The organism is Neiella litorisoli (genome assembly GCF_014773395.1).
GTDB lineage: Bacteria > Pseudomonadota > Gammaproteobacteria > Enterobacterales > Neiellaceae > Neiella > Neiella litorisoli.
The window spans coordinates 1-54,793 of the sequence record NZ_JACXAF010000033.1; the positions used below are offsets into that span (position 1 = coordinate 1).

Annotated in this window: 42 protein-coding genes and 1 tRNA gene; 14 read left to right on the forward strand and 29 right to left on the reverse strand. The window is 50.0% G+C overall.

Annotation, left to right across the window (positions count from 1 at the left end):
- Positions 1–524: 524 nt before the first annotated feature.
- The gene (locus tag IC617_RS17635; protein WP_191146308.1) at positions 525–2,321 is read right to left on the reverse strand and encodes a DUF885 domain-containing protein; all 1,797 of its coding nucleotides are present in this window, start codon (positions 2,319–2,321) and stop codon (positions 525–527) included.
- A 210-nt stretch (positions 2,322–2,531) separates the two neighbouring features.
- On the opposite strand from IC617_RS17635, the gene IC617_RS17640 reads away from it, so the two are divergent.
- A complete protein-coding gene (locus IC617_RS17640; protein WP_191146309.1) occupies positions 2,532–4,544 on the forward strand; it encodes a methyl-accepting chemotaxis protein in 2,013 nt (670 codons plus the stop codon).
- Between the two features lie 3 nt (positions 4,545–4,547).
- Here IC617_RS17640 and IC617_RS17645 read toward each other — a convergent pair whose 3' ends face one another.
- Genes IC617_RS17645 through IC617_RS17670 form a run of 6 tightly spaced genes read right to left on the reverse strand, consistent with a single transcriptional unit; the run spans position 4,548 to position 9,066 of the window.
- Positions 4,548–5,150 carry a trimeric intracellular cation channel family protein gene (locus IC617_RS17645; protein WP_191146310.1) on the reverse strand — a complete coding sequence of 201 codons (603 nt, stop codon included), beginning with the start codon at positions 5,148–5,150 and terminating at the stop codon, positions 4,548–4,550.
- A complete protein-coding gene (locus tag IC617_RS17650; protein ID WP_369410431.1) occupies positions 5,147–5,587 on the reverse strand; it encodes a DUF2721 domain-containing protein in 441 nt (146 codons plus the stop codon). The genes IC617_RS17645 and IC617_RS17650 overlap by 4 nt, the downstream gene beginning before the upstream one ends.
- A gap of 21 nt (positions 5,588–5,608) precedes the next feature.
- Positions 5,609–6,574, reverse strand: a complete 966-nt coding sequence (locus IC617_RS17655; protein WP_191146311.1) for a cobalamin biosynthesis protein CobD/CbiB — start codon at positions 6,572–6,574, stop codon at positions 5,609–5,611.
- Complete coding sequence (gene mtnN / locus IC617_RS17660; protein WP_191146312.1) at positions 6,575–7,267, reverse strand: 5'-methylthioadenosine/S-adenosylhomocysteine nucleosidase; 693 nt, start codon at positions 7,265–7,267, stop codon at positions 6,575–6,577. It abuts the gene before it with no gap.
- A 40-nt stretch (positions 7,268–7,307) separates the two neighbouring features.
- Positions 7,308–8,498, reverse strand: a complete 1,191-nt coding sequence (locus IC617_RS17665; protein ID WP_191146313.1) for a cyclic di-GMP phosphodiesterase — start codon at positions 8,496–8,498, stop codon at positions 7,308–7,310.
- A 22-nt stretch (positions 8,499–8,520) separates the two neighbouring features.
- Complete coding sequence (locus IC617_RS17670; protein WP_191146314.1) at positions 8,521–9,066, reverse strand: YaeQ family protein; 546 nt, start codon at positions 9,064–9,066, stop codon at positions 8,521–8,523.
- A gap of 102 nt (positions 9,067–9,168) precedes the next feature.
- Here IC617_RS17670 and IC617_RS17675 point away from each other — a divergent pair, with 102 nt between their 5' ends.
- The 3 genes from IC617_RS17675 (at position 9,169) to IC617_RS17685 (ending at position 12,665) form a co-directional block, all read left to right on the forward strand.
- Complete coding sequence (locus IC617_RS17675; RefSeq protein WP_191146315.1) at positions 9,169–9,978, forward strand: Rossmann-like fold-containing protein; 810 nt, start codon at positions 9,169–9,171, stop codon at positions 9,976–9,978.
- A gap of 146 nt (positions 9,979–10,124) precedes the next feature.
- On the forward strand, positions 10,125–11,897 hold the full coding sequence (locus tag IC617_RS17680) for a methyl-accepting chemotaxis protein (RefSeq protein ID WP_191146316.1): 1,773 nt from the start codon (positions 10,125–10,127) through the stop codon (positions 11,895–11,897).
- Between the two features lie 240 nt (positions 11,898–12,137).
- Positions 12,138–12,665 carry a porin family protein gene (locus IC617_RS17685; RefSeq protein ID WP_191146317.1) on the forward strand — a complete coding sequence of 176 codons (528 nt, stop codon included), beginning with the start codon at positions 12,138–12,140 and terminating at the stop codon, positions 12,663–12,665.
- A gap of 105 nt (positions 12,666–12,770) precedes the next feature.
- Here IC617_RS17685 and IC617_RS17690 read toward each other — a convergent pair whose 3' ends face one another.
- Positions 12,771–13,808, reverse strand: a complete 1,038-nt coding sequence (locus tag IC617_RS17690; protein ID WP_191146318.1) for a glycoside hydrolase family 5 protein — start codon at positions 13,806–13,808, stop codon at positions 12,771–12,773.
- A 366-nt stretch (positions 13,809–14,174) separates the two neighbouring features.
- Between IC617_RS17690 and IC617_RS17695 the strand changes: the two genes are divergently transcribed.
- Entirely contained in the window at positions 14,175–16,601 is a 2,427-nt protein-coding gene (locus IC617_RS17695) for a DUF748 domain-containing protein (protein WP_191146319.1), read from the forward strand.
- A 5-nt stretch (positions 16,602–16,606) separates the two neighbouring features.
- On the opposite strand, the gene IC617_RS17700 is transcribed toward IC617_RS17695, so the two are convergent.
- The 8 genes from IC617_RS17700 to folE2 form a co-directional block, all read right to left on the reverse strand.
- Entirely contained in the window at positions 16,607–18,313 is a 1,707-nt protein-coding gene (locus IC617_RS17700; RefSeq protein ID WP_224746109.1) for a bifunctional protein-serine/threonine kinase/phosphatase, read from the reverse strand.
- A gap of 150 nt (positions 18,314–18,463) precedes the next feature.
- A complete protein-coding gene (locus IC617_RS17705; RefSeq protein WP_191146320.1) occupies positions 18,464–19,933 on the reverse strand; it encodes a NarK family nitrate/nitrite MFS transporter in 1,470 nt (489 codons plus the stop codon).
- Positions 19,934–20,046: 113 nt separating this feature from the next.
- Entirely contained in the window at positions 20,047–20,376 is a 330-nt protein-coding gene (gene nirD, locus IC617_RS17710) for a nitrite reductase small subunit NirD (RefSeq protein ID WP_191146321.1), read from the reverse strand.
- A 27-nt stretch (positions 20,377–20,403) separates the two neighbouring features.
- A complete protein-coding gene (nirB, locus tag IC617_RS17715; protein WP_191146322.1) occupies positions 20,404–22,950 on the reverse strand; it encodes a nitrite reductase large subunit NirB in 2,547 nt (848 codons plus the stop codon).
- Positions 22,951–23,392: 442 nt separating this feature from the next.
- A complete protein-coding gene (locus tag IC617_RS17720) occupies positions 23,393–23,719 on the reverse strand; it encodes a DUF3718 domain-containing protein (protein ID WP_191146323.1) in 327 nt (108 codons plus the stop codon).
- Positions 23,720–24,420: 701 nt separating this feature from the next.
- Positions 24,421–25,833 carry an FAD-dependent oxidoreductase gene (locus tag IC617_RS17725; RefSeq protein ID WP_191146324.1) on the reverse strand — a complete coding sequence of 471 codons (1,413 nt, stop codon included), beginning with the start codon at positions 25,831–25,833 and terminating at the stop codon, positions 24,421–24,423.
- A 23-nt stretch (positions 25,834–25,856) separates the two neighbouring features.
- Positions 25,857–30,320, reverse strand: a complete 4,464-nt coding sequence (gene gltB / locus IC617_RS17730; RefSeq protein ID WP_191146325.1) for a glutamate synthase large subunit — start codon at positions 30,318–30,320, stop codon at positions 25,857–25,859.
- Positions 30,321–30,652: 332 nt separating this feature from the next.
- Entirely contained in the window at positions 30,653–31,579 is a 927-nt protein-coding gene (folE2, locus tag IC617_RS17735; protein ID WP_191146326.1) for a GTP cyclohydrolase FolE2, read from the reverse strand.
- Between the two features lie 202 nt (positions 31,580–31,781).
- Here folE2 and arcB point away from each other — a divergent pair, with 202 nt between their 5' ends.
- Positions 31,782–34,100 (forward strand): aerobic respiration two-component sensor histidine kinase ArcB, encoded by a 2,319-nt coding sequence (gene arcB / locus IC617_RS17740; RefSeq protein WP_191146327.1) that lies wholly within the window; start codon positions 31,782–31,784, stop codon positions 34,098–34,100.
- Between the two features lie 310 nt (positions 34,101–34,410).
- Here the strand turns inward: arcB and IC617_RS17745 are convergent, their stop codons facing one another.
- Both IC617_RS17745 and arcA read right to left on the reverse strand, forming a co-directional pair.
- Complete coding sequence (locus tag IC617_RS17745; protein ID WP_191146328.1) at positions 34,411–34,860, reverse strand: DUF6998 domain-containing protein; 450 nt, start codon at positions 34,858–34,860, stop codon at positions 34,411–34,413.
- A 248-nt stretch (positions 34,861–35,108) separates the two neighbouring features.
- Positions 35,109–35,822 (reverse strand): two-component system response regulator ArcA, encoded by a 714-nt coding sequence (gene arcA / locus IC617_RS17750; RefSeq protein ID WP_191146329.1) that lies wholly within the window; start codon positions 35,820–35,822, stop codon positions 35,109–35,111.
- A gap of 308 nt (positions 35,823–36,130) precedes the next feature.
- Between arcA and IC617_RS17755 the strand changes: the two genes are divergently transcribed.
- A complete protein-coding gene (locus IC617_RS17755) occupies positions 36,131–36,532 on the forward strand; it encodes a DUF3293 domain-containing protein (RefSeq protein WP_191146330.1) in 402 nt (133 codons plus the stop codon).
- 4 nt (positions 36,533–36,536) lie between these two features.
- Here IC617_RS17755 and glgA read toward each other — a convergent pair whose 3' ends face one another.
- From glgA to IC617_RS17775, 4 genes are all read right to left on the reverse strand, one after another.
- Entirely contained in the window at positions 36,537–37,988 is a 1,452-nt protein-coding gene (glgA, locus tag IC617_RS17760) for a glycogen synthase GlgA (protein WP_224746110.1), read from the reverse strand.
- A 119-nt stretch (positions 37,989–38,107) separates the two neighbouring features.
- Positions 38,108–39,160, reverse strand: coding sequence for a methyltransferase (locus IC617_RS17765; RefSeq protein ID WP_191146331.1), 1,053 nt, complete (start codon positions 39,158–39,160; stop codon positions 38,108–38,110).
- 39 nt (positions 39,161–39,199) lie between these two features.
- Positions 39,200–39,823 carry a super-infection exclusion protein B gene (locus IC617_RS17770; RefSeq protein WP_191146332.1) on the reverse strand — a complete coding sequence of 208 codons (624 nt, stop codon included), beginning with the start codon at positions 39,821–39,823 and terminating at the stop codon, positions 39,200–39,202.
- 65 nt (positions 39,824–39,888) lie between these two features.
- Entirely contained in the window at positions 39,889–41,538 is a 1,650-nt protein-coding gene (locus IC617_RS17775; protein WP_191146333.1) for a FapA family protein, read from the reverse strand.
- A gap of 133 nt (positions 41,539–41,671) precedes the next feature.
- On the opposite strand from IC617_RS17775, the gene IC617_RS17780 reads away from it, so the two are divergent.
- Positions 41,672–43,123, forward strand: a complete 1,452-nt coding sequence (locus IC617_RS17780; RefSeq protein WP_191146334.1) for a DUF2867 domain-containing protein — start codon at positions 41,672–41,674, stop codon at positions 43,121–43,123.
- A gap of 82 nt (positions 43,124–43,205) precedes the next feature.
- Positions 43,206–44,072, forward strand: a complete 867-nt coding sequence (locus tag IC617_RS17785) for an SMP-30/gluconolactonase/LRE family protein (protein ID WP_191146335.1) — start codon at positions 43,206–43,208, stop codon at positions 44,070–44,072.
- A 3-nt stretch (positions 44,073–44,075) separates the two neighbouring features.
- On the opposite strand, the gene IC617_RS17790 is transcribed toward IC617_RS17785, so the two are convergent.
- Positions 44,076–45,128, reverse strand: coding sequence for an adenosine deaminase (locus tag IC617_RS17790; RefSeq protein WP_224746111.1), 1,053 nt, complete (start codon positions 45,126–45,128; stop codon positions 44,076–44,078).
- A gap of 119 nt (positions 45,129–45,247) precedes the next feature.
- Positions 45,248–45,334: transfer RNA gene (locus tag IC617_RS17795), tRNA-Leu, on the reverse strand.
- A gap of 156 nt (positions 45,335–45,490) precedes the next feature.
- On the opposite strand from IC617_RS17795, the gene IC617_RS17800 reads away from it, so the two are divergent.
- Positions 45,491–46,087: an outer membrane beta-barrel protein gene (locus tag IC617_RS17800; RefSeq protein ID WP_191146336.1), complete on the forward strand. Its 597-nt coding sequence runs from the start codon at positions 45,491–45,493 to the stop codon at positions 46,085–46,087.
- A gap of 11 nt (positions 46,088–46,098) precedes the next feature.
- Here the strand turns inward: IC617_RS17800 and IC617_RS17805 are convergent, their stop codons facing one another.
- Both IC617_RS17805 and IC617_RS17810 read right to left on the reverse strand, forming a co-directional pair.
- The gene (locus IC617_RS17805) at positions 46,099–46,512 is read right to left on the reverse strand and encodes a CBS domain-containing protein (RefSeq protein ID WP_191146337.1); all 414 of its coding nucleotides are present in this window, start codon (positions 46,510–46,512) and stop codon (positions 46,099–46,101) included.
- A 151-nt stretch (positions 46,513–46,663) separates the two neighbouring features.
- On the reverse strand, positions 46,664–48,460 hold the full coding sequence (locus IC617_RS17810; RefSeq protein ID WP_191146338.1) for a GGDEF domain-containing protein: 1,797 nt from the start codon (positions 48,458–48,460) through the stop codon (positions 46,664–46,666).
- 284 nt (positions 48,461–48,744) lie between these two features.
- Here IC617_RS17810 and IC617_RS17815 point away from each other — a divergent pair, with 284 nt between their 5' ends.
- Complete coding sequence (locus IC617_RS17815) at positions 48,745–49,272, forward strand: cytochrome b (RefSeq protein WP_191146339.1); 528 nt, start codon at positions 48,745–48,747, stop codon at positions 49,270–49,272.
- A gap of 60 nt (positions 49,273–49,332) precedes the next feature.
- On the opposite strand, the gene IC617_RS17820 is transcribed toward IC617_RS17815, so the two are convergent.
- Together IC617_RS17820 and IC617_RS17825 are read right to left on the reverse strand one after the other, a co-directional pair.
- On the reverse strand, positions 49,333–50,280 hold the full coding sequence (locus IC617_RS17820; RefSeq protein WP_191146340.1) for a beta/alpha barrel domain-containing protein: 948 nt from the start codon (positions 50,278–50,280) through the stop codon (positions 49,333–49,335).
- A gap of 150 nt (positions 50,281–50,430) precedes the next feature.
- Entirely contained in the window at positions 50,431–50,886 is a 456-nt protein-coding gene (locus IC617_RS17825) for a methylglyoxal synthase (protein ID WP_191146341.1), read from the reverse strand.
- Positions 50,887–51,026: 140 nt separating this feature from the next.
- On the opposite strand from IC617_RS17825, the gene ung reads away from it, so the two are divergent.
- Positions 51,027–51,725: a uracil-DNA glycosylase gene (gene ung / locus IC617_RS17830; protein ID WP_369410432.1), complete on the forward strand. Its 699-nt coding sequence runs from the start codon at positions 51,027–51,029 to the stop codon at positions 51,723–51,725.
- A 148-nt stretch (positions 51,726–51,873) separates the two neighbouring features.
- Positions 51,874–52,455, forward strand: a complete 582-nt coding sequence (locus IC617_RS17835; RefSeq protein WP_191146342.1) for a hemerythrin domain-containing protein — start codon at positions 51,874–51,876, stop codon at positions 52,453–52,455.
- 39 nt (positions 52,456–52,494) lie between these two features.
- Here the strand turns inward: IC617_RS17835 and IC617_RS17840 are convergent, their stop codons facing one another.
- A complete protein-coding gene (locus IC617_RS17840; RefSeq protein WP_191146343.1) occupies positions 52,495–52,671 on the reverse strand; it encodes a DUF3545 family protein in 177 nt (58 codons plus the stop codon).
- Positions 52,672–53,019: 348 nt separating this feature from the next.
- On the opposite strand from IC617_RS17840, the gene pgi reads away from it, so the two are divergent.
- The gene (gene pgi / locus IC617_RS17845; protein ID WP_191146344.1) at positions 53,020–54,672 is read left to right on the forward strand and encodes a glucose-6-phosphate isomerase; all 1,653 of its coding nucleotides are present in this window, start codon (positions 53,020–53,022) and stop codon (positions 54,670–54,672) included.
- Positions 54,673–54,793 lie beyond the last annotated feature (121 nt).

The window sequence follows — 54,793 nt, forward strand, 5'->3', positions numbered from 1 at the left end:
GCGATAAAGGCCAGGATAACGACCATCTTTTCGAGATTCTCTTTCGTTTGCATACGTAAGTTTTCAACTTGCGCCCCGCCACTTTTCCAAGCCTTGCTGCGGAAGGTCTTCGCCGGAGCAAAACGCTCCTTTTTCTCGCACTGTTTAGTATTCAGAAAGGAGTGTTTTACTCCAACTCAGACACGCCGTGAAATCTTCCCTGATGGCTCTGCCGCAGCATCCCTGCTGCGGAAGGTCTTCGCTGGAGCAAATCACTCCTTTCTCCCGTGCTGTTTGGTATCCAGAAAGGTCGGGACATGGCCGTGAGTCGCAAATAAGCTGTGCCTCAAAAAGCAGGGATGCTTTTGTGGAGCGCTCCATGGATGGACTTGAGCGTCACTGCGTTTTGCGAGTTACGGCCTTGGCCAATATAGCCTCAGTGTCTGAGTTGGAATAAAACACTCCTTTGCGGGCTAGCCGCAGAATGCGCAAAAAAGCCCACTCAAAGTGGGCTTGTCAGAGTTATTTCGACAACGGCGCAATGACTACTTCAGCATTAACTCAGCAATCACTGGCACCGGCGCGTTGCCGTAGCTCAGGAAAGTTTCGTTAAAGCGCTTAATCGAATAATCCTCGCCCCAGGCTTGCTTGGCTTTATCGCGTAGCACTAGGATGTCACTGAAACCGGCGTAATAGCTGGTCAGCTGCACCTGACTCAGTGTTGCTCGACGCCATTTTCCTGCTGCTTCGGCCTGTTGCTGGAATGCCTGATTCACCATCAAATCCATCGCCTGCTCTTGCTCCATACCCAACACCTGAATGCTGTAATCCAGAATAGTGTTGGTCACCACGCGCAGGTTCCACTTGTAGTACATCAACCATAGCTCTGGCTCGAAGTCACCGTAACCCGCTTCCAGCATCATCCGCTCGGCAAACACCGCCCAGCCTTCAATCATGGCGCCGTTGCGGATAATCGACTTGATCAAACTTGGTGACTTGTTGGCATATACCAGCTGGGTGTAATGGCCTGGGATCGCCTCATGAATGTTGAGCACTTGCATCAGGTATTGGTTGTACTCGCGCAAGAAACTCTCGGCTTGATCGGCAGGCATATCATCAAGCGGCATGACATTGTAGTAAGTATTTGCTTTCGCATCGTAGGGGCCGGGAGCTTGGATCGATGCCACTGCATAGCCGCGCATGTACTCGGGCGTGTGGCGGATCACCAAGGGCTTATCGTCATCCAAGGTCATCAAATCGTTTGCTTTGATAAAGGCGATCAGTTCGGGAATTTGCTGCTCAACGGCGGCTTTAAATTCGGTTGGCTTGGCGTGAACTTGGGACAATCGCTCAAGCATTTGAGCAATGGCTTGCATGGGTTCTGCAGGCATTGCTTGATCGGCGAAGTACTTCGGCCATAGTTCTGTGGTGAGCTCCGCCATTTTGCCGTGAATCATTTTTTGGTCGGCCAAGGCGCGCTCGTAGAGCTGTTTGGCGGTCAGCTGGGATTGGATGTCAAAAGCAAATTTTTGCTCATACATGGCTTCGCCAAGGCGATAAACGGGATCGGCGCCTTCCGCTTCTGGTAGTAGGCCGGTTAAGAAATCGACATAACTGGCAACGGCAATTTGCGCAGCTGATAGACGCGCTTCAAATTCAACTTTTTCTGCATCCGTCATATCGCTAGCAAGCGCTTTGGCGAGCAATTCATCGCTCAGCACCGAGGCCACACCTTGGTTTTGTTGAATCGCCAAGCGGGTTTGCGGAATGGCAGGGTTAGATATATTGGCCTGAGCGGCCTGATAGTAAGCAGGGACGTGCTCAAGACGGCTGAGTACAGTGCGAAGTCGCTCGATTTCCGGCTTGTAATCACCATTAATAATTTGGGCAAAGCCGCCTGCGACATTGTACTCGCTTGGATCCCACTGCCAGCTTTTGAATGTTTCGAGCTGCCAAATAGCTCGCTCGACGAAATTTGCCATTAACGACAAATCAGTGCGCTGGTGCTCGGTTAGTTCGCTGCTAAGCAGTTGACTGATACTGGTTTGCTGTTGTTTCAGCCATTGCAGTTCTTGCTCGCGGCGCTGCTGATCGGCAATTGGTAGTTGCGCGTCATAATCGTAATAACCAACGTAGAGCGCAAATTCTGGGTATAGCTGCCACAACTCATCAACAAACTGGTTGCTGTATTGAGTCGCGTTGAGTGTTGGTTGCTCGGCAGGCTGCGCGACGATGGATGATGCAGATGGTGCCTGATTGGTGGTTTGAGTCGATTGCGAGGGTTGAGAGCAACCGGCTAGTAGTGCCCAGCTTAGCGCTGAGGCGATGATGGCTTTTTTCATTGTTAGTGCCTTAATTGTGATCAACTGGCGGCATCAATCCCGCTCGTTGGTTTACCCGAACTGTCAGCAAAGCACGGTAGCAATGGCTCTCCAAGCTTGCAAGCCGGTGATCAAAATCGCGCTTTTGCGCTTTCAATGAGAGGCGTTGGACCACTATTTTCATTGTTATCTACACTTAGTGCTGACCTGATCATGTAGAAGGAGTTACAAGTGTTAGGTAGTCATTTTCAGCTTCGTGTAAAGCTTACTCATTTAATTGCATTTCTGGTTTTTATTCCGCTGCTGGTGCTGGTCATCATGCTGGTGCGGGCAGTGCTTGCCGCTCATCAGCAAGTGGCGCAGGCAGAAGATCGTCAAAGCATGGTGGCACTGGTCGCAGTGATGGATGGAGTGGCTCATCAGCATGCCGTTGAACGCGGCTTGACCGCAGGTTTCTTGGGTTCAAAAGGAACCAAATTAAGAGCTGAGTTGAGCAGTCAGCGTGCGAAAGCGGATAACGCGGAACGAGAGCTAGCCGAATATGCGCAACAGTCGCATCTGGTTAAACAGTCGCCGGCGATTGAAAAAGCGATTGTTGGCGTTCAACGTCTGCTCAGGGAAAAGGGCCGAGTGCGGCAACTGGTTGATAGGCTTGATCCGAGCGCCGGAGCCTTTGCTTATTATTCCAACGTAAACCGACAAGCTCTCAATGGCTTGCAAACAGCCATGTTGCAACTGTCCGATCCAACCTTGGGTAACGAAGTAGAAGGTCTGCGTTTGTTGCTGTGGCTGAAAGAGCGTGCAGGGCAAGCGCGCGGCGCCATGAATGGCGCTTATGCTAGTCGTAAAGTTTCGCCGTTGAAGTTTGCTGATATTCAGTTCTACATCAATGAAATCAATGAGCTGCAAAAGTTGATTGATATGCGAATGCCGCAACCTTGGCAGGGGCAATATCAACAGATTTTGCAGCAAAGCTCATGGCGTCAAGTTGCGCAGCTGGAGCAGGAATTTCTTGCTCAGGCCAATCTTAATGCCGTTGAAGGGCCGGAGCCGAGTGTTTGGTTCGGCCTTGCCACTGACCGAATTAAGTTAATTAAAGCGGAAGCCGACCAGTTGAGCGCTTTCCTCTCTAGTCAGGCAACGGAGCAAGCCCAAGACAGTCGTCAGGCGCTCTGGTTGTATGTGGTATTGAGTGTCCTTATGGTGGTGGTCGTTGTTGTTATCACCAGCGCCACCATGTCATCAACTGCGCGCCGCGTGCAGGGCATTCGCAACGTCTTGGCCAGCGCCACCCTCAACAAAGATCTAAGTGGCCGAACCAAAGAGACTGCGGCAGATGAATTAGGAGTGATTGGTTCATCCATCGACCAAATGATGCAGGAGTTGTCCGATATTATTGACCGTGTCGTTGAGATTTCAACGAACACCTCGGCTACGACAGCTCAAATTGATGATGCCAGCAATCGCGCGTCGGATTGCACTAGTCAGCATCATAGTCAGACTGATCAAATCGCCTCGGCAATCACTGAAATGGCGCAGTCATCGGAAGAAATAGCCGGCTTAACCGAAAAAACGTCGGTGTTAACCGGTGAAGCGGAGCAGCGTGGTAGCTTTAGCCAGAACAAAACTGCCGAAGCGAAGCAATCCATCGAGCACCTAGTGGCGTCCCTGTCGGAATCCAATCAGGTGGTGAATGAACTGGCTAAAACCGCAGAAGAAGTATCGAGTATTCTCGACACCATTAGCGGTATCTCTGAGCAGACTAATTTATTGGCATTGAACGCAGCCATTGAGGCGGCGCGGGCGGGCGAACTGGGTCGTGGCTTTGCCGTGGTTGCCGATGAAGTTCGCAGTTTGGCGACCAAAAGTCAGCAAGCCACTGAAGAAATTCGCTCAGTGATCGGTGCCATTCATAACAGTGCTGAGTCGGCGATCGAGCACATGAGCAGTAGTGTTGAAACCGGTGGTCGGTCGATGTCGTTGTTTGATGAGTCGATGACCGCTTTGCAGGAGCTATTTGAAGAAATTCAACAGGTTCGTTCAATGAATGAACAAATTTCCACAGCCGCCCAAGAGCAGAGCTGCGTTGCTCAGGAGATCAGCGAGCGGGTCGTTGATGCGGTTGCGTACTCTAACCAAACCCTGACTGCGGTTGCTGAAACTCGGCAAATCTCAGGCGAGCTGAAAAAGAGTGGCGACGAGTTAATGAGTCGTGTTGCTGGTTTTCATACCTTGGCTAAATAACATTTAGGTATTGTGCGTCAGCGTCGGTAAGGTCAGTTTCCAGCGAATGGCAGAGAGCCGCACGACAAGTGTCACCAGCATGCCGATAGCAACTGAGGCATGCCATTCAAAGGCCAGATGATGGAGGCCAGCGTAAGTCAGTGCGCCAGCTAAAGAGGCCGTAGCGTATATTTCACGGCGCAGGATCAGCGGCACCTGGCCGGATAGTAAATCGCGGATCATGCCGCCAGCGACGCCAGTCATCACGCCCATGACGACTGCCACCGTAATGGAAACTTCAGCAGATAATGCCCGAGACATCCCCATGATGGTAAACAAAGCCAGACCAAAGGCATCGGCGACGTTTAAAATCCGGTAAGGCCAGCCGCGGGTCAGTGGCCAAATCATGGTGATAAAGGCCGTCACTGCGATGACGTAAAGGTAGTTATGATCGTCAATCCAAAACGGCGTAATGCCCAAGAGTAGATCTCGCAAGGTACCGCCGCCGATGGCGGTGACACCGGCTAGGATCAGTGAACCGAACGGATCCATTTGCAACTGCCGCGCCGCCATAGCGCCGGAAATGGCGAATACGGCGATACCAATTAAATCAAGTGCATACATCATTTTCTGGGCCGCCAGCGGCGTTTGCCGGAATTGCGTTTGTGGTCTTCACATTTCTGTTCGATGACTTCCAAGTGAATATTAATGGCTTCGGCTGAAATGCGGATCTCCCAGACCGATAGTGCCAGCGAGTAGGCCAGCATCAGTAAGCTGATGGCAAACAGGATTGAGCCGGAGTGCTGGTAGCCCATGTGAACCAAGAACATGCAAATCACGCAAAACAAAAAACTGCCCACGCCAAATGCCTGCATTTGTTTGATCAGGCTGATACGACGGCGAAAATTAACCACCTGTCTGACCGTCCGTTCATTGCTTAAATCGGCCTCGGAAAAAGCCCGAACCACAGTAGCTAACGTTAAAAAGCGATTGGTATAGGCCAACAACAGCAAAGATATCGCTGGAAAGAGTAAAGCGGGCGTGGTCAGTGAAAGCTGCATCATGGCGATTGCGTCCAGGTTGTTTTAGCCGGCAAATACTATCCAAAAGGTGTGGCTAACGATGCCGGTCCAGATCAAGCTTAGCAGTAGCATCAGGTGCCAATTAATTTGCTTGAGCGCCAGTTGCACGTCGCTGGCAGTTGGAGGCCTGTGATTATCAAAGCGCGGCCGCTGATATTTACGACCTTCATAAAGGGCTGGGCCTCCTAAATCACAGCCCAGCCGATGTTGCGCCATCGCTAAGGTATAACCGCGAGCCTTACTGCGAAACTGACTGGCCACAGCGAGGTTTAGTTTGGCTAATCGACGTGATGCAGTTAATCCCAGCCATCCGGCCCAAATCAGTTGCGGGACCAGATCAAGCAAGGCTCTCAAGGTTTTCAAATGATGACCAAAATGGCCTTGCCGACGCAGTCGCGGATGCCACTGACGCGATAGTTGGAGGATCAGGTAATACCCCAAAGCCCACCAAATGCCGCCAATGGCATACCAAAATAGCGGTGCGAACTGATCATGAAAGCTGCGCAGATAAATTGCCTCAATGGCGGCTTTATTGGCGCCAAGTTCCGATAAGGTGTCGCAATCACGAGCCAACCAACGACTCAGTAAGGTTCGGCGTAATTGTTTTTGGCTACTGGCGACAGTCGCAAAGCGAGTGAGCTGCTGTTGCATTGGTCGCCACTGCAAACACAGCGTCAATAACAGCCATTCAACGAGCATGGGAAATGGCGAAGCGGCCAGTGCAAACAGCGGAAGAGGAATGGTAAACAGTAATAAAATCAGCGTGGCGAGTACCCCTGCGACAACTTGCTGAGAGGCAGGGCGCTCCGGCTTTAACACTTTTTGCTGCAGCGATTGGCTTAAGCCGTTGAGTAATTGACTAGGGTGATACGCGGGCGGAATGGGCACCAGTCGCTCAGCAACTAATGCCAAGGTGATCACCCATAACCAATCGTAAGTGTTAACAAGAATGGTGCCCGCGTATTGCATTTATAGCTTGGGTAGCATCTGCAAGATGAATTTAGAGGAGTGCAGCGCTGCTTGCTCAAGGAACTCATCAAACGAGTGCGACGACTCTTTACCGGCAATGTCAGACAGTGCGCGGATCACCACAAAAGGCACCTCAAACTTGTGGCACACATGGGCAATTGCAGCTGCTTCCATTTCACAGGCGATCATATCTGGGAAGTCTGCGCGGCATTTGGCGACTCGCTCAGGATCAGCCATGAATATATCGCCGGTACAAATCAGGCCGGTTTTTGCTTGCACATCAGCCATTTCAGCGAAGGTATCTGTAGCCAGCGTCATCAGCTTTGGATCGGCGCTGAATGCTGGTGGCAAAGACGGTAGTTGGCCCATTTCGTAACCAAATGCGGTAACGTCGGCGTCGTGATACCGGACTTCGGATGAGACCACTACATCACCAACATTGAGGTTTTGATCGAAGCCGCCAGCCGAACCTGTATTGATAATAATGTCGGGCTGAAATTCTTCGAGTAATACCGTAGTGCCGATTGCCGCTGCCACTTTACCGATGCCGCATTGCAGCAACACCACCGAATGACCCGCTAGCGTGCCGTTGTAGAAGGTGCCGCCAGCGTGGTGGAGGGTGTCACATTGTTCCAGTTGTTCGCGCAGGATAGCGACTTCCTGCTCCATTGCGCCAATAATGCCAATTTTCATCGTGAGTTGTTTACCGCGTTAGATTTCGCTGCAGTGTACCTTAGGTCAGTGACGTGCGCATGAACTTCAATAAATCGAGCTTAAATTCATCGGGCCGAACACTGCATTCAATTTCATCGCTGCTATGACTGCTGGCTAAATCGATGTGTTTGATTTCGGTATGGTAGCCACCGCTGATGCTATAAAACGCGGTGACTTTGGGTTTTAGCGGCTGGTCAAAATTGTTTTCAATTACCATCGCCAGTTTGTTGCTTTTGAGCTTAACCAGACTGCCGACTGGGAACACGCCAACACAGCGGATCAGCTGCTTCATCAGGTCGTTATCGTATGCGTTGGGTGTGCCGTTGGTCATGATTTTAAAGGCCGTTAATGGCGATACGGCGTCTTTATGGGGGCGGTCTGATGTCATCGCGTTATAGCTATCAATCAGGGCAATCATTCGGCCATAAATATTAATTTCATCCCCTTCAAGGGCTTGCGGATAGCCCGAGCCGTCGAGGCGCTCATGGTGCAGTCGAATCACATCAAGTGATTCGGTGGCAATGCCGGGCATTGAGCTGGCTATTTCGACACTGTAGCCAACGTGTTGTTTCATTTGCTCAAATTCTTCTGGGCTGTATTGCCCTGTTTTATCGAGCACGGCTTCGTCGATATGAGTTTTGCCCACATCATGAAGTAGGGCGCCTACGGCGAGCTTCTCGATGATGTCTTGATCAAATTCCAGATAGCGAGCGAATACGCTCATCATAATGGCGCTGTTGAGCGAGTGCTGGTAAAGGTACTCGCGCTTATTTTTCATCTGGCACATCATCATCAGGGCATTTTGATCGTTAAACACCGAGTCAATGATGCTGCTTGATAGCGACTCCACCTCTTTCAGATTGACCGATTTTCCTTTTTTAATGTTTTCGATCATTTGGCGCTGGATGTTTTTGGCGTCATCGTAAAGTTGCATCGCGGCCTGAACCTTTTCTTCAAAGGTCTGGTTGGCTTTGGCAGGCTGTTTCTCAGCGGACGGCGTCGGCGGGCTGTCTGCTTCAAGTTCGCTTCGCTCGGGATCAATCCAGACTTTCAAAGCGCCTGATTTTTTCAGGTTTTGCAAGGTGGTTTGGGTACGAACGATACCTTCGGTTTTGACCCGCAACGCGGCATTGGCGGTGACGACCTTGACCACAAACATGCCGATTTTTAGCTCATTGATATCTACTTGTTTTAAGTCATTGGAGTGCATGAGGTTACCTGCCCTGTGCCACTTAGTGATTCGATTGCAAAGCCGTTAGCTCGACGGTCGCCGTTGCCTCTTGATCGGTGATCATCCACTGGCTCTCTTGCTGCGTCATGGCCAGATTCATGGACCGCTGTACTAACTGAGCTAGCCCATCGAGTTCGTCATCGCGAATCTGCAGTATGGTCAAATTTCGCAGTGATTCAACTGCTTGCCGGTGCTGAGACCACCAAACTGTTACCGCGTTATCGCCATAGCAAAATAAGTAAACCTGTTTGGCTTTGTGGCAAGCTTTTTTCAAGCGCTTTGGATCGGGAGTACCTAGCTCAACCCAGCGTTCGATGGTGCCGTTGTCGTGCAGTTGCCACAGGTCCGGCTCGTCATCGGTACTTAGGCCTTTGCAAAACTGCAGATTGTCGTCGGCCAATGTAGCAAACGCCAACAGCCTGAGCATGACCCGGCGGTCGGTCTCTGATGGATGTTGGGCGATGGTCAGCTGATAGTCCTGATAATGATGACGATCCATATCGGCAATGGATAAGTTTGCTTTCAGAATGGTTGCTTTTAATGCCATGAGTTTTCGCTGGTTGTGGTGGCGGAGGCGAGTGAGCCCGCTATGAGCGGCTCGAGTCGTGATAACATTTGTCGCTGATTCAACAACTAAGTTTTGCTGGCTGTGATTATACAACCCGATTGGCGCATTTTAACTATTGGTGATGGCGACTTGTCGTTTTCTCGCTCGTTATGGCTGAATCATCAGCCGCAAGCGCTGTGCGCCACCACATACGATAGTGTTGCTGCCATTGAAGACAAATACGGCCTTGAGCATTGGCGCGCACTTGATCAGCTGCAACAGCAAGGGCTGCCCTGTCAGGTGATCAATCAGGTGGATGTCACCGAGCCAAAGAGCTGGGCGGGTATTACCCTACATCATTTTGATTTAGTGGTGTTTCAATTCCCGCTGGTGCCGGCGATTGGCTCTGCTGAGAATTATCAGCAGCTGCAACAGCACCTGAGTATCAACACCCTTAATCGGCGATTATTGCATCTTTATTTGAAACACAGCTTTGAATCATTTCTCGACCCTGCCGGTCAGCAACTCGCTTGTATCACTTCCAAAGACGTTAAACCTTATCGAGACTGGGGGCTGGAATATGCTGTTGGTCGCCATTTGCCTGCCGAATTTATTGGCGTTTGCGATTTTCAGGCGGCCGATTTTCCCGGTTATCAGATGCGCAATGTTGACCGCTCTGGTCAGGTCAAAGAGACGGCGGCGCGCACCTTTTATTGGAGCACGCGGACGCAGCCGAAGCTGCGCCAAGCGCTGACGATGCCAGCGTATTTACAGGCTAATTATTGCCAGATGTGCCGCAGTGGCCCCTTTGCCACCGAGCAAGACTGGCAAGCCCATCGAGCCAGTAAGCGGCACCAGCAACTGCAGGCATTTGACCAGCAGTGGGACTACTATTTAAGCAATCGCAGCTAGCAGTTCACGTTTTGTCAATTTTGAACGGAAATGTTCTGGTAAAGATTGTTTTCTATCAATTGCTTTCAGCGGCGGTTTGTTAGCGTTAGCCTGCTTAAGCTATGTATTTTTATGGATTTGCTTTTTTCTACAAGGAGAGGTGGAGTATGAGCTTATCAATTAAGCAGCGGCTGATTGCCTACGTCGCTATTATTTGTGGCATTCAGGCCGTTGTCGCCATTATCGCATTTTCTAATCTGGCATTGATTGAACGCCATGTCAGAGGCATTGCCGAGCGCGACATCCCAGGCATTTCAATCCTGACACTCATCACCGAACATCAACTTGAACAGGAAATCTTGTTTGAGCAAGGTTTTCGCTACGCGCTGGAAGCCAAACAACGCGATGACGCCGCCGCCGATTTTAAACGTGCCCGAGATGCCTTTGCTGGCTTAAACAATACCCTTCGAGGTGAATTACAGCAGGGCGAATTATTGTTCGAACAGTCGGCCATCGCGGCGAGTACGCAGGGTGAAAAAGACGAATTCAAGTCCGCTTTACAGCAGCTTCAGATGATCCATCACCACCATGACTCGTGGGCGCAGCACGTGGCGGCCGTGTTTGATTTACTGGCGCAAGGCAACTTTCAACGAGCTGAAATTGAAGCGAAGGCGGTTGAACACGAGGCCGCCCAATTAACCGCCGAAGTGGAAGCCTTACTTCATGAAATAGAACGCTTTACTGGCCTTGCCGTGCATGCCATCGAAGATGAAGCCAGTCACTTGGAAACGATGGTGGCAGCACTGGCGGCAGTACAAATCGCCATTGCGGTGATTGTCGCTGGCTTTCTGATCCGCTTTATTGCAGGTGGTTTAGGCAGCGCTGAAACAGCCTTGACCAAGCTGTCGACGGGTGATTTTGCTACACCGGTAGCAGCCAATTACGCCGGCGAGATTGGCACCTTGCTGCGTCATATGGAGCAGACGCGTGCGAAAGTAGCTGATTTGCTGCGGCAGGTCGCCAGCTCCACCGATGAAGTCAGTGGTGCGTCAGCGGCGCTGGCCTGCTCCAATGTGTCGGTGCAGGAAAATGTACAGCACCAAACCGATCAGACCGAGCAGGTCGCGGTCGCCATTAATGAAATGGCGGCAACGGCCTCCGCGATCGCAGAAAATTCCTCCATGACCCATCACTCTGCTGAGCAAGCGGCCAGTCAATCCAACGAATCTCAGCGCATCAATGAGCAGGCTAACGAATACACCCGTCAGCTTATTATCAGCTTGAGCCAAACGGGGGATGCGCTGACCGAACTGGACCAAAACACAGGCACCATTGCCTCGGTGCTTGATGTTATTAAAAGCATTGCCGAGCAAACCAACTTGTTAGCGTTGAATGCTGCCATTGAAGCCGCCCGAGCAGGCGAACAAGGCCGAGGGTTTGCCGTAGTTGCTGATGAAGTTCGCCACTTAGCACAGCGCACTCAGGAATCCACCGCCGAGATTGAAACCATGATTGAGAAGTTCAAGCAGGGCTCCTTGCAAGCGGTGACCAGCATGAACCAAAGTCAGCAGCTGGGCGAGCAAACCATTACCGCATCGGAGCAAGCGTCTGAGCTGATGATTGAAGTCAATCGCCTGATCACCAGCCTCAACGACATGAACTTGCAAGTGGCCAGCGCTGCCGAGCAGCAAAGCTCGGTGGTTGAAGAGTTAGGCCAGAATATCGAAGCAGTGAAGGTTTCCGCCGAGCGTAATTCAGCCGAGGTGAGCGCAGTAGCCGCAACCAGTGAAGAGCTCAGCACCACGGCCAATAATCTCAAGATGCTGGTACAGCAATTTAAACTAGACCAAGGAAAATCGGGCCATGCCCAGAGTGCCGATGCAGTGAAAATTGGCGCTGAGTTTACGCAGCAGAATCAGAACTTGTATCAGTCGGTATAGTTAACTTCAGTTGCCAGTAATACTGCTGATACTTCAATGGTCTAGCCATCGATTGAAAATGTTAGCTTGTATTAGGGTTATGTGTTTAGATGCTGCCCCGTGAAGTTTAATTCTCACTTTCTGAGCCAAGGATAGGTAAGAAAGTTGCATTCTCGAATGCCTGCCTCCTATGTCTTGCTTCAGCTGCTTGAAATGAGCATCAGTGATATCAACTCCAGAACTAGATAAGGAAATCTCACTATGAAATTTATTGCAGTGGCGACGCTAACAAGCGTTCTGCTTACTCCCGCTTTTGCGCTAGCAAACGAAGAAACCACTTCTAACTCGAATTTTTATGCAGGCGCCAACATCAGCGCGATTACTCTTGATCTTGGGCCAAGTGATGTCGACTTTGGTGTGGCTGGTGTGTCATTGGGTTATCAATTCAACGACTATTTCGCTGTTGAGGGCCGCTTAGGTACAGGCTTTTCTGATGATGATATTGAGCAGTTTGAGCTTTCTGTAAATCATCAATATGGTGCGTATTTAAAAGCTGCTTATCCATTTGATAATGTTGTTCCGTATTTGATCGTCGGTTACACCGAAGTTGAGTTAGAAGCAGAATTCGAAAAAATGTCGGCCACTGATACTGAACAAGATACGTCCTACGGTGTGGGGGTTGCTGGCAACTTTGACGGCTGGAATATGTACATCGATTACATGAATTATATTGACAAAAATTCGGTCGAATACTCGGGCTGGACAGTGGGTTTTAACGTCACATTTTGAGTTAGTTTAGATAGCTCCATTCAAACTATTAGCTAGTTTGGTAGAAAAAAACGCTCGGCTTGTGCCGAGCGTTTTGCTATCTGGTGATTCAAGAATGCACAGACCCTAGTTGCTTGGGATAAGAATATCCATCAGTTCGGGCATCGGTTTTAAATCTTCATCAACCAGTGGAAAGTCGTTTTTGTAATTCCAGTGGGCCCAGGCAATGTCATGCTCGTCGAAGATGCTGATCATATCGCGATACCACTGTTGCCGAAGCGCTAGTTCAGTGGTTGGAAATGCACCAAATTCACCGCAATAGAGTTTCAACCCTGCTTTGTTGGCTACTTCTACCGCCTGAGCGATGTGGTTGAACATGATGTCTCGGTCGAACTCGCCATTAGAGCCGCGCAGCTGATCGGCGAGTTGCGTTGGCAATGCTGCTAAATCGTCATCGGCAATGGTCTGGCCTGGGTAATGTACTGGGCCGTGGTAATCCTTGGTGAAGGTCCACGGCGACTCGTAATGGGTGAAGTTAAACGGTGTGTAGTAATGAAAGCTAAGAATAATATTGGGGTCGTTTTTGGGGATTTGCAGCGCGGCAAAGGTCTCCACTTGCTGCCAACGATTTGAGCCCATGATGATGGAGCGATTTGGCTCTAGCTTGCGAATTTCGGCAACCACCCAATTAATCAATTTGTTCCAGTCTTCATTATTATCGGCAACCGCCTCATTCAACGGTTCGTAGGCAACCCGATCAATCGGGTATTGCTTGAGCTCTGCCGATAGCGCTTGCCATGATTTAATAAATTGCTGTTGCGCCGCTTGGTCGGTCCAAATCTTTTGTGAGTCTGGCCGGTTAAAGTGGTGAGCTCGCAACACATGCAAATCAACAATGACGTTGAGGTTGTGCTTCAGCCCCCATTGAACACCGTTGTGCAGCAACTCAAATGCTTGCTCGTCGCGATTACCTTGCTCATCCCACAAATGTTCTTCGTCGACCGGCAGCCGGACATGGTCAAAGCCCATCTCGGCAATGAGTTTAAAATCATGCTCTTGCATGTATTGTTGCCGCTCAACGCCGCGCTTGTCCGATTGCGAAATCCAGTGACTGGCATTGACGCCTCGGTCAAGGGTGAAATTGTTGGCGGTATACTCAGACACTGCTGGCTGGCTACTGCTAGGAGTAGAGTCAGAACAGCCGCTCAGTAAACCCAAACAGGCGAGCGACATGATGGCCAAACAGCGCACAGCAGTTGAATAACCGATAGTTAAGGAACAGATAGTGGGCATATCTCAAAGTCCTTTGTTGAAAGATTGAAAGCGTTTGCATTTTGGCGCTAACGACGCTGATTTGATACCCACAGCCGGCTCAAATGTGAAGCGGTTAACAATTATATTGTCAATGTGACAATAAGGCTGGCAAGGCCGTTGTTGCCATTTTGACAATTCATTCGCGCATTCATTGTTAAGCCATGTAGACTTTAAGCTAAGCAATTTATGGCCATATCACACGCATAAGGAATCGCGATGAACCGACTCAAGAAAGCCTTTTTGATCATTGCTGGCTGCTACTTGCTACTGTGGAGTTTGACTTGGTTGGTCTCACCTGCGGTGACGCGACTGCTGCTAGCGGATTTGCTGGCTCCTCACAAAATTGAGTTGGACAACAACAGTACCGTGCGGCTCAATCTGTTGAGTTCCTGCGTTACCATTGAAGGGTTAATTTGGCGCAAAGATCAGCAATTGGCGTTCGAGCTGGATTCGCTGGAGGCGTGCTACAGCTTGCACCGCTTGGTGTTCAGTGAAGCCAGATTAAGGCGTCTGACGCTCACCGGCTTAACTACTGAAGTGCTGCTCAAAGACAATACATTCTCCATTGCCGGTGTCGAGTTAGGTTCATCATCAGAGCAAGCTCCAGCAGATGCCAGCGAGCAAACAGCGCAGCCAGCGCCAAATCCCCAAGGGCGGCGTTTTGGCCTCGCGGTCGCCGCACCAGAAGTGGTTCTTAATGACATTCATATTGATTTGCAGCACCACGACCAATCCCACGATGTCCATATTGAACAGCTGCAAATTGTCCGCAGTACCTATCAAGACGAAGTGCTGCAAAGTGAGCTCGAACTGCTGTTGACTCTGAACGATGCGCGACTCGACTTCGCTGCTGCGGTGGTATATGAGCCGCTGCAATCAACCGGCACCTTCTCCATTCAATTAGCCGACTTCAATCCTGCGCCCTATCAGTATTTATTGCCGGAAAACCTGGGGCAGTTATCGGCGTTAGTCGATATTGATTTGAATCTTGATGTGACCCGCAAGGGCGATATTTTTGAGATTAACAGCGACAGCAGTGCCATCACGGTGGCACAGGCAAACTACGCCGACGATGAAATGGAAGCGGATCTCGCCCGTTTGTTGCTGGAGCTAAACGAGCTATCGACCACTTTATCCATTGATGCGGCGACCGAGCTGCAAGTTGCTTCTGGGTTTGATTTGAGCCTCAACGGAGTCGAGCTGGCGTTAACCGACGGCTCCGGTCAATTGCTCAGCCTGAACGAGTTAGCTCTTGAGCAAAGTACGCTGTCATTGGTTGGCGAAAAGCTTTTTGTTGAGCTTCCTGAGTTGACGCTGGCGGAATTAACCGCTTCAACTCGCCAGCTTGATGAGCAAAACCAACTTGCGCCTTTGTTAAAGCTCGATGCGTTAACGGTATCGGGTACCCAACTGACTGAGTCGGCAGTGGCGATTGATGAGGTCGGGATTGGTGAAATTTTGGTTCAGGCCAAGCGCGATGAGCAAGGACAGTTGCTCTCGTTGGTGTTGCCGCAGCAGCCAACGAGCGAAGCGGAGGAGCAAGAAACGCAGACAATGGAGTCGTCCGCTACGGAAGCCAATGGCGAGCCGGTTGCAGCCGAACCCAGTCAAGCTTTTGCGTTCTCTCTGGGTAAGCTCAGCCTTGATACACCAGCGCAAATTCAGTTTAACGATGCCAGTATCAAGCCGGTACTGGCGAAGACGTTATTCATCGAACAACTTAATGTCACTGGGGTGAATACGGCCAAACCTGAGCAGAAAACCGATGTGCAACTAAAGCTCAAGGATGATGACTATTTTAGCTACCAATTGAGCGCCCAAGTCGCGCTATTTGGCGACAAGCTTGATGCCACTTTTGACACCAAAGCCACTGAGTTTCCACTGAATGAAATCTCGCCCTATGTTCGCTCGCAATTGGGCTTTGATATTTTAGCGGGTCAGCTTGATGTCGCGGCAGCTGGCGCCATTGAACAAAATATGCTGGATACCGAGTTGGTCGCAATGCTGCGCGGCGCAAGCTTTGATTCCGGCGATGGCGATACCAATAAGGATGAATCCAGTTCGATTGGCTCAGCGGTATCGTTGGATATGGCGCTTGGGATGCTCAAGGACGATGATGGCAATATTGAGCTGACGATTCCGGTGACTGGCGATGTCGCAGCACCAGATTTTGGCATGCAGTATGTGTTTGGGCTTGTGGTGCAGCGGGCGGTTATGAGTCAAGCCCAGAACTTTTTGTTGTTCGCTTTTGCCCCATACGCCCATGTCATTAAGGTGGGGATGGTGGCCGGCTCGATGGCATTGGAGGTCAGTTTTGAGGATTTACCTTACGCGCCGAAACAAATTGAGCCTGCGGAGCCACAAGCCAGTTTTATTGAGCAGTTCCATGCGTTGATGAGCGAAAAAGAATCGCTGCAAGTGAAAGTCTGCGGTGTTGCCAGCGGCAGTGAATTAGGGCTGGCAGCTGATAGTAAGGTCACTGACTCGCAGCGCGAACAACTACTCAAATTGGCTGAGCAGCGCGCTGCGGGATTCAAAAAAGCAGTGGTGAAAAAAGGTGTTGAATCGTCTCGACTACTGTTGTGCGTGCCGAGCTATGAACTCAAGACTGATGCCAAACCAAGATTAAAGCTATCGGTATGAGTTAGCTAAATAAAATCCTTGGCCAGCAACGCCAAACAAGCCAACGCCAGAATGCCACTGAGTGATTTCCAGAAGAATACCGGGTCACGCTCGATTAATGGCGCTGCTTCGTGGCGGTCGAGCAATTGTGGGTTTGGTTTATTCAAATCTTCAAGGAATTCAGAAAACGAGTCGGGACGGTTGTCGGCCACTGGTGAACAAGCGCGCTCTAACGCTAAATCAATCCAGTTGGGCAAATCGGAGCGCACGGTTCGCATCGGCCGGTAGCGCCAAACACTAATATCATCGGGAATTTGGTAGCGGCTGGCGCCGGTTTTATAGGGTAATTGGCCGGCCAGCATTTCGTACATCACGACGGCTAACGAGAATAAATCGGCCTTAAACGTCGCGGTTTGATTTAGCAGATATTCGGGGGCAATGTAATCGGCAGAGCCTTGCGGTGTGGCATTCTTTTCATGGCCAAAATGCTCTTCTAATCCCGCCGCCTGTACCGTGCCAAAATCAATGAGTTTCACGTGGCCGTGAATGTCGATAATAATATTTTCTGGCTTAATATCGCGATGAATCATGTCGTTACGCTGTAATGCGCGCAGTGCTTTGACGGTTTCTCGAATAATATCGCGCACTTGGTTGAGTGATGGCCGTGGGTTATCGACCATCCATTGCCGTAAGTTCTGGCCCGGCAAATATTCACACAAGTGATAGGCAAATTTGCTGCCCTCTGGGCGAGCGTGCATCCGCATAATATTGGAGTGGTCGAGCGATTTGCCGATCCACTCTTCTTTGATAAAGCCTTCGAGATAACTCAGATCGTCATCAAAGTGAGCCGATGGTGCTTTTAGCGCAAACTGCTCGCCAGCGCTATTTTCAACCACATAAACATGGCTGCGGGTGCCGCTAAACAACACATGACGAATGGTTAACCCATCAATCTTCTGGCCGGGCTTCATCACTGGCGGAATGGCCAGCTCCATGGCTAATTTTTTGGCTTCGCTGAGGCCTGCTTCGGGCAGATCATCGACTCGTACCAATAGTGCTGAAATGTTGTCATCGGACCCTGCTTGCAACGCCTGACGGCACAAGGTTTCGCTCAGTTGCTCTAAGTCGCAATGGCGGGCATTGGATAGCTGATCGATCAGGTTCTGGTCGGAAGTGTGGTGATACAGGCCATCGGTGGCGAGTATATAAACATCGCCTTCTTGCATCTCAAATTGCTTGGTATCGAGCTCTAAGTGAGAGTCGATTCCCAAAGCGCGAGACAAGGATTCGGAGCCACCAAAAGGCGCGAGGTGATCGCGTGTTAGACAGCGAATCTTGCCATCTCGCAATCTTAGCAGGCGGCTGTCACCGACATGGAAAAACCAAGCTTGGCGACCCTTGCCGACGAATGCGGTAAAAGTGCAGACATAAGCTTGCGAACGTTCATTACGCTGGTTGTGGCTGAAAAACCAATGGTTCAGTGGCGAGATCACCGAGGCGGCTGATTTAGCCACGCTCCACGCTGATTTGGTGGCGTAATAATCCTGAATAAACTGGGTGACTGCGGTTTGCGCCGCCACTTGCGATTGTTCGCTGACACTGACGCCGTCGGCAATCGCAGCGACCACGCCTTTACGATTGACTAAATGCGATGGCGGTACTTTGGCGGCAAAGGCATCTTGGTTGATGTCTTTATTACCCGCACAGGAGTAGCCACCTAGGGTCAGTTTCATTTGTTTCATCAGCAATTACGCTATATGCGACAGGGTATCTTTACCCTTAATAGTAAGAAGAAACGGGCCCGAAGGCCCGTGGAATTTAGTTATTTTTTTGTTTTTTACGTAGGGTATTCAAGTTGTTAGGCGCTCTCCAGCACTCTTGTTTTAGTTCACTTGAATCAGTTCAACCGTGCCGTCTTCGCGGACTTCGGCCATATGACCTTCTGGCTCTTCCATTAACAGCAAGCAGATGAAGCCAAGCACTGCGGTCGCGGCAATCACCAAGAAGAAGGTCGATGCGTCAACCATGCTGAAAATAGTCAGGTAAGTGACCGCACCAACGTTACCGTAAGCACCTGTCATACCAGCAATTTGGCCTGTGAGACGGCGTTTAATCAACGGCACTACGGCAAATACCGCACCTTCACCGGCTTGTACGAAGAACGAACACGCCATAGCACAAGCTACTGCTATCCAGATTGGCCAAGTGGCATCAATCAAGCTCATGGCAAAGTAACCTGCCGCTAAACCAGCCGTGAGGATAAGCAGGGTTTTCTTACGGCCAAATTTGTCTGAAATCAGACCGCCACCTGGGCGCGACATCAGGTTCATAAAGGCATATGCCGATGCAACCAAGCCTGCGATAACCGGATCTAAGCCAAAGGTGTCAGCGAAGAACAACGGCAACATCGAGACCACCGCTAGCTCAGAGCCGAAGGTGGCAAAATACAGTACGTTTAATACTGCGACTTGCTTGAATTTGTACTGGTGCATCGGCTCCACAGGCTTAACAAAGATTTCTTTGTTGACGCTGTAGGCTTTGTAAGAGTCATAAAAGAACAGTGCAGTGAGGGCAATGTAAATACCGTAAGCGGCTTCCATGCCGATCAGTGACACGCCATTTGGTGATAACTTCCACGTCAGCAGGGCTAGGGCAAAGTACATCGGTAGCTTCATCACGATCATGAACCAGAAATCGCCTTTGCTGGTCACTTCCATGCCGCCAATTTTCTTTGGACGGAAGTAGGTTGAGCCTTTCGGCGTATCTGACACCGTGTTGTAGTAGACAAAACCCCAGATAATGCTCAATACACCCGTGGTAGCTACCGCATAACGCCAGCCTTCGTCACCGCCATACCAAAGGGCGATGATGGGTAATAACATTGAGCCAGCAGCAGAACCGAAGTTACCCCAACCACCGTAAACGCCTTCTGCGGTGCCGAGTTCGTTGTGTGGGAACCACTCGGAAACCATGCGAATACCAATCACGAAGCCAGCACCGATGAAGCCCAGCAGCAAGCGCGATAATGCCGCCATCTCAAAGCTGTCGGCGAAAGCAAACATGAAACAAGGAATTGAACAGAGCACTAACAGCGCAGAGTAGGTTTTGCGAGGACCAAAGGCATCGGTCAACATGCCGATGATGATCCGAGCGGGAATCGTCAAGGCCACATTGAGGATCAACAGGGTTTTTACTTGGGCGCCGGTCAAGCCAAGGGTGTCACCAATGGCTTTGAGCAGTGGCGCATGGTTAAACCAAACGAAAAAGGTGATAAAGAAGGCGATCCAACTCATGTGTAGGATCTTCATTTTTCCTGTCAATGAAAACAGGTTGAATTTAGTTGTGTTGTCCATAGCAGGGCCTTGTAACTAATTGTCTTCCATTGGTTTTAATTAAAATGTTTCGGTGCGCTTTAGCTTTTTTATTGAGCGCACCTATTCAGAGCACCGTGTGATTTGGGGATAAATTACGCCGCGATCTCGACCTGACCATCACTGACCCGAACCGGGTAGGTGGCGATGGTGATCGATTCATCATCGAGGCAGACGCCGTCATTGAGGCGGAAGCGCTGCTTGAGCAGCGGCGAGGCAACATAGAGTTGGCCATCAACTTCGCCAATCAAGCCACGCGATAACACGCTGGCGTTGCCAAACGGGCAAATGTTGGAAATGGCGAATAAGTCGCCGCTACCGGCGACTTTGAAAATAGCGACGTGGTCTTCGCCGACCTTGGCGCAAATGCCAGTGTCTGGTACCAATACCGACTCATCGCAAACTGAAATCCAAGAATCACTCATTGTTATTACTCCTAATTTGCGTTGCTGTTAGTCGACTAATTCAATAGCTGGAATGGCTTGGCCGCGTTTTTCTGCTTCGGTAGCAGGGCGACGTTGGCCACGCTCTTCAACATATGCCAGGTTGTTGTCGCCATCTTCTGAGTTGATGAAGTGGGCGAAACGCTTGAGGCGCTCTGGGCTTTCGATGGTTTTCTTCCACTCACATTCGTAAGTGTCGATCACGCGCAGCATGTCTTGCTCCAAGCTGTCGCAAATACCCAATTTGTCGTTGATGATGACGTCTTTGAGGTAGTCCAAACCGCCTTCGAGGTTTTCCATCCACACCGAAGTACGCTGCAGGCGGTCGGCTGTATGGTTGTAGAACATGTAGAAACGGTCGATGTACTTGATCAGGGTTTCGTCATCCAAATCAGTGGCGAACAGATCGGCGTGACGAGGGCGCATACCGCCGTTACCGCAGAGGTAGAGGTTCCAGCCTTTGTCGGTGGCAATGACGCCGACATCTTTCGATTGCGCTTCGGCACACTCACGGGTACAGCCGGAAACGGCCATTTTGACCTTGTGCGGGGTCCGCATGCCCTTGTAACGCATCTCTAGCAAAATCGCCATGGAGACTGAATCGAGCATGCCGTAACGGCACCAAGTGCTACCGACACAAGACTTCACCGTTCGCAGCGATTTACCATAGGCGTGGCCGGTTTCGAAACCAGCGTCAACCAGGCGTTTCCAAATGGCTGGTAATTCATGGAGCTGAGCGCCGAACATATCGACACGCTGACCACCAGTGAGTTTGGTGTAGAGGTTGTAATCGCGGGCAATTTCGCCTATTACGATTAAGCCTTCTGGGGTGACTTCACCACCCGCCATACGCGGTACAACCGAGTAGGTGCCGTCTTTTTGCATGTTGCCCAAGAACACGTCGTTAGTGTCTTGCAGTGGCAAGTGTTCATCTTTCAGAACATACTCGTTCCATTGGGTCGCCAGCATTGAGGCCACGGCAGGCTTACAGATCTCACAACCGTGACCATGGCCGTGATCTTTCAGCAAATCTTGGAAGTTGGTGTATTTCTTCGAGCGGATGATGTCGAACAATTCTTGACGGCTGTAATCAAAGTGACCGCAGATGTTGTTGTTGACTTCAACCCCCATTTTTTCCAGTTCACAATTCAGTACTTGGCCAACCATGGCAGCACAGCCACCACAACCCGTACCGGCACCGGTACAGGCTTTTAGGTCGGCAACGGTATGGTTACCCGCTTGAATGGATTCGATTAAGTCACCTTTGGTAACGTCAAGACAGGAACAAATTTGCGCCGCATCAGGCAGTGCTTCGACGCCCATGCCGCCGCCGGCTTCGCCGTCAGTGACCGGCAAGATCAGGGTTTCGGGGTTTGCTGGTAGGTCCATGCCAGTGAGCATAATTGGCAGCAGGGTGCCGTAGTCACTGGTGTCGCCCACCATCACTGCGCCCAACAATTTCTTATTGTCAGCGGATACAATCAAGCGCTTGTAAACCTGCTCGGCGCCATTGCTGTATACATAGCTGATACTGCCGGGGGTATTGCCGTGGGCATCGCCGATACTACCTACTTCAACGCCGAGCAGTTTCAGCTTGGTGCTCATATCAGCACCTTCGAACGAGTCGTCACCACCGGTTATATGAGACACGGCCACTTTGGCCATGCTGTAACCAGGAGCGACCAGACCAAAGATCCGGTTATTCCAGAGAGCACACTCACCTATTGCATAGATGTCCGGATCTGAGGTCTGGCATTCGTTGTTAATGACGATACCGCCGCGCTCACCAATGGTGAGGTCGAACTGGCGCGCCAATTCATCTTGCGGACGTATACCGGCAGAAAACAGAATCATGTCGGTTTCTAAATGAGTACCGTCGGCAAATTCCATGCGGTAACGGCAGTCTTCACCGTCAGCAATGTTTTGGGTCGCTTTACCGGTATGCACTTGCACACCGAGCTCTTCAATTTTGGTACGTAGCAGTGAGCCGCCTGCTTCATCTAACTGGACTGCCATCAGGCGCGGAGCAAACTCGACAACATGTACTTCTAAGCCAAGGTTTTTCAGCGCATTTGCCGCTTCCAAACCGAGCAGGCCACCGCCAACCACAACGCCAACACGGCTTTGTTTGGCTGATGCGGTCATGGCTTCTAAGTCTTCAATGGTGCGATAGACCAAACAATGCGGTTGGTCATTACCTGGGATTGGCGGCACAAACGGATAAGAGCCAGTCGCTAGCACCAGTTTGTCATAGGATTCGACTTCACCTTTTTCTGTGGTGATGGTCTTTGCTGCTTTATCAATGCCAGTGACTTTGTCATTTAGCAGAAAGCGAACGCCGCGCTCGTCATAGTATTGCGGCGTGGTCATTGCTAAGTCATCGGCGGTGCTGCCAGAGAAATAGGCACTCAGTTGCACACGGTCATAGGCTAAGCGTGGTTCTTCGGAAAAGGTCACAATATCGAATTGCTCGCCTTGTGGATCATTCACTAAGGTATCGATGAATTTGTGGCCGACCATGCCGTTACCGACAACGACGATCTTTTGCTTGCTCATAGTTTGGCCTCTTGCGTCTGTATCTTGTTGTTTTGTGTGCGATGAAAGTTAGGTTGATTGGTAAGGCTTCCGACTCTGCAAGGGATGAGTAGTCGAAAGTGGTTTTGGTTACGTCGTTGGAACCGGCGGGTACTGAAATGGTGAATTTCAGTACGATTCGCACACACTTGTTATGGATTAAGCAAAACAGGTGCCAAACTCATTGATATGCTTTTAATGTATTTAAAATGCTTTTATTTCAGAGTGTTGATTATTGTTGCACCGAAGTGGTGAAGGTTGCTGAGGTTGTTTGATGAGATTTGTTTGGTGCAAATGTTCTGTTGTGGTGCATTGTGCTGGTGAGTACGAGCTGCACCGATTTGGATCATGGTTTGACAGGCAGAAATAATAAAGCCGTGGGCTGAGCCACGGCTTTATCATCAATATGTTGTTTCAGTTTGGCTTACAGGCTAGCCAGTTCCTGAATTTCAACGCGACCTTGTTGCAGTGAGCGGATGAAGTTAGCGGTGTGGTGCGCGCCGTTTTCAGCTGCGAAGGTACCGATGTCTTCGCCATCGCAAACCACGTTTTCAGCAACATCTTTTAGGCTCAAGCGATAGCTTTTGACGATTTGCTTGAAGCTCATGGTTCTGTTGCTCAAGCTGCTGTAGCAAACATCTTGCAATGCTTTTTCTACGACTGGATCCATAGCAGCTTTAGTCGGAGTAGAAAGTAGCAATGTGAAAGAAGTGACCAAGCCAACCAAAGTAGTGATAGTTAATTTTTTCATCGCCTTTTCCTCAATATTGTTAGTTGTTCCACTGAGTGACGAGTCCCCAATTGCCTAGCCATCAGTGTTGCAAAGGTGTTGAAGCGTTTGTTTTTTGCTTCGGATTAATTTGATGGGGTAACTATATTGATTTTTAGGTGATGTGAAAATATATAAAAACTAATGTTAAATATTAGTTTTAGATCTAGTGAAAATTAATATTACATAAATAACAATGTTTTACGTTGTTTTAAGATTAATTTAATTGAACAAAAACTTGTCCGAAACTCAATATTTAATCATGAAAAAAATTAATCAAAAAAACTAATTTTTAGGGTTCTGAATAAATTTAAGCCGAGACTGCATATCAATGCATATATGCGTCATTTGGTGACAATTTAGTCATTTGGGTAAATTGTGTGGTGTATTGAAATTATTTTGCTTATTGCAGGCTAATATAAAACGTCATCGCCGCTCTTGCGCATCCTTGCGCCCGCGGCATACCGTTCGTCCTGAACATCGCCGCTCCTGCGCTTCCCTGCGCCCGCGGCATACCGTTCGTCCTGAACATCGCCGCTCTTGCGCATCCTTGCGCTCGCGGCATACCGTTCGTCCTGAACATCGCCGCTCTTGCGCATCCTTGCGCTCGCGGCATACCGTTCGTCCTGAACATAAAAAGGCCAGCGAATTGCTGGCCTTTCCATCTGACGGTGAATGCGTTGCTAGACGCCCATGAAATCGAGCATGCCTTCTGCTGCGCCGCGCCCTTCAGCAATGGCAGTGACCACCAAGTCAGAGCCGCGGACCATGTCACCACCGGCAAACACTTTGTCATTGCTGGTTTGATATGGGAATGTCTGGGCTGATTCGGCAACCACTCGGTCCCACTTATCGAGGTTAATGCCAAAGTCGGCAAACCATGGCGCAGGGCTTGGCTGGAAGCCAAATGCGACCAACACCGCATCAGCCTCGAGAACATGCTCTGAGCCTTCAATTGGCTCAGGGCGACGACGACCGTTGGCATCGGGCTGGCCTAATTGAGTTTTGATCATCTTAACGCCTGCCGCAGAGCCATCGTCGTGGGTGACGATTTCCAGAGGCTGCAGGTTGAACATAAACTCGACGCCCTCTTCGCGGGCGTTTTGTACCTCGCGTCGTGAGCCAGGCATGTTTTCCTCATCGCGGCGATAGGCACAAATGACTTTCTCGGCTTGCTGCCTCACTGAGGTACGAACACAGTCCATCGCGGTATCACCACCACCGAGTACCACCACTTTCTTGCCGGCCATATCGATGTAGTCACCTTCGGCTTGCTCGTAGCCCATGACCTTATTGGTGTTCTCAACGAGGAATGGCAGCGCATCGTACACGCCTTGGGCATCTTCGCCGGGGAAGCCGCCTTTCATGTACTTGTATGTACCCATACCGAGGAACACGGCATCGTAATCATCGATCAGCGACTGGAATGGTACGTCTTTACCCACTTCAGTGTTGAGGCGGAATTCGATGCCCATGCCTTCGAAGATCTCTCTTCGCAGGGTCATTACTGATTTTTCGAGCTTGAATGACGGAATACCGAAGGTGAGCAGGCCGCCGATCTCTGGATATTTGTCGAATACCACAGCTTGCACCCCGTTGCGGGCAAGAATGTCGGCACAGGCCAAACCGGCCGGACCAGCGCCAACAATGGCGACTTTTTTGTCGGTCTTTACAACATTAGACAGATCTGGCCGCCAGCCTTGCTCAAATGCTTTGTCAGTAATGTATTTTTCGACATTACCAATGGTCACCGCACCGAACTGATCGTTGAGGGTACAGGCGCCCTCACACAGGCGATCTTGCGGGCAAACCCGACCACAGACTTCAGGCAGACTGTTGGTTTGATGGGCCAATTCCGCCGCTTCAACGATACGGCCTTCTTTTGCCAGTTTCAGCCAGTTCGGAATATAGTTGTGAACAGGGCATTTCCACTCGCAGTAAGGGTTACCGCAATCAAGGCAGCGATCCGCTTGCTCATCGACTCGCTGTTGCGTAAATGGCTCGTAAATTTCTACAAAATCCACTTTGCGGACGTCGATGTCTTTCTTGTTTGGGTCAACTCGATTGACGTCGAGAAATTGAAAGTTATTACTCATTTCAAAACTCCATCCACTTAGCGTTATTGCGCAACAACGCGTAATTCAGGGGTTTGTTGGGCACTGGTATTCAGTAATGATTCCAACGCCGCTTCTTTCGGCTTAACCAGCTTGAATTTGCTCAGTTCATTGGCGTAGTCGGCCAAAATAGCTGCAGCACGCTCAGAGCCTGTTAGTTCAAGGTGTTGCTCAAGCGTTTCTTTCAAGTGCTGGTGATGAATGGTCAATTCGCTCATATCAACTAATTCAACCATTTCGGTGTTGAGGCGCTCATCAAAGCGGCCATCTTCATCGTAGATGTAGGCAAAGCCGCCAGTCATACCGGCACCAAAGTTAACCCCGGTCTTACCAAGAATGGTCACGACACCGCCGGTCATGTATTCACAGCCGTTGTCGCCAACGCCTTCGATCACGGCTATGGCGCCTGAGTTGCGAACGCCAAAGCGCTCACCACCACGGCCTGCTGCATAGAGCTTGCCGCCGGTTGCACCATATAAGCAGGTGTTACCGACAATGGCTGACTTAGCGACGTCAAATTCGCTGCCTTTGTGCGGCGCAATCACCAGCTTACCGCCGGTCATGCCTTTACCAACGTAGTCGTTGGCATCGCCAGTGAGGAACATTTCAACACCGCCGGCATTCCACACGCCAAAGCTTTGGCCAGCGGTTCCCGTTAGGTTGATCCGGATTGGATCGGCGGCCATGCCCTGGTTGCCCCAGTGCTTAGCAACTTCACCACTCAAGCGGGCACCAACTGAACGGTCGGTATTGCGCACCGAGTAGCTAAACTCGCCACCAGTTTTGGTGGTAACTGCATCAAACGCATCGGCCAGCATCTGCTGGTTCAATTCAGCTTTGTCATATGGCGCGTTAACGTGCTGCCAGAATACTTCTTTACCTTCTGGTGATACCGGCGCTTCGAGCATATCGGTTAAATCGAGCTTGCTCTGCTTGGCTGTTTGGCCATCAAGCGCTTCGAGCAGATCGGTGCGGCCAATCAAATCGGTGAGCTTGGTAACGCCTAATGAGGCCATAATTTCGCGGACTTCTTCGGCAATGAACTTGAAGTAGTTCATCACCATTTCAGGTAAGCCAATGAAGTGCTCGTCGCGCAGTTTCTCGTTCTGAGTGGCAACGCCTGTGGCACAGTTGTTCAAGTGACAGATTCGTAGGTACTTACAGCCTAATGCCACCATTGGGCCGGTACCAAAGCCAAAGCTCTCTGCACCTAAAATGGCGCCTTTGACGACATCTAGGCCGGTTTTCAAGCCGCCATCCACTTGCAAGCGGATCTTGTCGCGCAAGCCGTTTTCAACCAGAGCTTGTTGGGTTTCAACCAAACCCAATTCCCAAGGCGAGCCGGCATACTTGACTGAAGTAAGCGGGCTGGCGCCGGTACCGCCGTCATATCCTGACACGGTGACCAGATCGGCATAGGCTTTCGCCACGCCTGTGGCAATGGTGCCAACGCCCGGCTCGGAGACCAGTTTGACCGATACCAGTGCTTCTGGGTTGACTTGCTTTAAGTCGAAGATCAACTGGGCCAAGTCTTCAATGGAATAAATATCATGGTGCGGCGGAGGTGAAATCAACGTCACGCCCGGTACCGAGAAGCGCAGCTTGGCAATGCTCTGGCTGACTTTCTTACCCGGTAGCTGGCCACCTTCACCGGGCTTAGCACCTTGCGCCACTTTGATTTGCAGCACTTTGGCATTGACCAAATAGTGCGGGGTGACACCAAAGCGGCCGGAAGCCACCTGTTTGATGTTTGATACCCGCTCGGAATTAAAGCGCGCCGGATCTTCGCCGCCTTCGCCTGAGTTGGAGTTACCACCCAAGCGGTTCATGGCGATGGCTAAGGCTTCGTGTGCTTCTGGGCTCAAAGCGCCGATTGACATCGCCGCCGTATCAAAGCGCGGGTATAGCTCGGAGGCAGGCTCAACCTCATCAATTGAGATTGGCTTGATGCCGTCTTTGAGTTTCAGCAAATCACGCAGTGAGGAAACGGGGCGTTGGTTTACCAGCGCCGCGAACTCATCATAATGTTTGCGATCGCCGGTGGTGACGGCTTTTTGCAGGGTGCTAACCACGTCTGGGTTGTAGGCGTGATATTCACCGTTGTGAACATATTTTAGTAAGCCGCCTTGATCGAGTTTCTTACGTGGGATCCAAGCAATGCGAGCGAGGTTGACTAAGTCCTGCTGGAAGTCGTCAAAGCTGGCGCCCTGAATGCGGCTAGAGACACCTTTGAAGCAAAGCTCGATGACATCATCATGGATACCAACCGCTTCGAACAGCTGCGAACAACGGTAGCTGGCAATGGTGCTAATGCCCATTTTCGACATGATCTTGTAAAGGCCTTTATTAATGCCCTTACGGAAGTTCACCAACGCTTGGTGTTTGGCAACCGACAACACGCCTTTCTCGGCTCGCTCGGCCAAGGTTTCATAGGCCAAGTACGGATAAACCGCGGTGGCGCCAAAGCCCAGTAACACGGCAAAGTGATGGGGATCGCGAGCGGTACCTGTTTCTACCACAATGTTGGTATCGCAACGCAAACTCTGATCCACTAATCGCCGTTGCACGGCGCCGGTGGCCATGGCTGCAGGCACAGGCAGTTGCCCTTTTTCAACATAGCGATCAGAGAGAATAACCATGACGGTGCCAGCGCGAGCATGTTGCTCGGTTTCGTCACAAATCCGTTCAATGGCTTGTTTCAGATCTTCTTTCGCTGGATCAAAATGAAGGTTGACAACCTGATGGCTGTAGTCGGCCTGATCCAATTGTCTTAGCTGCAGCAAGTCGCTGTACAGCAGTACCGGTGATTCGAACAACACGCGATGGGCATGGCCCAGCGTTTCGTTAAATACGTTCTGCTCCGAGCCGATACAAGTCGCCAGCGACATCACGTGATTTTCGCGCAATGGATCGATTGGTGGGTTGGTGACCTGAGCAAACTTCTGCCGGAAATAGTCATAGACACTGCGGCTTTTCGAAGACAACACGGCCATTGGGGTGTCATCACCCATCGAGCCAACCGCTTCCTGACCTTCTTCACCGAGCACCGAAACCACTTGCTCAATTTCTTCGTTGCTGTAACCGAACAATTTCTGATGAACCGCCAGATCGGCGTCATCGAGACTGCGACGATCCATTTCTTCGTCGTCAAATTGTTCAGGCGGTAGTAGACGCTTGACGCTTTTGTCCAGCCAAGCTCGATAAGGCATCCGGCTTTTCAAATCTTCGTCAATTTCGTAACTGCGCCAGAGCTTGCCGGTTTGAGTGTCGATAACCAGCAGTTCGCCGGGGCCAACTCGGCCTTTTTCAACCACTTCATCCGGCTCGTAGTCCCAGATGCCCACTTCAGAGGCTAGGGTAATGAAGCCGTTTTTGGTGATCACGTAGCGAGCTGGGCGCAAGCCGTTGCGGTCAAGGTTACAGGCGGCATGACGGCCGTTGCTCATGACGATACCCGCGGGACCATCCCACGGCTCCATGTGCATGGAGTTAAAGTCGTAGAAGGCTTTCAGATCGTCATCCATGTTCGGATGAGCCTGCCATGCCGGCGGCACCAATAAACGCATGGCGCGGAACAGATCCATACCGCCAGACAAGAACAGCTCCAACATATTGTCGAGGCTGGATGAGTCCGAGCCTGACTCATTGACAAATGGTGCTGCATCTTGCAAATCAGAAATCAGAGGTGACTTGAATTTGTAGCTACGGGCGCGCGCCCACTGACGGTTGCCTTCAATGGTATTGATTTCACCATTGTGGGCGAGGTAACGGAACGGCTGTGCCAGCGGCCAGCGTGGCGAGGTATTGGTCGAGAAACGCTGGTGGAATAAGCAAATTGAGCTTTGCAGGCGCAGATCAGCCAGATCGAGGTAAAAGTTTGGCAAGTCGACCGGCATCATTAAGCCTTTATAGACGGTCACCAGGTTCGACATGCTACAGACGTAGAATTGGTCGTCGTCAGCTAAGCGCTTTTCGATGCGACGGCGTGCCATATATAGGCGGCGTTCGACGTCTTCTTTGCGCCAGCCGGGGTTGGCATTAATAAAGACCTGCTCAATCGTTGGCAGTGTCGACAGCGCAATTTCACCGAGAATATCAACATTTGTCGGTACTTCACGCCAACCGGCTACTTCGAAGGTTTCTTTTTGAAGTTCTTCGGCGATGACTTGGCGAGACTGTTGGGCTTTGACCGGATCGGTATTCAGAAACAGCATGCCGACGCCGAATCGGCGGCTTAAATTCCAGCCTTTTTCTTCAGCGACAGCTTTAAAAAACGTTTCTGGTTTGGCCATCAGAAGACCACAGCCATCACCTGTCTTTCCGTCTGCTGCAATCGCTCCGCGATGCTGCATACGATCCAGCGCAGAAATGGCGGTTCTGACCAAGCGGTGGCTCGGTTGTCCTTCCATTTGGGCGATCAAACCAAAGCCACAGTTGTCTTTGGTTAGCATTGGGTCGTACAGACTCATCTAACTTCTCCTCGCTGGCTAAGCAAGCTTGTATTGTTCTGTTGGACAATTATTGCTCAAGTTGGTTTTATTACGATTCACGAGCAAAAATAGACCTTGAGGGAACCTGCCAAATTAATCTTAAAGTTGAGCTGGGTCAATAAAAATGTGATCAAAAGCACTTGCTTCTGTGAATAGATCAATGCAAAAGATAACTAAATATGCGAATTAAGCAGGTTGGAGTGAATAATTATTCGGCAGGTAATTTTTTAGTAGAATTTTACCGAGCGCTACAAACAAAAAACGCCCAATGGTTAGAGCCATTGAGCGTTTTGGAAGAGCGGGGACAATGGTTAGGCCGTGTAGCCGTCCGCGACCCCTTTAACGGTTACCGCTGATGCATCGTGAGCATGCAAGCTCTCGAGGTGATCAACCCGCAACCAGAAATCAGTGGCAGCAGCAAATTGGTTTAAGTGATGCTTTAAACGACGTGCAGCATCTTCGCAGAACATCAGGTTCTGGCCATTCAAACGAGCAAATTCCTGCTCATCTTCACGCTTCACTGCCGCTTGCACTGGCGTTTTCAAGGCATCTTCAATGCAATCGATGAGGCTGCAAATTGGCAGTTGCGCAGCATCATCCGTCAGTTTCACTTTGACCTGAGCGAGACTGCGTTGACTGTGCGGAGTGGCGACGATCCCTTGGGTTGAACCAAGCCATTGATGAACGGCGGCGGCATCAACATTGTCCAGATTGCCGAATCGGTCGCTGAAGGCCTGTTGGATCAACTGGCGAGCAAGGGCGGCTGAACAAGGGCACGTCGATGAATAAGGCACTGTGACTTGCAGTTCGATGTCAATGCCGGTTTCGCTCAAACGGCCTTCCACAGTAATTGGGTAGGCTTTCCAACCTTTCTTGCCACTGATCAAACTGGCGCGTTGCAAATGGTAGTCAAATGCAACGTGTACGCGGCCCTGATTGCTCAAATCATCATGGCTCTCGATAAAGTCGGTTAGCAGCTGGCGCAGGGTTGCAGTAGTGAGCGTCGATTCGTTGGATAGTTGCTCAAGCAGCAGGTACAAGCGCGACATATGAATGCCTTTGGCTTTTGGTTGGACCAAATTGACCATGGCTTCAACTTTCGCGGCAACCTGACGTGGTGCTTCTCCATCCGCCTGTACCATTAAAGGTACTTCGATTTGACTCATTCCGACCCAATCCAGTGTTCCTTCAAGACTGGCGTTTGTTTGGTGAGCAATGTCAGGCATTACTTTTGGCATTCAAGACTCCACTGAACCTATGGGCGGCTAGCCGCTCTAACGCAAAAAATCTTAATTGATTAAAAAAGGGCACACTTTATATCACGAACTGTGAGCGACTTCATGTGTTTTGCCATGCTAGTCTTATTTCGGCCTGTTTCCTGACAAGTTCTATCATGCTTGCTTGGGTATACTTTTTGTTTTTCTTTTTCTAGGACAACTGATGCCATTACTTGCCAATCGGGTGCTGGAACTGACCATGCGGTTAGGGGTCGTGCGTTTCGGCCTGCTCATCGCGGCATTCGAAATCTTGTTTTCCATGCTGGTTACTGTGGTGCTGCGAGGCATTGTCGTCGGCGAGCTGCACTGGATTGATTATTTAAGGCCAGTGTTATTCGGTTTGATTATTGCGCCCTGGTTGGCGTTGTTTTTCACTTATCTGATTAAACAGCTTGGTGAGTCCAGAGATAAACTGGCGCAGGCTCACCGCAAGCAGCAGGCACTGAATGCCGAGCTAAAACGCAAAGTCGATGAGCTTAACCGCGAGATTGACGAACGCCACAATGCCGAAGCGCAAAAGCAACAAGCGATTCGCTACTTACAGCGCGAGGTGGCTGAACGCCGGGAAACCCAAATCAAGTTGCGCGATAACGCAGTGCAGTTACGCAGCTTGATCGATAGCTCGCCGGATTTGATTTATTACCGAAATAAAGAAGGGGTTTATTCCGGCTGTAACGTCGCCTACGAAAAGTTGGTCGATATGAAAGAGGCCGATTTGATTGGCCTGACGCCGCAAGATGTATACGAAGAGCAAATTGCCGAGCAAGTGCGCCTTACCGATGACAAAGTGCTGAATGACAACGAATCGTTGACCTATGAGCAATGGATGACTTATCCCGATGGTCATAAGGCGTTGTTTGAGTTCCGCAAAGTGCCTTTTGAAGATGCCAGAGGGAATCTGCAAGGTTTATTTGGTTTTGGCCGCGACATTACTGAACGCAAACATGCAGCCAACGCCTTGGAGAAGGCGGCTCGCGATAAAACCACCTTTATCTCAACCATCTCCCACGAACTTAGAACGCCGCTCAACGGCATTGTTGGCTTAAGCCGGATTATGCGTGACTCCGAACTGACCGAAGAGCAGCATGATTTTATCAATACCATTTATCTCAGCGCCGTCACCTTGGGCAACATCTTTAATGACATTATCGATCTCGACAAGTTGGAACGTCAGCAGCTCGAAGTTGCACCTGTGCCGATTCATTTGCCTGAGTTAATTGCCGATATTCGTGCTCTGGCCAGCCTAATGTGCCGGGATAAAAAACTCACCTTCGATTATCAGCAACAGGGTGACTTGCCTTCGGTTGTTGAAGTTGATGGTACCCGCTTGCGTCAGGTGCTTTGGAATTTGCTCGGTAATGCCATTAAGTTCACTGCCAAGGGGCAGGTGGCGCTGGGCATTACGATTCGCCCAGCGAAACATGGCCATGTCGATATTGATTTTTCCGTATTAGATACCGGCGTGGGCATTGCGGCAGAAGAGCTCGATAAGATTTTTGCAATGTACTATCAGGTTTCCGATCAGGGCAAAACCAAAGCCGTGGGTACCGGTATTGGTTTATCGGTGTCGCAGCGACTGACTCAAGCCATGGGCGGAGAGATCCGAGTGTCGAGCGAAGTTGGCAAGGGCTCACGTTTTACCGTTAGCTTGAATTTACCTGTGTTAACCGAAGATCAGTTACCGGGCGCTGAAGCGATCGAATTGCCAGCGCTGCATGCTTTGTTGGTTGAAGACATTGAGCTCAATGTGGTGGTGGCTCGCTCGGTACTGGAGAATTTAGGTTGCACCGTTGATGTGGCGATGAATGGTACCGATGCCCTGCGCATGGCGCGCGAAGGCGACTATGACGTGCTGTTCCTCGATATTCAGCTCCCTGATATGACCGGCTTTGATATCGCCGAAGAGTTAATGAATGATCCCAATCAGCGCTTGCGCGAGACTCCGCGCATTGCGCTGACCGCCAATGTCATTCGCGATAAGCAGGAATACATCAAGCGCGGGATGCAAGATGCTGTGAGCAAACCAATTGATGTGGGGTTACTCACCTTAGCCTTGGGCAAAGCCTTTAATTGCATTGAAGAGCCAGCAAAACAAGAGGTCAATGTGCTGGAGCCTGTCGGTCATCACGATGAACAAGCGCTTGAGCTTGATTTCGTTAACCAGATGCATGACACCTTGGGCTCTGAGCTATTCCTCAAAAGTGCCGATATGTTTGCTCAGCTGATGCCAGACTATGTTGAGTCAATGCGCAATCAATTACTCGCTGGTGATGACAAAGCGGTGGCGGAAGTTGCGCACAAAGTGAAAGGTGCAGCAGGCTCTGTTGGACTGCGACGGGTACAAAAAATTGCGGCACAAGCGCAAGATCTGGAGCACCCAGCATGGCAGCAGAATATTGATGACTGGGTTGAAGGCATGGCCAGCTATTACCCCAACGACATTGACGAATTGCGCCAACACCTTAAAGCCATGGATCAGTAGGCTCTATTGAGTGGTTTAAGCACATAAATAACCACCGATGAACCGGTGGTTATTCAGTCAAATTGTGTTTAAGGTCGCTGGGTTAGGGCTAACTTTGGACTTGTACTTAAAAAGCTAACCCTTATGGTCTGGAGTACTTTCCAAGCAAGTCCTCGGAGGGGGAAGCATATCATTCATCATGCTGGAAAGATTCGACTCTTACGTCTGCTTCCTTTTCCCAAAGCTCATCGATTTTGCGATTTGGCGTGTCTAAGCTCTTCAATTACCAGAGCGGGCGGCACTTTTTGCATCCCTTTGGGCCTTGTTAAGTCTATTTCTCCGGCCATACTTGCTGGCCTATTTGTTTGAATTTGTTTATTGATAAAGCTCCGCGCTTATTACGAGCCTTTGAGCCGGGCGCTAGTAATGCTGCTTCCACCTCTGGACGAATGGCTTCCCACATTTCTGTAACGTCGAAGGACTCATTCATTAGAACCAATAATACAGAATCCCATTCATGCTCTAGCTTGATAGAGCCGAGCCTTTGGCCTGCCTTAGGATTATCAGATAGACAGCGACCTTTAATTTGTATTTTTCGGTTATCGGCGCCTAAAGCGTCATAGCCAGCTTTGCGAGCCTCTGCCAATTCGAGTCTTAGCAACTTTGCTGCACTGAATTCGGCAACCTCTCCGGTGATGCCTAGCGGTTTCCCTGTGAGCTTCTTATATCTCGCAGCAAGATCTTTGGCCGCAAAAAGTATTTCTTCGATTTCCTTTTCCATTTGGATTCCTTTTGAGTCGTTGTCACTGCGAATCCGCACTAAGCCTGCACTTCGCAATTCAGCTTCTCAATGATTCATTCTTGCTTTTTCCAGCAAGAACAAGAAGGTAGGAGTGTTTCAATTCTAACCTGATGATTTATATGTTTTAAATATAAAAAAGGCCGCTCGATTACTTGAGCAGCCATACTTTCTTTTAACAGCCACCGACCAAGCGGTGGCGTTTGCTTTCAACGGGAACTAGTTGGTGCTTACTCAAGCTCACCGGTAAAACGGTAACCTTCACCATGAATGGTTGAGATGATTTCAGCCGATGATGGTTCTGATTCAAAGTGCTTGCGAATGCGACGAATGGTGACATCAACGGTGCGGTCATTCGGGCGCAGTTCACGGCCTGTCATACGCATCAGCAAATCGCCGCGAGATAAGATTTTACCCGGATGTTGGATAAACATTTCCAGTGCTCGGTATTCACTGCGCGGCAATTTATAAGAATCGCCACTAGGTGAGTTCAAGCTACGGCTGTTGACATCCAAACGCCAACCGTTGAAACGATATTCCGACACATCGTCATCTGATTCAGGCTTGTCATCAGACATGGTCCGAGTCAGCAGATTGCGAGCGCGAATAGTCAATTCACGTGGGTTGAACGGTTTGGTGATGTAATCGTCGGCACCAATTTCTAAACCCAGAATCTTGTCGACTTCGTTGTCACGGCCAGTAAGGAAGATCAGCGCAATGTCTTTTTCTTCACGCAGTTCACGGGCCAGCAGCAAGCCGTTTTTACCCGGCAGGTTAATGTCCATGATGACCAGATCAACATCTTTATTTGCCAGCAGCTTTTGATGCATTTCTTCACCATCACTCGCTTCCTCCACTTGGTAGCCTTCCGCTTCAAACAAGTGGCGTAATGTTGTGCGAGTAACTGTTTCGTCTTCTACGATGAGAATGCTTGGAGTTTCCATATTGATACCTAGCTTATTTTATTCGTGTGGAGCCTTGTGCGGCCAATCTGTCATCTTGGAGTCATGAAGATCGGTAAAGGTTCCATAACTAGTGTGGTGAGTCGTGTTGATCCTAAATTGGATTTAACACATGGCTCGTTGATTTTATTCAAGATTAGACGAGTTATGTTGTCTTGCATGGGGAAATGTTAAAAAAACTCTGGCACACCGTTGGTTTGCTGTTGTTGTTGCAGCCAAAGTGGACATTTGACGTTACAAGTTAGAATGTCGAATGATCGAAAAAAAATTAAAAAAATCTGGATGATGATGTGAAAACAACGTGGCAATTATATTCTGAGACCGTGTTTTACCTGCTGCAGTGTCTGCCCGAGCAAGTAACGGGCTTTATTATTACCGCCCATAACCCGAACGGCGTGTTATCGCCAGCGCCGGCCAATCAACTGGCTGATAACTTGCTCTTGGCCGAATTAGAAAAGCGCGCAATGCGCTTTCGCCGCATTATTGGCTGTTCGCCTGATTTCCGCCATCAAGAGGCTGGTTGGTTTGTGTTCGCTTCGTTGTCAGAAGGGAGTGAGCTGGCCGCGCAGTTTCAGCAAAACGCTATTTACTGGGTTGAGCAGGGCCTGCTGAGTTTACACCCTTGTTTGCTGACCCAGCATCCGGTCACCGCGTTAGGTCCGTTTCGCAATCGCCTGTTATTAGCCAGCTAAGTCCTTAAGCGAGCAGCTTGTAGTACATCGCAAGGTACTTGTCGGTTGCCTCTTGCCATGAGAATCGTGTCGCCATGGCATTTTGCTGAATCGTACGGAAATGCTCTGGCTCGTCACGATAGAGCTGTTCAGCTTTTTCTAGCGCCCAGTACATGCCTTCACCATTGGGATCGATAAAGGTGATGCCGTTGGCATTGCTTTCGTTGCCTTGGGTATAACCAACCACGGTATCTTTCAGTCCACCCACTTCCCGAGCAATCGGCAATGAGCCGTAGGCGAGGCTGAACATCTGAGTCAGGCCGCAAGGTTCGAAAATTGACGGCATCAAAAAGAAGTCAGCACCAGCTTGAGCTTGATGGCTGAGGGCGTCGCTGTAGCCAACAAACAAGCCCATTCGGTTGGGGTGCTTGCTCGCTAAGCGTTGCAGTGCTTCGGTGATCCCTTGCTCGCCGCTGCCAACAATCGCCACTTGTGCCTCAGAACTTTCCAGAAAACGCTCTAATGCTGGCACCAGCAGGCTGAAGCCTTTTTGATCGGTGAACCGACTGACCATGGCAAACAACGGCGTATCGGCATCTTCGGGGAGCCCCATCTTGCGTTGTAGCTCTAATTTACAGGCCACTTTACCGCTCAAATCAGCCGCGCTATATGGCTTGATCAGGTGCGGATCGGTTTCACTATTCCATTCGCCATAATCACAGCCATTGAGGATCCCAGTGAGGGCATCTTGGCGGCGCTGGAAAATGTGCGACATGTAATGGCCGCCTAGTGGTGACAGCAGTTCTTTGGCATACGATGGGCTGACCGCGTTAATCGCATCGGCATACAACACGCCACACTTGAGGAAGTTAATCATGTTGTAGCTGTCGTACATGCCTTCCTCAGTGAAATGAGAAAAGGTATGGGCAAAATGAATGGTATTGAGGTCAAAGTTGCCTTGGTAAGCACCGTTATGAATGGTCAGTACGGAGCGGGTATTGGCGAAAAACAGGTTGTCTTTGAGCACTGATTTGAGAAAAAACGGCGCCAATGCGGTGTGCCAGTCGTTACAGTGCAGAATGTCCGGTTGGAAGTTGAGCATTTGCGCGGCTTGCAGCGCAGCTAGAGAGAAAAAAGCAAAGCGCTCGCCATTATCACCGTAGGCATGGTGACCGTCATCGTAGGGGCGGTCACGGTCAAAATAGCTGGGGAAGTCGATGGCGTAGACCGGCACACCAAACGGCGACAGCTCATGAACATGGTAAACATAGTGAGTTGAGCCCAGTTGCATAGTCATTTGCACGGGCGCTTCCTGCCCAGGGTGGAGCATAGCTTTGACTTGCGGATAACAAGGGATCATGATTGCGACATCGACATCCTTGTTTTGCAACTCAATGGGTAGTACCCGAGCTACATCGGCAAGACCGCCAGTTTTAATTAATCCATCTACTTCACTTGCCAGAAACAGTACGCGCATTGCTGCCTCACTACGAAATACGTTAAATCTGTTTGAGTTTCGCTTTTATCCGATTAATGCAAGCGAGCCGATTAACATGAGGGTTACGAACTGCTAGCACTAGAGAAACATCGCCGAGCTTAACAGGATCTGCTTTGATATACGACAAACTTGCTGGTCTCTGATCGCCTGTTGGTGCTGGTAAAGGCTTTTTCCAACAAATCTGGGTATTGCAAAAAGCGGTTGGCAACCAACAGCAGCTGACCTTTGGATACCAGCAATTGTGGTGCTTTAGCGATGAGATCTTCGGTGACTTGGTAGTGAGTTTTGACGCCCTGATGGAAAGGCGGGTTGGTCACTATGGCTGTTAATTGGCGCTGGCTGATGTCATTAACGCCGGTCACCGGATAAACCATCGCGCTGAGTTGATTGGCGGCTAATGTCAGCTCAGTGGCGAGCAACGCAAAAGCGTTGACGTCAACGGCATAGACCTGACGTTGCGAGTTTTGTTTTGCCATTACCGTAGAAACAACGCCACAACCGCAGCCAAAATCCAAGGTTTTTGAGCCCAACTCATCATTGACTTCGGCAATCAGCAATTCAGTCCCCGCATCTAGGTGATTGGCACTGAACACCCCTGGCAGGGTAACCAGTTCAATGACATGGTCGCGCCACTCAATGGCAAATTGTTTTTGGTAACTCGATAGCGGTTTGCTGGCCGGTTTGTTGGCCAGGGATGCCAGCGGTAATGCGTACAGACTGCAATGTCTTGCCGCATCGAGCTTGTTACTGCGCAGGCCAATTTTCTTCGCCACGGCAGCGGCACTTTTGATGCCTTCTTTGTTGCCGCCAACGCAATAAATTACGGCGCTGTCATGGCAACATTGAAGGAGTTGTTCAAGTAACAGGGTGGCGAGCGGTTTTTCCTTCGGCCAGTAGAGGATAACCGCGTCAAACTGCCCCCAATGTTCGGGCACTTCGGTGCCAAAGTGGCAGTGGCTTTCAGGAAGCTGCTGGCAATGTTGCTGATGATAGCCAAAGTGGTAACTGAAGCTGTGACTGGTGGCGCCGACGGTGTCGAGCGCGGCGCTGAGTTGATCGCCGGGATTGTTAACGATCAGGCACTTTACATTTTGAAAAACAGAAAGATTTCGTTCCAGCACTTGGCTGGCATCGATAAGTGAAAAAGACATGAAAACGCTCCGGCTGAAACCGGAGCGGATTGTAGCAGATTAGGCCGCTTGCCGTCTTTGCGCTTTCAGTTGCTCACGCCATTGGCGTTTTAATTGCTCTTTGATGTATTCCGGGCGAGCCGCTTTAAAATAGCGGATGTCATCATCAGTCAATTCATTGACAGGTAGGCGCAGGTTATTGCTGGTAATAAATTGACGGGCGCTGGCAGCAATGACGTAGCGTTGCAATCCTTCTTGCAGCAATTCATTACTTTCCACGGGCTGTAAAATTGATGCGTTAGAGAGACGCTGCACGGCCTCTTGTTCCGTCGGTAAAACCAGCGATGACTTACGCTGTAAAAAGAATTCGCGCAAGATGGCGCGCTCTTCGTTATCAAACGCAAGCGCTTTGGCACGAGCCAATGCTTGATTGTGATTCCAATGCCAGCGTTCGCTGATTGCTTGCCAGATTAACGAAATTGCTTGTACTGCGAAGTAACTGAGCACGCCTAAATACACTAACGACACCCCGGCACCATAGGTTGCCATCAGGCCGGCTAGATTGAGTTTGACCAGCATAGGCTCGGGAATAAACAACAGGATCGCGCTAATGACAAAGGCAACTAGCAATGCGCGGTGAATGCTACCGCGGCTAATAGAAGACTCGTAACTCAAAGCTTTCATAGGACATTCGCCATTCAATTGACAATATGTCCAAGCAAAAGCAAAGAGCGTGCCTGTTTTAGCGGTTAGTTTCGGTTAAATGGTTCGAGCTGCAGACTGTTGCCCTGATAGAACACTTTACTTGGGCCGTAGTCCCGAGAGGTTGATAGCGCCCACTGATCGCCCAAGGCGAATTCGAGGCGACTAAAGGCATGTTTGCTGACCACCACCTCAACCGCTTCATTGACACGCGACAGCTTGCTTTGGGCCACCTGAACGTCAAATTCTCTGGCTTCGACTTGCTGCTTTTGGTCTTTGAAAAAGCTTTGACACATTTCCAGCTGTACCTGCAATTCTGCGCTTTGTTGCTGATCTTTAATGTGCGCCATTTCTTTGGCTAGCTCGGCGAGGGCTTCTTGCTCGTCAGCGAGTTGTTGTCGCGCGTACTCTAATTCGTTGAGAGCCACTTGATATTGGTTGGATAGATCGATCACGGTTGGAACGCCGGCTGGCGCACCAAGTTCGCCACAATAAAGGCCTTTGCCGACCAAAGTGCGACCACCGAGCAGGGTGCCTTCCGGTGGATCCTGCAGGCCAATATGAGCGCTGTCGCTACAGTCTAAATGGCAATGCAGGGCTTGTTTTTTAACATGAATATTTTTGCCTGCCTCAATCAGGACATTTTGTGCCATCGCGGCGACAACATCGCCCTTTGCTCGGATTTGACAGTTGTACTGATGATCACTAGAAATATGGCCATAGGCACCACCTTCAATGGTGACATCACCTTCTGCTTCAATGATACAGCCTTCAACGCTGCCCATAACCAGCACATCACCGCCGACGGTAATACGCATGCTCTCGGCGACGTTGTGTTTAACCACCACACTACCGCGATACTCGATATGACCGGAGCGATTGTCGACGGCTTCGACTTCCAGCGTATCGACCACTTTCATGCCAGTCTCGGTTAGCACCGGAATGCCGAGCCGGTTCGCCACCAACATGTTTTCATCGCCGTCTTTTAGTTCTGAACCTTCGTCGGCTTTCAATTCGATTTGTTGCACCGGAGGGGCAGGTAAAATGGCGCCGGTAACAGAAATACCATCTTTACCCAAAATAGCAGGGACTCTGCGCATTAGCGGCGCGCCTGCATCAACGGAAATAATCGCGCCAAAATCTCTGGGATCAACGTTACCTGCTCCTGTTGCCTGCGGTCGCAGTACCCGATCTTTTAGCGTTGGTGTCAGCTGCTCTAAACGGCCATCTTTGCCGTAAACAGGCAAGGTGGCTTTGGCGATGGTGCAGCGAATTTTGCGAGCACTTTTGCCCTGAGGTTTGGAGTGCTGACTGAGAATATCGACCGCTTTGGGATTAAGGCCATGCTTAATCCCTGCTTTGGCAATAACTCGGACCACATCTTCGTGGCTGAGACCTTTGCCGCCTGCGGCTGGTTTGAGTTCGGCAACGGCTGACAGACCACCGCCTTCAATTTCAATTGTTAGTTCAGCATCGGCGGATTGGCCTATGATGACTACGGCAGGATCATTGTGTGTTTGCTGTGCTTTGGAAAGCAATTGATACAGATGAGCAGGCTCGAATAAGCACGAGGCGTACTTGGATTTACCGAGAGTAACGATGACTTCATCTAAGTTGGCTTGCTGCAACCGAGACAGTTGCATATGCAACTCAATGTTGTTGGTCTCTGTGTTACGGAGCAGCTTATCGTTCGACACGGTGAAAGAATTCCTATTATCGTCACAGCACTAGGCATATTGTCAGCGAAAATCTGCTTTAGCAAGAATTGGATATGTTTGTTAGTGACTTGGGTCATAATGCTGAAAATAAATTACATATGGATATAAAGATATGAAGGTACTTGTCGTCGGAGCCTTTGGCACCATAGGCCGGAAATTAGTGCCTGAGCTGATTGATGCTGGCCATCAAGTCAGCGTTTCCTCGCGCGATCCGAACAAGCCACTACCGTGGCCAGAATTACCCTGTCGCCGTTTCACCATCAATCTGCTCGAGCCGCAATCGATTGCTGGCGCATTAGCGGACATTGAACTGATTTACTACCTGATGCACGGCATGTCCGATGGCGAACATCACAGTGAACGAGAGGTAGCGGCAGCACAAAATTTAATTAACGCGGCGCAACAGGCCGAGGTTCAGCGCATTATTTATATGGGCAGCTTGGTATCTAGCCAACCGTCTTCTGAGCACATGCAAGCGCGAGTGGCGACCGGTCAGGTTCTGGCTTCGGCCAGCGTGCCGATCACTGAAGTGCGAGCCGGTATCGTAATTGCCCCCGGCTCTGCTGCGTTTGAGGTGATGCGCGACATGGTTGGCCATTTGCCGCTCGTTCTAACGCCGCCATCAATCGCCACTCAAGTGCCGCCTATCGCGATTCAAGACTTAATCGTTTACTTAACGAAACTGGCTGAATTGCCAGAATCTGCCGGTAAATGTTACGACGCGGCAGGCCCCGAATGGTTTAGTTACAGCGAGATGATGCAACGCGTGGCGCGATGCTTGGGACGACGCTGCAAAGTGATTGCGATACCTGGATTGCCGATTTGGATGGCCGCCTCAGTGCTGGGCATCGTCACCTCTGTGCCCAAGTCGCTCGCACGAGCCTTGATTGCTGGTTTGGGTGAGAAACTGGAAGCCAATCCCGCTTCTTTAAGAGCGCTCATTCCGCAGCAGCTAACGCCGCTAGAGGAAGCGGTGGCGCAAGTGCTGAAAGACGAGCAAGTTGCCCATTATCCCGACCAGTGGCAAAACGGCGTGCCGACGTTTCGTAATTTCTCGCCATTGCATGGCTTTTATGCCAAAAACGCCAATCATTCGATTGAGATTGATGCTAGTCCCGAGTCGGTTTGGCAGGTGATTAACTTACTCGGCGGCAAGCATCGGTATTTTTATTTCGATATGTTGTGGGCGATACGTGAATGGATGGATTGGGCGCTCGGCGGCCCCGGACGGAATCATGGCCGCACCGATGCAAGCAAGTTGACGGTGGGTGAGCGGGTTGATTCGTGGCGCATTTTGTCGGTACAGGAAAATCGTCGCTTGGTAATGAAATTTGGTATGAAAGCACCGGGTGGTGGTGGCATGCAGTTGAGCATCACTCCGCTGGCTAATGGCCGTTCGCGCTTGACCATTGAGTTGTTGTGGCATCCGGCTGGTTTTTGGGGGCTCGCTTATTGGTATTTTTATGCGCCGTGGCATCAGTTGTTATTGAATGGCATGACGCGCCGAATGGCGCAGTTGGCGCTGCGGGTGGAAGCCGGCGAGTCTGCTGAATTATTGGATTAATGCACTCTGGCGGCACGATGGTATAGTGGCGGCCAGATTCACCAATTATTACTGAAACCAATTATAAAAAAGGGACTGGAGCATGGGGTTAGTTAAGACCGCACTAAAAATCGATGCAAAACTTGGCGAGTGTCCGCGCTGGGATGAAGTGACCCAAACCTTGTACTGGGTCGACATTGATAACTTCCGGCTTAATCAGTTTGATCCGGCCACAGGCCTCAATACAGTGTTGCAACTCGATGAAGAAATTGGCTGCTTCGCGCTGGCAAAATCGGGTGGTTTTGTGGCGGCGCTGCGGTCGGGCTTTGTCACGATTGCCAGCATGGAAGGTGGCATCGAAGCCATCACTGACCCTGAAGCAGACAAACCATGGCAACGTTTTAATGATGGTCGTTGTGATGCCGCGGGGCGTTTTATCGCCGGCACCCTGAACCCGAATAAAGATGATTACAGCGGTCATTTTTACAGCCTTGAAGGCACTCAGGCCAAGCGTTTGATTGGCAACAACTGGACGTCTAACGGTCTTGCATTCAGCCCAGATAATCGCACTTTGTATTATTCAGATACGCCGCGCCATACGGTGTTTGCCAGTGATTATGACTTGGCCAGCGGAGAGGTCAGCAATGAGCGGATCTTTGCTGAATTCCCGAAAGGCTGGGGGCGGCCAGATGGCGCTGCTGTTGATAGTGAAGGCAACTATTGGTCGGCGTTGTATGGCGGTGGTCGGGTGGTGCAGATTAATCCCCAAGGGCAGATCATCAACACCATTACCGTACCTGCGCAAAACCCAACCATGCTCGCCTTCGGTGGCCCAGATCTAAAGACCTTATACATTACAACCACCAAAGCTGGCTCAGCAGAAGAAGCCGAACAATACCCGTTGTCCGGCTCTATTTTTGCTGTCGATGTTGAGGTTGCTGGCTTAGTTGAGCCTCGCTTCGGTGCTTGAGTCTCAGGCGCCAGCCGCTTCGGAGGTTGGCCCCAGATGGTAGTTAACTACCGCTGATGTCAGGCGCTGTTTCAGCGCCTGTTTTCGTTCAACCGGGGCAAAACTTGCGTTAATGGCATTGCTTGTCAGTTGCAACCATTGTGTTTCGGTTAGATTCAAGGCGCGCTGAACGGCCAGCATATTCGCGGTCATGTAGCCGCCGAAGTAAGCTGGATCATCACTGTTGATGGTGACGCAGAGGCCTTTCTCAAGCAGCATTTTCAAATTGTGCTGACGCAGATCGGAGTAGACCCCCAACCGTACATTTGACAGTGGGCATACCGTTAACGGTACTTGGTACTGTTTCAGGTAGGTCATCAGCTTGCTGTCATCACTGCAGCGCACACCATGGTCGATTCGGCGTACATGCTGTTCGCGGATCGCTTCCCAGATGTAACTTGCCGGCCCTTCCTCGCCTGCATGGGCGACTCGGTGCCAGCCATAATCGTCGGCAATATTGAACGCCTTGCGGAATCGGCCCGGCGGATTGCCTTGCTCACTGGAGTCCAGCCCGATGGCAATGATTTTGTGTTGCCATGGTTTGGCTTTAATTAGCGCGTCAATACCATCGACTTCGGGTAAATGTCGCAGTAGTGACAAGATTAACCCGCTGCTTGCGCCAAATTTATGGCGAGCATCCTCCATCGCGCCGGTGAGCCCTTCCATCATGGTGTTCATCGATACGCCACGGCACAGGTGTGCCTGCGGATCAAACATGATCTCGTAGTGGAGTACATGTTCTTGATCGCAGCGGGTGAAGTAAGCCATTGCCAGATCGTAGAAGTCCTGACTGGTTTTCAGCACCGATGTGCCTTGATAGTAGAGGTCGAGAAACGATTGCAAGTTGTCAAACTGGTAGGCACGGCGAAGCGTCTGCGGATCGGGGTACGGCAGCTTGATACCATTGCGCTCGGCAAGGGAGAACATCATTTCAGGTTCGAGTGTGCCTTCAATATGAAGGTGCAGTTCTACCTTGGGCAACTGAGCCAGAAATTGTTCCATTTGATCACTAGTCATATCGGTCATATAGCCCAAGTATCGCCAATCCCGAGCAATGATCAATGGAGGTAGGTCAATAAATAGTCGGCAAAAACGAAAAAGGCTCGTAACCCAATGGGCTACGAGCCTTTAAAATTTGGTGCAGAAGGGGAGACTTGAACTCCCACGTCCTAACGGACACTAGCACCTGAAGCTAGCGCGTCTACCAATTCCGCCACTCCTGCATGTTACGCTCTTCAGCGCGGCGCGAATATTACTTGATTTGTAGAACCGCAAGCAAGCACTTTTTGCACAAATGTGGCAGAAAAATCTGTTTATCCGGTTTTGCTGAAATGCGGTAAAGTGGCTAGTGTTTGTCATTTAAGCTGGTGGATAAATATATGAAGCGGACACTTTCGGCCTGTTTATTAATGCTGCACGCGCCTGGGTTTGCGTCCAGTTGGGAGTTGGTCAACCCGCCGTTAACGTCACCATTTTATGTTGGCGGCGGGGTTGGTTACGGCCAGGTTGATGCCGACCATGTCGACCAAGAATGGCAAGCCAACTGGCAGGTCTATGCAGGTTACCGTTTTGATACGGTCTGGGCGATTGAACTGGCATCGGGCCGCTACGCCGATGTCGACGGGGTCAAAGACAACCTGCCTAGCGTCGCCATTGATCACAACTACAATGTTTCACTAAGTCTGCTTGGTTTTGCTTATTATTCAGATTTTTCAGCCTTTTATCGGCTTGGCTTGCAATATGATGATTATGACAAGAGCAAGATCCAGCAGCAGGCTGATGATCGATGCGCTCAATGGGGGGAGGATCTGTTCCGATGTGCCGGAGGGGACAGTCAAGTGAGCTATTTGCTTGGCTTAGGCGCAGAGTTTCCGCTCACAGATGCGCTGGTGACTCGTCTGGAGTGGATTAGCCAACTGGGTGGCAGTGATTTCAATCAGCACCAAGCAGTTGCCAGCTTGATGCTGAAGTTCTGATCACGGTTTGCTTATACCGGTACGCAGGATTTCAGTGCAGTTGCCAGTGCCGCCATGACATCGGAGCGACTGACTACGCCGATCACCCGATCATCTTCAACCACCGGATAAATTTTTGGCTTGGCTTTGACCATTTGCTGGGCCAGATCGACCAATCCCATATCCGGAGACACTGACAGCGGCTCATTACTCATCACATCTTCAACTTTTAATGTGGTGTCGCAGAAGTATGACGCGCTGATCAGCATACGAATACAGTCTTGCTCTGACACAAAACCTTTGAGCTGATTTCTGGCATTGACCACAGGTGTACCGGTAATGCCGAATTCGCGTAACAAATCCACAGTGTTAGTGAGTGGTGAGCCCACCTCAATGTGAGGGTATTGCTTTTGCATGATGTCGCGAACTTGATGTTTATGAGGCATAGTTTTATCTCCCTGAGCCATATGAACTCAGTATGCGCATCATTTTAAAAAACAGCCAATCGATTTAGCGAAAGCAATACATAGGCCACATCTATTAGAGCCAATAAACCTTTTGTTTGTTGTGGTTAATTGGTGCTAATCGTGCTGACTATTAAGCATTTTCCACCACTTGTAGCGATGGTGCTGGTGCATAGCTCTGATTGGGAACGCGGCGACGGGAAATAAACAGCGAACTGGTGCTGCTGCGTTTCGCTTGTTTTTTGGCATCGGCAGCCAATGCGGCTATTTCATGATGCGAATGGCAGCCGATTAAATCCGGTTGCACTGCGCCAATTGCCAACCCAAGTAGAGGGAAAAACTGCTCGTTACCGCTTCGTGTGCGGGCATAGATGCCGCCGCGCTCGACATCCGCTTGCTCATAGTAATGACTGATCCGAGCATCAAAATCTTGCAGAATGAGTTCGCAACGTTGTTGCCAGTTGTCGCTCGTCATGATGGCAACAAAGTCATCACCACCGACATGGCCAACGAAGTTGCCCGGGCCCGCGGCGTGATTCTTCAACAACTCAGCGACCAGTTGGATCACCATGTCGCCGCGGCCATAGCCATAGACATCGTTGTAAGGTTTGAAGTGATTCAGATCGAGATAGGCGAAGGTGAACGCTTTTGGCTTATGCAGCAAGCGCTCGACTTCTCGATAAATGGGAACGTTGCCGGGTAGCAGAGTCAACGGATTGGCGTAGCGGGCGCTTTGCAGTCGCGATTCGGTGATCCTTCGCAGCAAGCTGCGCACCGAGCCAAGGCCTTTGTAATCACCGTTGTCGGTAATAATAAAGTGAGTGCGAACATCAAAGCTCTCTTCGTCGGTGACGGTACGGCTGACAATTTCTAGTGGCGTGTCGCTTTCAACTACGACGGGGTTGAGTTGCATGACTTGAGAAATGGGTCGGCGTTCGTTAAGGGCGCGGCCATAGGGCGTTGAAAATAACTCCAGTAATGCGGCTCGTTGAACCAAGCCAACCGGCATCTTGCCTTCTGTAACAGCGACTGACAGCAAACTTGGGTCACGGAGCAAACGGTCAACGACCTGACCAACCGGCACATCGTGGGATACCGCTTGCGCTGGGCAGAGTAGCTGACTGGCGGTGTCATTGAGGTTTTGTAGTGAGGTACTTCGCTCATTGCGAATTTTGTAGACGCCAACTGGCTCCAAGCCGATCTCTGGTTGTGGGTGACCAAGTAGGTAACCCTGACCATAATCGATGCCGAGCTCTTGCACCTGAATCAGTTCTTCGTCCGTTTCAATGCCTTCGGCAACGACTTTTGAGCCTGTGGTTTGGGCCAGCGACACAATACTGCGAACAAATTCTTTTTTCAGTGGGTCGGAGTGAATTTGGCTGACAAAATAGCGGTCAATTTTGATGATATCGGGGCGTAGTTCGGACCATAATTTCAACCCAGAAAAACCGGCGCCAAGATCATCAATGGCAATCAAAAAGCCCAGCTTGCGATAGTGCTCGACTGCCTGCCGCAGGGTTTTTGGGCAATCGACCCGATGCTGCTCTGACAGCTCGATCACCACTTGTTCGGGGCGCAAGCCAAACTGTTCCAGCAACTCTAAGGTGCGACCTTTGGGGTGATCTTCGGATAACAGGGTCACCGGGCTGACGTTAATAAAGAGCAGCGCCTGAGTATCAAATTCGATAAACCGGCGAATCGCACACAGGCGACACAGCAAATCGAGCTTGGATAACCGTTGGGTTTGCTGGGCGACTTCAAACAGGTTTGCAGGCGAGTGCAGAGGGCTGTCCGATGGGCCGCGGCTCAATGCTTCATAACCAATGACCGAACCGCGCTGCAGGTGCACCAGAGGCTGATACAAAGAGGTAATTTTTTGTTCGGCGATAACGCTGGTTAATTCGTCATACAGCGGGTGACGTTGGCTCATGGCACTGGCTCTTGTTCATCATAAAAGGCGCAACATGACAGCAAACTATGACAGTTTGATTACTCGAATCAGTTTTCAATTTTAATTATTCCAATAACTTGTTTAACCTCAATTGTCTCTGACTGCAGTCGATGCGGGACGTGCCAGTAGTGGTGACAAACGAATATGTAATATTTTGTAATTATCAATGAGATGTGGTTGCTATGCCGACTTATCTTTGTAGACTCGCATAATTGATAAGCTGGTCGTTCGAGCTGGCAAAATTACTACTTAGGACAATTACTATGATCCAACCGGACAAATTTCATCCTGCTGTGAAAGCGATGCACGGCTTAATGGCCGTCGCTATGATTGCCGCCATTGCCATTATTCTTTATGCGGATCAGATGCCGCGTGGTCCTGAAAAATTTGAACTGTATTTTTGGCACAAGTCGTTGGGCTTGTTGCTTGCTGGGTTGATTATCGTCCGCGTCATTGTGGTGAAGAAATTCGGTAAACCAGCCCCTTTGGGTAGCGACATGCAAAAAACCATGGCGCAATGGGGCCATCACCTGTTGTATTTAGCCATGGTGTTGATGCCATTGAGTGGTTTAACCATGTCTTATTCGGGAGGCCATAGCATTCCATTCTTCGGTCTGTTTGAAATTCCCGGAGCGGCGGAAAAGTTAGAAACCCTTGGCGGCATTGCCCACGAAGTGCATGAGATAGCTGGCAACTTGCTGATTATTGCAATCGTGCTTCATGTGTTAGCAGCATTGCATCATCAATTTATTCTCAAAGATGGCACGTTGAGCCGTATGTTTGGCCGTTAAGATTAGCGCGCAATAAAAAAGCTGGCTTTTGCCAGCTTTTTTATTGCGCGAATCTAGTGACTACTTGAAGTAGGGGCTATGAAAGTTATGCAAGCTTTTCATGTACTGGACTCGATCGTGGGCAGTACTGTCGGCTTGGCGCTGCTCACTTAGCAAGCCGATTAAGCTCGGAATGTCCTCACATTCGTGATGTTCCATCCAGTCCTTCAAACCGCGATTGAGCGTGGTGATGTAATCAATACCATTGCGGATCAAGCAAGAAGCAACCTGTACCGCATTGGCTCCAGATAGCAGGTATTGCAGGACTTGCTCGGCATGTTCCACACCACTGTTGCCAATGATCGAGCCGTTCATTTTGCCGTGTAGCAAGGATGCCCAATGAATGCCCCAAGCGCTGTCTTCTTTGTGCGATAAGTGCACGTGACGAGACAACTCCATGCCATCGGTATCGACCTGTGGCAGGTATAACCGGTTGAACATGACCAAGCCATCAATACCTGTCGAATCAAGCACCATCGCCAAGTAGCCTGGGGAGCTGAGTGTTGGCATGAGTTTCATTGCCATTGGGCGCTGACAAATAGCGCGCATTTCGGTGGCAATTTCGACTAACTCGTCTTCAATATCGCGGCCGCTGCGCATTAAATTAATTGGCAAATGATAGGGGTTGTATTCGACCGCGTGCGCGCCGGCTTCCATCACCGCCATGGTCATTTGGCTGAGGTGATCGAGGTTGGTACCGTTGAGGCTGGCAATAATCGGAATATTGAGATCGCTGGCTTGTTCAACCAAACGCAAATAGCTATCGCGATCGACCCGGTATTGAGAATCAGGCTCACCATTGTTGATGTGAGATTCTTCGAATAGCGAAAACAACACCACGGCACCGGCGCCAGCCTCTTGCATGGCTTCGATATTTTCTATTTTTGCAGATAACGGACAAGCGGCAACCACGATAGGGCTGGCGATCGAAAAGCCAAGATATTGGCTCGACAGCGGGTTCACAATCATTCAGCACAACCTTTGTTTTCAGGTAATTACATGTTGAGCATAGCGTGAAATAAACAAAAAACATGTGGCTGTGATTTGATTATTTACGACTCGCTTCGGTGGCGCACGCCATGCTCATTTATTATGGCTTTGATGTTGACCTTAACGGATCTAGGTTCGAGATTGAAGATAGCTACTGTAATCTGGAACTGTGGTTGCGTATTCCTCGTTAAGCAGCGGTGATTCCATCAGAAAATCTGCCGATGCCGAGTTACACGCCACCGGAATATTCCAAACGGCAGCTAAACGCAGTAATGCCTTTACATCTGGGTCGTGTGGCACGGCGTCGAGTGGATCCCAAAAGAAAATCATCATGTCGACTTTGCCTTCGGCGATTTGAGCTCCGAGCTGCTGATCACCACCCATCGGACCACTCAGCATACAGGTCACATCAATACCTGTGGCTTTCGCCACTAAGGTGCCTGTGGTGCCTGTTCCGAACAGTTGGTGATTAGCTAATTGGTCCTTTCGGGTGCTCACCCACTCCAGCAAAGCCGCTTTCATGTGGTCGTGGGCAACCAAAGCGATGCGTTTGCGAGCGGGGATAATGCGGGTTGTTTTGTCCATATTTTTAGCGCGTCATAGTTGTGGATCTGGCGTTGAGACTACCGTTAGGTTGAACGCTTCGCAATCGCTTTTTCAATGCTTCACGCTTAACTATTGATTAGTGATAAGCTTGCCGCAGTTTATTGAAGAGGAACATCATCGTGAGCGCCATTGATCAGGTAACTGGCTACTGGAAAACATTTTTCGCTGAGCAGCTTGAACAAGATTACATGAAGGCTTTGAGTCAGTTTCTGCGAGAGCAAAAGCAGCAAGGTCAGGTTATCTATCCCGCTAGTGAAAATATTTTCAAAGCGTTTGAGTGGACCCCGCTAGAGCAAGTCAAAGTGGTGATTATTGGCCAAGATCCGTATCACGGCCCCGGTCAGGCCCATGGCTTGTCGTTTTCAGTACCAGCTGGTGTTGATCAGCCGCCGTCACTCAAAAATATTTTCAAAGAGCTGAATCGAGATCTCGGCATCGGTGCGCCAAATCATGGGTGTTTGGAAGCTTGGGCCAAACGAGGAGTGCTGCTACTCAATAGTGTCTTGACGGTGCCCGATGGCGATGCCGGTGGCCATCAGAAAAAGGGCTGGGAGCAATTTACCAATGCCGCACTGCAGGCCATTAATGATCGCTGCAAGCACGTTGTGTTCTTGAGCTGGGGACGTTTTGCTCACGGCGTCTGCGAGCAAATTGATGTTACTAAGCACGCGGTAATTAAAACCTCGCATCCAAGTCCGTTGGGTGCTAACCGAGCCGGTAAAGATTTTGCCTCGTTTGTTGGTTCAGGTTGCTTTTCTCAAGCAAATCGGTGGCTTATGGAACAAAAAATTGCGCCGGTGAATTGGCAGATCGATTGACATTAGCCGTTATTGACGTAATTTTATGCAAACTTGAGCTGGCTCATTCAGCATACTGACTACCCTAAATATAATAACCACCAGACCTACAACTCATCGTCGTGGCGTGTCTGCGCGTTGAAGCCAATGATTGGCGGGAGAGAAATGCATGATCTTAGATATCATTCACAAGGAGCACGTCAACATGACGATGCTGCTGAAGTTCCTCAATGCAAAACTGGAAGACCTGCGGCAAGAGAAAGATATTCGCTACGATCTAATTAAAGATATTGTTGAATATCTCCATGAATATGCCGACAAACATCACCACCCCTGCGAAGACATCATCTACAACTACTACCTAGAGCAGAAAAAAGGCGAAAAGGTAGCCGATGGTGTTCACAAGTTGGCTGAGCAGCACATCAAGATTTCAGCGTTAACTGAGCAGCTATGCTCTATGACTGAGATGATTCTGATGGACGCAGTGGTGCCACAACAGCAGTACATTGATGTACTGGCTGAGTTTCTCGAAGTCCAGACCAACCACCTTAATTACGAAGAAGACCACATTCTGCCAGCATTGCGTGATGAGCTGACCGACAGCGATTGGCAAGCAATCCTCGCCTTGTTGCCGTATGAAGGCATTGAAGATGTGGATTCGCTGAAAGAATTGGCGCGCAAATCGGATCCGCTGTTTGGCGATAACGTCAAAGAGCGATACCAGTCATTGCGAGACAACCTTGGTGCCTAATCGGAAACAATAAAAAACCCCGCGAAGCGGGGTTTTTTATTACAGCTCTATATCACCAGTGCCGAAGTCGCCGGCCCAATCAAGCTCTTGTAGTTCTTTCTTTAAGCGGTATTTTTCTTTGAGAGATTCGATTTCGCGCCATTTGCGCTTATTGCGAGTGGTGCGGCCAGGTTTGTCGTAAGAGTTGTCTGAGTAACCAAATTCCAATCGTTCCATCGTGCAGTCCCCAAATAATGCTTAAAACTGTAGCGAGGTCACCGTAAAGTGACAGTGTCGTGATATCACAGCAGGATGAAAATTAAACGACAATTGTTGCGTTTATGTGACGATGCTCATTCGCAGTTAAAAGGGGTGAGATCAAGGACTAAATTTAATAATATGCGACCCTCTCTGCTATCTTTTTTCAGCACCGTTGCAAGGGAGCAATGGTTGCAGAACAGAAGAATCAGTTTTTAAAGGGCATATCGTCACTTTCTATCTATAACTATTTGGTGAGGGCAGGTCGAATGGCTTGCTCAATCGGTGTGTCTTGCTAGCTCAGAAGCTCTAATTAGAGGAGAACCCATGCTTAAGTCAATCAACCCAAGTCAAACACAGGCTTGGTCAGAACTCGGCCAACACGCCGAGGCCATGAGAGCCACCACCATTAAAGCCTTGTTCGATGGCGACGCTGACCGCTTCAACAAATATTCTTTGCAGTTTGAAGATATTTTGTTTGATTACTCAAAAAACCTGATTAATGACGAAACCTTAAGCAAGCTGTTAGCTTTGGCTGAACAAACTGAGCTGAAACAAGCAATTGCAGCGATGTTTGCCGGTGACAAAATCAACGCCACTGAAAACCGTGCGGTATTGCACACTGCGCTGCGCAACCGCAGCAACACCGAAGTGCTCGTTGATGGCGAGAACGTCATGCCATTGGTGAATGCCGAACTGGCAAAAATGAAAGCCTTCTGTGAAAAAGTGCATTCTGGCGCTTGGACAGGTTACACCGGCAAAGCCATCACTGATGTGGTAAACATTGGTATTGGTGGCTCCGATCTTGGCCCTGTGATGGTCACTGAGTCGCTCAAATCAAGCTGGGACAAAGGCATTACCCCGCACTTTGTGTCGAACGTCGATGGCACTCACATCGTCGAAATCCTCAAAAGCGTTGACCCAGAAACAACGTTATTCCTGATTGCATCAAAAACCTTCACCACCCAAGAAACCATGACCAATGCCCATAGCGCTCGCGATTGGTTCATCAATGCGGCGGGCGATCAAGCCCATGTTGCGAAGCACTTTGCCGCGCTGTCGACCAACAAAGATGCGGTGGTTGAGTTTGGTATTGATGCCGCCAACATGTTCGAATTCTGGGATTGGGTTGGTGGTCGTTACAGCTTGTGGAGTGCGATTGGTTTGTCTATCGCTCTGACCATTGGCTACGACCGTTTTGAAGAAATTTTGCAAGGTGCCCATGAAGTTGATTTGCACTTGCAACAAGCTGATTTTAGCGAAAACGTGCCGGTACTGATGGCCTTACTGGGTATTTGGTATGGCAACTTCTTTGATGCCGATTCCGAAGCGATTCTGCCATACGACCAATACATGCATCGTTTTGCCGCTTACTTCCAGCAAGGCAACATGGAAAGTAATGGTAAGTACGTGACTCGCGATGGCGATGTGGTGAACTACCAGACTGGCCCAATCATTTGGGGCGAGCCTGGCACTAATGGCCAGCATGCGTTCTACCAGTTGATTCACCAAGGTACTAAGCTGATCCCGTGTGATTTCCTTGCACCTGCTAACAGCAAGAACCCAATTGGCGATCATCACCCGAAACTATTGGCCAACTTCTTTGCTCAAACTGAAGCATTGGCATTTGGTAAAACCAAAGAGCAAGTTGAAGCTGAGTTTGCCGCTGCCGGTAAATCTGCCGCCGACGTGGCTGATCTAGTGCCACACAAGGTCTTTGAAGGTAACCGCCCAACCAACTCGATTCTGTTTAAAGAAATGACCCCAGCCACTTTGGGTCGTTTGATTGCGCTGTATGAACACAAGATCTTTGTTCAGGGCGTGATTTGGAATATCTACAGCTTCGATCAGTGGGGCGTTGAGCTCGGCAAACAACTGGCGAGCCAAATTCTGCCTGAGTTAGATGGTGCTGAAACCATTAGCAGCCACGATAGTTCAACCAATGGTCTGATCAACACTTACAAGGCTTGGCGTAAGTAAGTTCGGTGGACATGGAAAGGGCCGCTACAGCCTGTCTTTCATACACAAATCCCTCGATGCAGATCGGGGGATTTTTTTTGAACTCATATTGCTTTTGCTGATCACAATAATTCACTCTATG

Coding starts and splice junctions, on each gene's coding strand:
- IC617_RS17635 (WP_191146308.1), bottom strand. CDS start 2,321: ATGAAAAAAGCCATCATCGCCTCAGCGCTAAGCTGGGCACTACTAGCC.
- IC617_RS17645 (WP_191146310.1), bottom strand. CDS start 5,150: ATGATGTATGCACTTGATTTAATTGGTATCGCCGTATTCGCCATTTCC.
- IC617_RS17650 (WP_369410431.1), bottom strand. CDS start 5,587: ATGATGCAGCTTTCACTGACCACGCCCGCTTTACTCTTTCCAGCGATA.
- IC617_RS17655 (WP_191146311.1), bottom strand. CDS start 6,574: ATGCAATACGCGGGCACCATTCTTGTTAACACTTACGATTGGTTATGG.
- mtnN (WP_191146312.1), bottom strand. CDS start 7,267: ATGAAAATTGGCATTATTGGCGCAATGGAGCAGGAAGTCGCTATCCTG.
- IC617_RS17665 (WP_191146313.1), bottom strand. CDS start 8,498: ATGCACTCCAATGACTTAAAACAAGTAGATATCAATGAGCTAAAAATC.
- IC617_RS17670 (WP_191146314.1), bottom strand. CDS start 9,066: ATGGCATTAAAAGCAACCATTCTGAAAGCAAACTTATCCATTGCCGAT.
- IC617_RS17680 (WP_191146316.1), top strand. CDS start 10,125: ATGAGCTTATCAATTAAGCAGCGGCTGATTGCCTACGTCGCTATTATT.
- IC617_RS17685 (WP_191146317.1), top strand. CDS start 12,138: ATGAAATTTATTGCAGTGGCGACGCTAACAAGCGTTCTGCTTACTCCC.
- IC617_RS17695 (WP_191146319.1), top strand. CDS start 14,175: ATGAACCGACTCAAGAAAGCCTTTTTGATCATTGCTGGCTGCTACTTG.
- IC617_RS17700 (WP_224746109.1), bottom strand. CDS start 18,313: ATGAAACTGACCCTAGGTGGCTACTCCTGTGCGGGTAATAAAGACATC.
- IC617_RS17705 (WP_191146320.1), bottom strand. CDS start 19,933: ATGGACAACACAACTAAATTCAACCTGTTTTCATTGACAGGAAAAATG.
- nirD (WP_191146321.1), bottom strand. CDS start 20,376: ATGAGTGATTCTTGGATTTCAGTTTGCGATGAGTCGGTATTGGTACCA.
- nirB (WP_191146322.1), bottom strand. CDS start 22,950: ATGAGCAAGCAAAAGATCGTCGTTGTCGGTAACGGCATGGTCGGCCAC.
- IC617_RS17720 (WP_191146323.1), bottom strand. CDS start 23,719: ATGAAAAAATTAACTATCACTACTTTGGTTGGCTTGGTCACTTCTTTC.
- IC617_RS17725 (WP_191146324.1), bottom strand. CDS start 25,833: ATGAGTAATAACTTTCAATTTCTCGACGTCAATCGAGTTGACCCAAAC.
- gltB (WP_191146325.1), bottom strand. CDS start 30,320: ATGAGTCTGTACGACCCAATGCTAACCAAAGACAACTGTGGCTTTGGT.
- folE2 (WP_191146326.1), bottom strand. CDS start 31,579: ATGCCAAAAGTAATGCCTGACATTGCTCACCAAACAAACGCCAGTCTT.
- arcB (WP_191146327.1), top strand. CDS start 31,782: ATGCCATTACTTGCCAATCGGGTGCTGGAACTGACCATGCGGTTAGGG.
- IC617_RS17745 (WP_191146328.1), bottom strand. CDS start 34,860: ATGGAAAAGGAAATCGAAGAAATACTTTTTGCGGCCAAAGATCTTGCT.
- arcA (WP_191146329.1), bottom strand. CDS start 35,822: ATGGAAACTCCAAGCATTCTCATCGTAGAAGACGAAACAGTTACTCGC.
- glgA (WP_224746110.1), bottom strand. CDS start 37,988: ATGCGCGTACTGTTTCTGGCAAGTGAAGTAGATGGATTAATTAAAACT.
- IC617_RS17765 (WP_191146331.1), bottom strand. CDS start 39,160: ATGTCTTTTTCACTTATCGATGCCAGCCAAGTGCTGGAACGAAATCTT.
- IC617_RS17770 (WP_191146332.1), bottom strand. CDS start 39,823: ATGAAAGCTTTGAGTTACGAGTCTTCTATTAGCCGCGGTAGCATTCAC.
- IC617_RS17780 (WP_191146334.1), top strand. CDS start 41,672: ATGAAGGTACTTGTCGTCGGAGCCTTTGGCACCATAGGCCGGAAATTA.
- IC617_RS17785 (WP_191146335.1), top strand. CDS start 43,206: ATGGGGTTAGTTAAGACCGCACTAAAAATCGATGCAAAACTTGGCGAG.
- IC617_RS17790 (WP_224746111.1), bottom strand. CDS start 45,128: ATGACTAGTGATCAAATGGAACAATTTCTGGCTCAGTTGCCCAAGGTA.
- IC617_RS17800 (WP_191146336.1), top strand. CDS start 45,491: ATGAAGCGGACACTTTCGGCCTGTTTATTAATGCTGCACGCGCCTGGG.
- IC617_RS17805 (WP_191146337.1), bottom strand. CDS start 46,512: ATGCCTCATAAACATCAAGTTCGCGACATCATGCAAAAGCAATACCCT.
- IC617_RS17810 (WP_191146338.1), bottom strand. CDS start 48,460: ATGAGCCAACGTCACCCGCTGTATGACGAATTAACCAGCGTTATCGCC.
- IC617_RS17815 (WP_191146339.1), top strand. CDS start 48,745: ATGATCCAACCGGACAAATTTCATCCTGCTGTGAAAGCGATGCACGGC.
- IC617_RS17820 (WP_191146340.1), bottom strand. CDS start 50,280: ATGATTGTGAACCCGCTGTCGAGCCAATATCTTGGCTTTTCGATCGCC.
- IC617_RS17825 (WP_191146341.1), bottom strand. CDS start 50,886: ATGGACAAAACAACCCGCATTATCCCCGCTCGCAAACGCATCGCTTTG.
- IC617_RS17835 (WP_191146342.1), top strand. CDS start 51,874: ATGATCTTAGATATCATTCACAAGGAGCACGTCAACATGACGATGCTG.
- IC617_RS17840 (WP_191146343.1), bottom strand. CDS start 52,671: ATGGAACGATTGGAATTTGGTTACTCAGACAACTCTTACGACAAACCT.
- pgi (WP_191146344.1), top strand. CDS start 53,020: ATGCTTAAGTCAATCAACCCAAGTCAAACACAGGCTTGGTCAGAACTC.